Origin of the sequence: Granulicella sp. S190 (genome assembly GCF_009766095.1) — a bacterium.
Lineage (GTDB): Bacteria > Acidobacteriota > Terriglobia > Terriglobales > Acidobacteriaceae > Edaphobacter.
Window position 1 is genome coordinate 350,909 of the sequence record NZ_LMUD01000023.1, and the last position, 52,510, is coordinate 403,418.

Here is a 52,510-nt window from a genome sequence, read left to right on the forward strand (position 1 = left end):
CGAATAGAGGTAGAAGATGGCGTATGGCTGCGGCAGTTGACCAGTATGCGGCGACAACTCGTCGGAGAGTTGTCTCGGATTTCAGGAGTGGGAGTAAGCGAGATACACTTTGAAAAGAAGAGGAATGAGCGATGAACGCACAGGATGGAGTAACCCTGGACGATGTGCGGCGGGTGGCAGAGTTAGCCCATCTTGAGCTAACGGTCGAGGAGGAGCCAAGGATGCAGCATGACCTGAACGCAATCCTCCGCCATATTGATCAACTGAATGAACTGGATACAGATGGAGTCCCTGCGATGGCACAAGTTGGTGGAATCTTGGGTGACGCTACGCTGAGTTGGGGGGAGCAGCTTCGCCTGGATGCAATACGGCCATCGATTGATCGCGCAGAGGTGATGTCTTCAGCCCCTGAGACTGATGGGCGCTTCTTTAAGGTTCCGAAGGTGATCGAAAGGTGAGTGCAAAAGCTGTGGACTTGGAAAATCTGACCATTGAGGGAGCAAGAGAGGCGATAGTTTCGGGTGAGACTACGGCTACCGAGCTTGCGGAACGGCATTATGATCGGATTGCTACGCAAGATGGCAAGATCAATAGCTATCTGGCGCTAAGTCGAGAGCGGGCGATGACACAGGCCCAAAAGATCGATGAAATGGCCGCCAGAGGAGACGCGCTGCCGATGATGGCCGGGGTGCCAGTGGGCATTAAGGACGTTCTGGTGATGCAGGGCGCTCCGGCCACGGCCGGATCACTCATTCTGAAAGGGTATCGGCCTCCCTATGACGCTACGGTAATTACTAAGTTGGAAGCGGCCGGGGCAGTTTTGCTGGGAAAGCTGAACTGCGATGAATTCGCGATGGGTTCGTCGAATGAAAACTCAGCCTATGGGCCGGTGCGAAATCCAAGGGCGCTCGACCGAGTTCCGGGTGGGTCAAGCGGTGGCTCGGCTGCGGCCGTGGCGGCTGATTTCGCCGTTGCGACGCTCGGAACCGATACCGGTGGGTCGATTCGTCAGCCTGCGGCTTTTTGCGGCGTGGTTGGAGTTCTGCCCACGTACGGAAGAGTTAGCCGGTACGGATTGATTGCTTTTGCGTCCTCGCTAGATCGCGTTGGACCATTAACAAAGTCAGTCAAGGACGCTGCGACGGTACTCCAGGTGATTGCAGGGAAAGATGTTATGGACGCGACTTCGTCCTCCCGGCCAACGGAGAACTATGTGGAGGAATTGAGGAGACCTGTTGATGGCTTGCGGGTTGGCGTGCCGGAAGAGTACTTCGGCGAGGGGCTTGACCCTGAAATTCGGGGCGCAATTGATGGTGCAATTGCTGGTCTAAAGATGGTGGGATGTGTGGCGAAGCCGGTTAGTTTGCCGCACACTAACTATGCAATCCCTACCTATTACGTCATTGCGACGGCTGAGGCATCGTCGAACCTATCCCGGTTCGATGGGGTTAGGTTCGGGTTTAGAGCCGAAGAGGCGAATACGCTCTCCGCGATGTTTCGAAAGACCCGGGATGCAGGCTTTGGGGCCGAGGTAAAGCGGCGGATCCTTCTGGGCACCTACGCGCTTAGCGCGGGTTACTATGACGCCTACTACCGCAAAGCACAGCAGGTTCGGACTTTGCTGACTAGGGATTTTCTGACAGCATTTGCCGATGTGGATGTGCTGGTGGCTCCAGTAACTCCTACCCCGGCGTTCAAGCTCGGAGAGAAGACTGACGATCCAGTGAAGATGTATCTCGAGGATATCTACTCTGTCGCAGCCAGCCTTGCGGGCATCTGTGGGGTGTCAGTTCCCTGCGGTCAGACGAAGGATGGATTGCCCATTGGAGTGCAGGTGATGGGTAAGCACTTCGATGAATCAACAATTTTACGGGTAGCTCAGGCTATTGAGACTATGCAGAAGGCGAAAGAAAGTTCTTACCCTTAAGGCTAGTCACTGGGTGCAGGTAAAGGCAGGCATTCCATCTGTGGTTACTCGAATCCTTCACTTGGGGCACCAGTCTTATTAGCGCCTGAGCGCTCATTTTGACGAGTTCTTACTCGTCGCTGATTGTATGATGGAGGTTAAAAGCTAAGGCTAAGAAGGTTGCGAGGATTAGAGCAGATGCAGTTTGGCAGGTCTTCCCGAGTGTGTAGGTTTGGATATTTACTTTTGATCACAGCGTTCGGGACACTTACGTCATCGGCTCAGTTCGACCAATTCGGCCAGGCTCTTAGCGGACAATCTGGACAACAGCAATCCTGCGATCCAAATGATCCAACGTGCCAATCATCACCGGATCAGAGCAATGTGCAAGTTCGCAATCCTTCGAGCAATCAACAACAACAGACTCTAACTCCTCAGATCATCGGGCCCGGGCAACAAGATACTCTCAACAATCAAAGCAACACTCGGAACCAACAGCAAAACCAGAGTCAAGATTCTCGTCTTCCTCTTCCCTTGGACTCGCCGACAGAGTTTCAACTCTTGGTTGCCAATTCGATTGGCAAGATGCTGCCGATTTATGGAACAAATCTCTTCCGCAATCTGCCGTCCACCTTTGCCCCACTGAACTTTGTCCCGGTGACTCCCGATTATGTGGTCGGGCCAGGAGACGAGCTGCTCATCCAGATTTGGGGGCAAGTGACCCTGAACAGTCGCTTTCTTGTAGATCGATCAGGAAGTATCTTCGTCCCGCAGGTGGGTTCAGTCCATGTAGCCGGAGTGAAATTCGATCAGATGCATGACTTTCTAAAGAGTCAGGTCGGGCGGGTCTTCCGGAACTTCGACCTCAACGTTAATCTAGGCCAATTGAGGTCGATTCAGGTTTTTGTCGTCGGGCAGGCGCGTAGACCTGGCAGCTATACGATCAGCTCCCTGAGCACCTTGACCAACGCGCTGTTTGCAACGGGGGGTCCAACTCCGCAGGGGAGCCTTCGGCATATTCAATTGAAGCGTAAAGGACAGGTTGTCGTTGATTTCGATTTGTATGACCTGTTGAAGCAGGGTGACAAATCGAAGGATGAACAGCTATTACCCGGCGATGTTATCTACATTCCTCCCGTAGGTCCGCAGGTGGCTGTGGCTGGCAGCGTCAATTCGCCGGCGATCTATGAGCTCAAGTCTGCTGGTGGTACGACCGTAGGGGACGTTCTGGAACTGGCAGCAGGTGTGACGAACGTTGCTTCCACACGAAGGGTTCGATTAGAGCGGGTTGACGAACGTCGTATGCGGAGCATGACCGAGATAACCCTTGATGCGCAGGGAAGATCGACTGTGATGCAGGATGGCGATCTGCTGGAGTTGAACGCAGTAGTCAGCCAATACAAGGATGCAGTCACGCTTCGTGGGAATGTGGCCAGTTCGGGTCGTTATACCTGGAAGCCGGGGATGCGAGTCCATGATCTGCTGCCGGATAAAGAGGCACTCATTACTCGAGATTACTGGTTGAAGCGAAGCCAGCTTGGCCAGCCCACGTTGACCTACATTCCTACATGTCTCCCTTTGACTCCTTACGGCATCCCGAATCTGCGTTATGGAATTGCTGTGGGAGAAGAGGGGTCCAACCCCAACTGGCGATACTCCTCCACCAGAAATCCGAACTTGATTGGTCTTGCCTTCGGAAGTGAAGAGGGAAGCAGTTATCGAATGCCTGATGGACAGACGGATAGCGACGCAGATACGTCTACAGATGGCGGTCTTGACTGCGTCAAAATCGCTGAATCACAGACTGCGCTGAGTGGAGCGAATGATCGATACACTCCTTCCTCAGCGGCGAACGCAGCCAATGGAACAAATGGTGCTAACTCTGCCAATAATCAAAATCAAAATTCCGGTGGCAACTCCAGTCTGCCTGGGTCATTGCAAAATGGTTCACAGCAGAACCCTCCGCCATCCAATCGCATAAGTGCAGCCAGTGCGAGCTTGGGGTCCACTGTGGCGAACGCGTCGTCAGGCGAGTTCCGACCGAAGAATAACGTCAAATTGGGTGAGCCAGACATCGACTGGAGCTACGCTGTGATCGAGCGTCAGAGTAAAATAAATCTGACGACGTCTCTGCTTCCATTCAATCTTGGAAAGGTCGTGTTGGAGGGAGATACCTCGCAGGATCTCGAACTGCTCCCCGGCGACGTGGTAACGATTTTTTCGAAGGCTGATATTAGCGTACCCCAGGCGCAGCAGACTAGATTCGTCCGGCTCGAGGGCGAATTCGTTTCGTCCGGTATCTACAGCGTGCTTCCAGGCGAGACCTTGAGACAATTAGTGGAACGCGCCGGTGGATTTACCTCAGAATCGTATCTCTATGGCTCAGAGTTTACCCGTGAATCGACACGGCGTGTGCAACAACAGCGCCTTAATCAATATGTCGATGAGATTGCGCTTCAGGTAAGCACCAACGCCACCAACAACGCCGGTCGAGCGATCAGCGCTTCCGATACTGCTGCTGCAACTGCGGCTCAGGCACAGAATCAGGCTATTATCAGCAGCCTGCGACAGGTCAGGGCCACCGGCCGCGTTGTTCTTGATTTGAAGCCCGACAGTCACGATCTTGCACAGATCCCTGATCTCCCACTTGAGGATGGCGATCGCTTTATCGTGCCGCGAGTTCCTTCGACAGTGAGCGTAGATGGTGCGGTCTACAATCAAAACTCTTTCGTCTACGAGCCTTCACGCCGTCTGGGCGGCTACATAAGGCTGGCGGGTGGATCGAACAGGGATGCAGATAAGAGCAGGGCGTATGTGATCCGCGCCAGCGGCTCCGTAATCAGCAAACAGTACAGCTCCTCTCTGCGTGGAAACAGCTTCGATTCGCTCCATTTGTATCCGGGTGACACCGTCTTCGTTCCTCTGAATCTGACAAAGGGAAATACTATACGGATCATCGTTGACATCGCTCAGATCGTCGGTCAGTTCGGACTCGCTATAGCCGCAGCTAGCGTCGTATTCTAGAAAACAAATTATGTCGGCGGTAAATTTTTTCGTTGTTGTTCCTACCCTGAATGCCGCCAACGATTGGCCTCGCCTGACGTCCCTGCTTGTCGGATCGATAGCTGCGGATCGAGTGCTGATTCTCGATTCCTCTTCGACCGACCAAACAGCGAATCTGGCGGCGGCAGCTGGTTTTCGGGTACATGCAATCCCGAGATCTGAGTTCAATCACGGCGGCACGAGGCAACTGGCAGTAGAGTTATTGCCTGACGCAGAGATTCTTGTGTTCCTGACGCAGGATGTTGGACTGGCTCAATCCGACGCTATCAGTCTGCTACTTCAAGCCTTTGTAGATCCTGCCGTCGCGGCTGCCTTTGGTCGTCAGCTTCCGCGTCGTGAGGGAACTCCAAGCGAAGCGCATGCTCGTGTCTTTAACTACCCTGCACAGTCCAGTGTGCGCACGTTAGCTAGCCGGGAGCAGCTTGGTTTCAAAGCTATCTTTATCTCCAACTCATTCGCAGCTTATCGCCGTGACGCTCTTATGGCTGTTGGTGGATTTCCGGGAGAAGTTATCTTTGGCGAAGACACCATCACTGCCGCAAAACTATTGCTGGCAGGGTGGAAGATCGCCTACGTGGCCGAAGCGAAGGTGTATCACTCTCACAGTTACACGTGGATGCAGGAGTTTCGCCGGTACTTCGATATCGGAGTGCTGCACCATCGTGAAAGTTGGATCCTGCATGAGTTCGGAGGGGCCGGAGGCGAAGGGGGACGCTTTGTCCGGTCCGAGTTGCACGCACTCTGGCCCACACATTGGTGGCTTATCCCTTCAACTTTAGTCCATACGGTGGCAAAACTAGTGGGCTATCGACTCGGCAGAATGGAGAGCCGATTGAGCGTCAGATGGAAGCGCAGGCTAAGTATGAATCGTCAGTTCTGGAGGTGATTTATGGCGGCGTCGTGGAAGTCAGCCTTCTCTTCCTTTTAGTCCCATGTATGGATTGTCAATAATCACACGTCCATGATCTCTTAGAGCTCTGAACCGGGCTGGGTGATCCAGCACGTGTAGCGTATACATTTGGTCGATCCACATGGCGTTCTTGAACAGGCGATTTACTCTCAGAAAGTTATAAGGAGCGATCTTTCGAGAGCCATTGGCGGCGTTGAAATCGCCGATCGCTGCTAATTCACCGCACCATGGGTTATGTTCCGCGCGGGCAATATCATCGAAGTACATAGTCACTCGCGGCAAGTATAGTTCCGGAACTGCAACTAATGACTTTAGGGCGTTGACGGTACTCCAATAATAATCGACGTCGACAGATACGAAACCTATAGGTGAATCACCCGATAGAGTCGACAGATAATCGGGAATTGTATCTGTTATGTCGCCTAAGATAAGCCTTGCATTTGCTGGAAGTTTAGCTCGAAGCTGGGCAGGCTCTTCCATAGGGAACCATCCAGGCTGGTACAGTTCTGGATGATCGCGGTAATCTCGTAAGGGTGGCATGCCGTTGACATTGTCAAAACCCACAATGTTGAAGGAGATTCCTGTCAATTTCGAAATCTTCTGCGCTAGAGCGCAAATGTTGAGAAGGCCGACTCCATTCGCTACGCCGAATTCGATCACTGTTACGCTTTTGTATCCTCCGGCCAAGGCATCGTCTGCTGCGGTTAGAAGGCCAAAAGCATGTTGCTGGCGTATACAGAGATCAAAGAGGATTTTAGTTCGAAGCGATCCGAAAACAGCGACGACCAGTGAAAGCAAATTTAGGTGCAGTGGCTCTGAAAACCGTTCAACTAATAGACGTTTCCAAATATGTGTGCGTTTGAGTCTGCGAAGTAATAGTGCCAACGGTCCTCCGACTCAACTCAATATACAGAAGTGGTTGGGTATTTACTACCTCGAACGATCGGGCAATCGTGGAGAATACGTAGTATTGGGCTCTAACGATCAAATTGAGTTAATGGTGTGCATGCGATAGGCTTCAGTGAGCGCCGAGACTCACTGCCATTAGAAGACATGTGACGATATTCACTCTCTGTCTTATCGAGTACGCCGTAGCTTGCAGTACAAACATGTCAGATCAGGAGCAAGTACATGGATCGCGGTCAGTATGCAGCAATCATTGAAGAGAGACTTCGCAGCGAATTTGTACGCCTTCAGGACGAATTCCGGAAGAATACCGTTCAAAGTTGTGCAATAGACAACCTACTGCCAGAAGAAGAAGTACTCCGTATTTACAAAGCTTTTCCTGAGAAGGAAACGATGATGCTCAAGAAAAGCTTGCGCGAAAATAAATATGTTGCTGCGCAGATGAATAAATATTCAGAAGTTCTCGAGGAAATTGTTTTTGCGTTTCAGGATCCGAGAGTTTTGAAGGTTGTGGAAGAGATAACCAACATTCTCGATATGGTTCCAGACGAACATCTTTACGCAGGTGGAATAAGCCTGATGGCAAAAGGTAACTTTCTAAATCCGCATCTGGACAATTCGCACGACAAAAATCGGCAAATGTATCGAGTACTAAATCTTCTTTACTATGTAACTCCGGACTGGCACGACGAATTCGGTGGGAATTTAGAACTTTGGGATAACGGACCTAAAGAACCACAACGTGTTATTACGGCGAAGTTCAACCGTCTTGCACTCATGGCAACTCACGAAAAATCGTGGCACTCTGTTAGTCAAGTTGTCGTCGACCGTTCACGTTGCTGCGTATCTAACTATTATTTTTCTGCGAAGCCGCTTGAGGATCACGAGTACTTTCACGTCACCTCTTTTCGCGGGCGCCCGGAACAGCCAGTTCGCGATCTCGTTCTGCAGGGCGATATCGCTCTGCGCCAAGCGGTTCGAACGGTCTTCAAGAAAGGTATTGTCGAGAACAAGCACGTCTACAAGAAGGACTAGAAGGCCAAAACAGGTCAACAGGCACCCTTTGTTTATCAGACAAGCTATATCCCATACATCGAAGACTTGCGTTTTAGCGACGCGGAATTAACGGTGCAGATGAATCTCTGGTGTCCAAGTAACTTGTAGCCAGCCACTAGTATTGTGCTGCGAGCCGGCCATGTACGAGGGGATCAGGAATCGCTCGTATTGGGTGAAGATTTGCGCTCGCCAGTTGTGGTTGAACGCATACGAACCGTTAACGAAGCCGTCTGTGATGGTACCGCCACCCGGTAAGAATCCTGTTCCACCCTTGTTCTGGCGGTAGCCCGCCTCTACTCTGGTTCGCGCTGAGAACCAATAGCCCGAGCGAGCTTCGATCGCACGGCCATCACGTCCTACAGCATTGCCGAGCAGGAAACCTTTGTTGGTATTCCCGTCCAAGTATTGGTTATTGATGAAGAAGTGAGTACCTCCGAAGTCCTTGAAAAGCCCCTCTGAACTCACTGCTTCCACGCGCAGATCCATGTGGGGAAGGAATGGGAGTCTTGCAAAGTAAATCCCCGGGCTCCATGCTGCGCGGCGTGGAGCGTCGATCGGGCTCGGATCGTCGTCAGAGTATGCATCCGCATAGAGCGTGACGACACGGCTAAGAAACGGAAGCCGATAACTAAAGTCGAAGTTGCTCTTTCGATCGCCGGGATCTTGTCGATCTCCGTAGCCGCCACTTCCGCCATTTCCCGTCGTGATATCGCCAGTTGAGTTGAAGCTGAAGACGTTGGCTTTGAAGCTGTGAAGCGTAATGGGGTGTCCAACACCCCAGAAAATGGACCAGCGGGTGAAGCTGATCTCAAGGTTGTCGCCGAAGTTGAAGTCGAGCTTCTGCCCGTTGAACCAGGGACGAGCCGGGTAGCTATGCCCGGAGAGCTTTCCCAGCACCACGTCAAAGCGGTAGGTGCCGAGAGAAGGTAGCAGTGGGATCGGGTGGGGGCGAGTCGATACAAAGCGCAGGTTGTAGGTAGGCTCTGCATTGCTGGAGAAGGCAAGTGGCCCAATGGTGGTCGGTCCCCAGTACAGTTCCTGCTTGCCGAAAGAGAGCGCATTCCCCTCAAAGGCCACGCCGCCGTACAGTTCGATAGGGCGCTGACGATTATAGGCTGCTCGTTCAGGTGTCGGTAATATCTGCGGATCTGAATCCGGTGAAATCTGGTCCAGCGCGTTGATCAGCTGATTTGTGGCTTGTGATTCTGCCGGATTCCCGGGTCCATGTTGTAGTTCCTGGCGATCGTAGAAGAAGAGTCTTCCGTAGTTGGCCCGTACTGAGTACCCCGTGATCTCGCTGCCGCCTCGGCCAAGTGGACGACCGAAGTCGTTCCACCAGGTCTGGCCAAAGTGGAAGCTGTCCGCCAGCGCGGGGCCGGCAATCGTCCCATATCGTGTGTAAGCGGATTCAAGGCTCAACGATTCATAGTAGTTCGGTCCTGTTTCGAACTCAGCCTGGAGATCGCGCATGAGCCGGCGAGCCTCCGCCAATAGTTTTGGACTGCTCGCGTCCTCCATATCGGCCAGATCTTCTGCCACTTTCAGCTGGCGCAGGCACTCCTGCCTGGTCCATGGGCGGATCGAGACGCTCTGGCCGGGGATGAAGCCCATCGCGGCTAGTCTTTCGAGCGCAGGGTAGACCCAGCTATCCATGGGCACATTCGTTGACCCGATGGAGTCAGGATCGTCATCTTCGCTGAAGAGTCGTGGCGGATGATGCGCGACGAGCGTTGGTTGAGTGGGTCCGTTCGTCTGCTTTACTTTGCGAGGAGCCCCCAAATCTCCCGGCATGGGTTGGGAGTCGAACGGGTTCAGGCTGAAGTTGTGATGAGCACGATAGATGTAGTGTCCGATCAGCCAACCGGTGGCGCTCCCAATCAGTACATCCGAGGGAAAGTGCTGCTCCGCGAGCACACGGCTGACGCTAACCCCGGTGGCCAGGCCATAGACCGCGGTCCGGGTGATCCAACCGGGGTATTCGTCTCCGATTACAGAAGCCATAGCCCAGGCGGCGGTAGCGTGGGTCGAAGGGAATGACGACTCGGTCGGGTTCGAGTCGAAGAAGTCGCCCTTGGAGTTGTCGATGGCTGGACGATCGCGGCGGGTGACGAGCTTGGCTACACCCGTCACGGCCAGGCTGTCGGCCACAGCCTCTCCCGTCAACAGGCTAGTTTCGTGGGCCTGCGGGGCATAGTTGAACAAGCTCCACAGGTACATGCTTGCCGGCAGCGCACCCAGCCCTGCAACTCCCGCGTCCGATAAGGTATTGAATTTGCTCTGGTCATGCGCGTTGATGTGGATCAACGAGGTCATGGTGTGCTCATCGCTACCTATCAGCAAGCCGGTTGTCGCCCCCAGCGGAGCCAGCCAGATCGCATCACTTGGCTGTAGGTACAACGGGCTGGTCCAGATGACCTTCTGGTCGATCAGTAGACGACGCGGAAGCCCTGACAAGGTTATCTCTTCATCGGCGCTCTTCTTCATCTCGGTCTTTGGCAGAGATCCGACGGCAACCTGCGGTTCAGGAGCCTCTGGAAGCGAAGAAGAGGCGTCCGCCGAGGACTGGCCTGCAGTTGTCGGCAAACGGACATTTTGCGCGAAGCAGGATGGCCCGATTGAAAGCAAAAGGAGTGCTGTGAAGCAGAGAAATCGGCTGGATTTTGGGTCAGTCACGGGCATCGGCAATGTTTCAGGGCTGACCTACTCAGTTAAAGCAACCCCTTGCAGGAGGCTACCATAGCTGGACGTGGCCTGATGGACGGTGACAATATCATGACAACTTTCCATAATGGGCAACGGGTGGCTCTTACCGAAAGCACAGAGGTGAAAACCACCGGACCAGCCAAGCCAACCGAGCCCCAGCAACGCACGTTCTACAGATGGAAAAAGTGATCTGCGCCCAGGACAAGCAGCAGCGTGATGGCAGCGATGGCGATCTCGCCGACCGCTCCGACGACGAAAGGCCGCGCGCCTTGTTTGAAGAGATCCTTCAAGTTGGTGCGCAGGCCAACCCCGGCAAAGGTGAGCAGGAAGGCCCAGCGGCTCAGGTTCCCTAGTGCTGTGAGCTGCGGCTTCGAAAACCCCAGCACCGCCACCTGCGGGTTAGCCGACGATCCAAGGGTAGCCAGCAGCGAGATGAAGAGGAAGCCAAGGACGAACTTGGGAAACTTCTTCCAGAGGAACGCAGCTTTGTTCTCCAGTTGCGCTGATGCGGCGCGACTGGCGAGCCCTTTGCGCGCCCACTGGATCGCATAGGCCAGTACGACGAAGCCGATAAGAGCGTTGCGGCAGGTCTTGGCCAGTACAGCGAACTTGCCGGCCGCATCGGAGTAGAGAGCTCCGGCGGCGGTGGCCTCCGCGGTATTGTCGACAGCCAGACCGGCCCAAAGCCCGTAAGCCCGGTCGCTCATGTGTAGAGCGTGACCTATGAGCGGGAAGGTGAACAAAGAGATCGCTCCGAGTGCAAGGATCGCAGCGATGGCGGTAGAGGAGTCTTCTTCGTCGGCGTCGATTGCGCCCTGGGTGGCGATGATGGCGGAGACTCCGCAGACGCTGGAGCCCACGGCCAGCAGGGTGGTGAGTTGCGGACCCAGTTTGAAGATGCGGCCAAGCCATGTCATAAAGGTCAGCGAGAAGGCGAAGGCCACAAAGACCAGGGCGAGCGAGATGCCGCCCAGCTTCAGGATATCTCCGAGAATGAAGCGCGCGCCGAGTAGGATGATCCCGGCCTTAAGCCAGAACTCGTAGGTGGCTACGCCCGCGCGAAAGATGCGGGGTAGCCCAACGGTATTCGCGATGAGTATGCCGAAGACAATAGCCCAGAGGACATATTCGATGTTAGGCAAAACATAGTGGTGAGCCTTGCCGTAGGTGTTGATGAAGTGCTCGACGAACTTGCCTGCGTAGCCAACGATAGCAAGAAGGGCGATGCCCGGCAGTAGTCCCAGAAGGGAGGAGCGCTCCGCTGGGACGCGGCCAGGCGCGTGCGGAGGATATTCGGTGCGAAGATCGGGAAGATCGACTGAGGCTGCCATAGTTCTCCTTTGTGCAGAATCGTGTGGGCGATATCGATCCTTACCAGACGACAGTTTTGAGCAGCCCGAAGCGGACGATAAGGGCGAGAGCAAGAGACAACACGATGGCCGAGGTGTCGGTAGAAAGAGAGAGGCGGGTGCGAGGGGTAGACATGGAGAGATCTCCTTGAAGGAAACGCGAGGCATACTCTGTGGGGAGTAGCTATAACACTGGATTTCAAAAAGAGGCGTTAGGCGCAGGAGGGAACTAGCTACAACAACAACGGCTCGGCATGAGGTGCAGGATCGCGAGTTGGCGGAAGACCGTCATGTTGCCGTTTAGTGTACAGGATCTCTGAATGGCAGGCAAAGTTTGGAATTGTGACCGACGGTGTGTCAATCATCTGCGGACAAAGGGGGCGGAAGGCGCGAGAGTCTGGCCGAGGCAAACAAAGTAAATCCTCCCATAACGAAGACCGAGACGAAGACGCAGGCAAATAGGATGTGAGAGACCATCCAGCGTCTGCCCGAATGATCGGTAACGACCGCGCCTGCCGTAGATGGAATGAGCAGCAGGACATTCCCAGCAGCCGACAGTCCATAAAAACAGATGGGAAGTATCCAGTTGCTGGAGGCGACAGGTACGGGCTTTCGCTCTTTCATATAGAACGCGAAGAGTTGATAGAAGGTGTAGGTCGTCAAGAGCCATCCCAGAAAATTACTGATCGGCACTCCGAAGTAGGCTCCGCCGTCTCTCCACACCCAGGCGTGGTCTATGTTCGCCCACACCGGATCCATCGAGAGATCCCAGGCGACCATTATGCAGCTGGCAATCAGAGGGAGCAGGAGGACTCGCTTGCCACGTATGGTCTCGTTTGGGCGACCGGTAAGCAACAGGGCGATTACCCACGACAGGTAGCACATGCCTACGTAGGCAAGCGCAAGCAGTACTGGAAGCTGAAAGAGCTTCGGACCCATCACGTCGGTGAAGTAGTAGTGCCCAAAAGGAAAACCTGTACGCAGGCTCAAGCTCTCAAAGAACGTACTGGTGCCGAGACAGAGTGCGAAAAATAGGAGCATGCCGCGCGGTTTGTAAAGTAGGCTGCCGTGCAGAAGGGCAAAGATTGCCGGTGGGACCACGTGCAGGACAACAATGATCAGAGTCGGAACCTGACCTGCGTATAGCTGAAGAATCCGTCCCAGTGCGTAAATAAAGAGCAGCCCGGCCAGTAGATGCCTGGTAACTGCGTCTTCCCTTTTGGTTAGCCCCATGGCGAGATTCTAGACGCAGCAACTAAGTTGCTCCACAAGTCTTTAGAGCAACACGGTGGGGCGGAAAAGTTGTGCGCAACCGCCCCTGTGAACCAGGGTTCAGTGAGATGTAGGTAGGAGGTAGTTATGAAGATCACAAACGTAAAGGCGATGGTTGCAAAGGGTGTAACGGTTGGCTTACTGGCGGGTGCGTTTGTGCTGGCTGCACCGGCGAAGGCACAGGCTCAGCAGTTTGCCGTAGGTGTGCGGGTTGGCTATCCGCAGTATGGTTACGGGTACTACGGCCCGGACTACTATGCTCGTTTGCGATTCGAGCAGGAGCGTCGTCACGCAGAGTGGGTGAGAGCGCATGAGTTTCAGCGCTATCACTACGATCACCGCGGACGCTGGTAGTGATAGCATCACGCTCTAGTTCATAGCATGTCTAACGATGTTCGAAGGCCGGTTGCGGAGAGGTTTCCGCGCCGGCCTCGCCGTGAGTGGTAGCTTTCAATTCGCTGAGAGGCCGATAGTACCGAGACTCAGGGAAGGCGCAACCCTGGCATAGAATCTTATCGTCACGAACGTACTCGCGGTCGTAGTTGATGCCTTCGCCACAGGCTCCGCAGGTGATGCGCGATGACTTGTAGCCGGGCATCTCACGTGGGTGGATCGGCACTGCAACCCACTCTTCATGAAAGAGATCTTCATTGAGCAACTCGCGATAGGCGAGCATTTGCTGCTCGTTCTTGTTCTCAATGTGCGGGAAGAGTTCACGAGCACGTTGTTTGGAAGATTCGAGCGCGGCAATCCGCAGAGCTTTGAAAACAGGAGTATCGCCCTGCGGTGCCAGGGGCGAAGTAAGGTCGACGAAGGTCGCTGCCATCTTGCCCCAGTCGCGAAACTTGATGGCGCGTTTTCCCAGGCGGCAGCCGGTCACTACGCCGACCGCGTCGGTGGCGCAACGGTCGATCTCAATGAAGGTGACCAGGCGCTTACGGTCCTCGCCACGTGGGTCGTCAACGCCCAACCGTTCGCAGCCCAGCATAGCCATGCGAACCCCGAGGATCTGCCCGGCACAAAGGTGGCCATGGGCTAACTCAGCTTCGCGAAGAAGAGCGTCGAAAGACTGCATTCCTTCATGATACTGCTGGCCGTGTTGATGCGTTTTTTCCGTATTGCGTGAGGTTGTGCGGCGGGGGTAGTATTCGAGGCCCGAGGTGCTTTATGAGCGATTTTGCGACGACGATCGGTATGGTTCTCAAGCAGAAGTCCGGACCGGTTGCGGCCATCGCCCCTGACGCCTCTGTCTATCAGGCAGTCGAGATGATGGCGGAGCAACAGGTCGGCGCTCTGTTAGTCATGGAGCAGCAATCGCTCCTCGGCATCATCTCCGAACGAGACTATGCTCGTAAGGTCATCTTGCAGGGGCGCTCCTCGAAGGAGACTCAGGTTGCCGAGATCATGAGCAGCCCGGTGATCTCGGTCTCTCCAAAGCACACTGTAGGCGAGTGCATGCGCATCATTACGAAGAATCGCATCCGCCATCTGCCGGTGATGGAGGGTACTGCGGTCGTTGGCGTGGTGTCCATCGGAGACCTGGTGAACTCAGTAATCAGCGAGCAGGAGAGGACGATTCGTCACCTCGAGGCTTACATCTCGGGTGCGGCTACGATGTAGGCGATGCCTTCGTCAGCACGATCGGAGAGGCCGATTCCAGCTTCTCAAAGGCGTCCGTCGCATCATGAAGTCTCCGGAAGATCCAGGAGTCTCCTATCGCCTCCGTCACGTGGTGACGGTCGAAGTCGGACTTTGTGTTCCAGGGAAGCCGCGCAAATCCGAGCTCAACGCCTGCGTCGGCTAGATTCTTTTTCAACTCCTCAACCACTCGAGCCGCGCTGTAGTCCAGGTTAGTAATTGCCTCCGCGTCTACGATGAGCCAGCGCACGGCTGTAGGCGATGGGCCAATCAGACCGAGAATCTCATCGGAGAATCGGCTGGCATTCGCATAGAACAGAGCAGCTCCAAAGCGGTACAGCACCAGCCCCGGCTCTGTGACCGCACCCGGAGTGGGCGGAATCAGCTTCCATATCGTGCTCTCGTCTGGGATCATGACGCCGGTGCGGGGGTGGTAGCTGTGGTGCACGATTCGCAGCAGAGACAAGACCATTGCTAGAACGATACCCTGCTCAACACCTGCGGTAATCACGACGAGGGTTGTCGTAACGGCAAGAGCAAACTCGGCGGGACTCTCGCGAAGAATATCCCTCAGGCTACGGAGCTTGATCAGTCGGATCGCGACCAGGAAGACCAGCGTGCCGAGAACACACTGCGGAAGATACTGCAGGGGCTTGGTCAAAAAGAGCAGCACCAGCGCTACCACCATCGCGGTAGTGACCTGCGCCACCTGGCTGTTGCTTCCCACGCTTTCGACCATTGCCGTCTGCGTAGGGCTGCCATTTACGACGAAGCTTCCGCTGAAAGCTGCCGCCGCATTAGCGGCAGAGAGGCCGATCAGATCCTGATTCTCGTCCAGCCGCTGATGGTGACGAGCAGCATACACGCGGGAGGTTGCCGCACTCTGGGTGAGAATCATCACCGCGCACGATCCCGCGACGGAGAGAAGCGGTGGAATATCACTCCAGCGAACGTCCGGCATCACCAGGTGCGGCAAACCGCCGGCCACAGGGCCAATGATGGCAACTCCGTGCCCCGCAAAGTTCCAAATCGCGCTAGCAGCAGTGGACAGGATGACGGCCAGCATGGGACCGGGCGCCTTCGGTAGAAGGCTACGCAAGGCAAAGACGAACGCAAGCACTGCAGCCGTCACTGCTAACGTCGGCAGATGCACTCTTGCAAGACTGCGGCACACCTCGACTAATTGAAGAATGGCTCTCCGCGAGGTGACCTGAACGCCGAGCATCTGTCCCAGAACCGCGATTCCAACTTGAAATCCAACGCCAGTCAGAAAGCCAACAAGCACTGTCTGAGAGAGAAAGTCTGCGACAAAGCCCAGCTTAAGCAGTCGCCCGACCAGCAGAAAGGCAGCCGTGAGCAGCGCTACCAGGCCAGCCAGAGCCACGTACCGTGTACTCGCCGACGGAGCCATGCCGGAGAGGCCACTGTGAAGAATGGCAGCAGTTGCCGAGTCAGCAGCGACGACCAGAAACCGCGAGGAGCCAAACACTGCGAAGGCAATCAACGGCAGGAGCAGCGAGTAGAGGCCGGTAACGACGGGCATTCCTGCGATGCGGGTGTACCCCAGGGCCTGCGGGATATTCATCGCAGCAAAGGCAACGCCGGCGATTGCGTCTCGTATCGCACCGACTCGCTTCAACGGCCGAATGCCCTGGAATAGAGTCAGCAAATGGAAAACTCCTGTGCGGAGGGCGGCATAGCTCCGCTCCACACTCGATGATCTAAAACTTAGAGATTGATCCTAAACCAATTACAGATCGCAGAACCTATACCTCCTTACAAAGACGGAGGCTGAAGAATTGGCACTAAGTGACGATCAAAGCTGCGTTACCTCTGTAAGAGGTATCGCGAAGGCTAAGACGTGCTGTCTGTCGGCTCAGTAAGGGCGACCATCTGCTTAGTGACCTTCGCAGTGCATCTGCCGCAGGCCGGACAGCTTCGGCCCTTGCGATGCAGCACAGCCGAGACGAGGAAGACCTTACCGCATGAGGTGCATTGGACAGCTGCGTTGTCCCCGTACCAATCTTCAAACTGTCCCAGGGCGGCCTTGTCGAGATAACGCATTGCAGAACTCCTATCCTCCCTAGTATGAGCGCATCGAGCTCTCGTTCCTACTGTTCCTCTGGGTTATCGCCCTCCTCCAGCAGGGAAACACTGCCGACTACGTCGTAGGTGGCGGCTTCACCGCCCGTTGGCTTAAGGGTGACCCGCATGGGCAGCCGCTGCCACTGGGCAGGCTGGCAGACGGGGATGAAGTGGTCGGTCTCCGGCCACTTCCCGATCTGTTTCTGAACCACGGCACGGCGCGCCCCGAGTTGAGCGACTACCGCAAAGAGGCCGCCTTTGGCCGTGGTGGCGATGCCGCAGTACGCTGCATAATCGCGGTACCAAACCACATCCGAGACTGTCGAGTCGAAGTCGGGCAAGTGCAACGCTGTAACGTGCCCCGTGACGCGATCCACCGAAAGCCACGGGCCAGGCTGCCAGATCCAATGCGGCGCAGCATCACTGGGCAGCGCGTCGTTAAGCCGAAGCGCCCGCCGGACAGTAAACGTGCGGTCGGTGACGTCGTGGATCTCGCCGGTCGTCCACTCCTTCTGGCGGTCGTCCACAAAAAGCGGACGCACCTTCAGGCTGCTGGTCTCATCTACTTTGGTCTCGGGAGTGGCGTCAGGCTGCGTATAGGGCACTTTGCGGTAGGGGCCGAGCGTAACCGTATGAACCTTCGGGGCAGCCGCCAGAAGAGCGCGCGTGAGATGAATTGGAGCGAAAGTAAGGAAAAAGACGCTAGGCAGAAGACGAATGAGGGATAGCTTGGGACGGGCCGTACGGGGAGTCAAGCTCAAGGGATAGGGCTCTCCAGAAAGGATTTTCAATTCTAGCCATGCTATCTGACGCACAGCGTTTTCCATGCGATACGGCGCATCAGGCTCATAACACCTCAATGGGTGGAATAAAAGGGAGAAAATCCAGAAGAAACTTCGGAGGATACGGAAAGATTGTAAGAGGTAACGGAAAAGGTACAAATGCTGTGGAATAGATTGTGAATACAGGGCAATCCGTGGGCCTTCGCAGAGTAGTATCGTGGAAAGTATGCGTGCTGCCGTCGTGGTAGCGCGTGCGACAGACCGCGGCGGATCATTTGAAGCAGTACGAAAGGATACAAACGAAAATGTGGAAACCGAATCAGACTGGAAGCAACACTCCCTCGACTCCTGAACCGGTGCGTCCGTCGACTCCAGCGACGAACTTCGAGGCGAGCCCCACCCGGCCCGCGACCGTCGGCGCCGGCAATGCAGCGGCGGCTGTGCCAAGCGGCGAGCAGGCCACCATTGGCAAGTCCCTTATCGTCAAGGGTGAGCTGACAGGATCTGAGTCTCTGTATATTGACGGTAAAGTCGAAGGTGCAATCAATCTTCCCGGCAACCGTGTCACCGTGGGCCGCAACGGTCAGGTCGCAGCGAACATTGTGGCGCGTGAGATCGTCGTGCTGGGTAAGGTTCGCGGCAACTGCCAGGCGAGCGATCGTGTCGATATCCGCAGCGAAGGCTCACTCACCGGCGATGTGATCGCGGCGCGTATCTCGATTGAAGATGGTGCCTTCTTTAAGGGCGGCATCGACATTCGCAAGCCAGGCGGAACCGATCTGAAGGGTGGCACCGCTACCCACGCATCGACCGAGCCGGTTGCTGTCGAAGCATAGCTCCTCTTCAACTCCGTTCCTTCATGAGCAAAACGGTCCCGGCAACTCGCGGGACCGTTCTGTTTTATCGCGACGTAGCGAAGGGAAGATTGCGAAATACAGTAAAGAGAGTGGCTAGAACCAACGCAGAGTAGATCGCTGCGGGCGGCACTCTGGGCCAGCACAATTGGCTGCGCCTCAAAAAGCTTTGATAGACGCATAAACCATAGACCATCGCAATCGGGAACAGGATTGTGAGGAGTGCGTTGTGGTGCATGGCTTCGATTATTTGTCCGTGTAGCAATGCCGCAAGCGCACGTGTGGCGCCACATCCTGGACACAGCAGATGAAGCGAACTATAGATGGGACAGCGCGGATAGAAGGCGCTCTGCTCTGGCGGAAATCGCAGCAGGATGGCGGCGGCGATAGCAAAGTGAGCCAACGGCGCTGCCCCGCGTAAGATACTGGCAACGCCGTTGCGACTCACCCGAATCATCGAGGAATGTTCTGATAGCGCAGAGTTTGTTTCATCTGATTCATCTCGTTGAGCTTGTACTGAAAGTAGATTCCGCCGAAGAAAAACGTCATGACCGGACTCAGTCGAAGTCCCAGGGGTTCCGCGCTGTTGAAGTGCCTTTCAAGCGTGTCGCGCAGCGTAAAGCGGGCGATCAGGCGGACAACCCACGACGCAATTCCAATTAGACTGCTCAGGATGCTCTGGTGATGATGTTGGTGGTGACTCATCGCGAAGATCGCTCCCCATGATCCTCCGAAGTTGAGCACGATCAACACGGTCGCAATGATGTAAAACATCAGTGCCTTGCTGGCTGGCTGCACGCGGTTAGCCCAGGAGGCGATCACCAGGTTCCAGACCATCACAAAAAGCGAACAGGTCAGGAAGCCCAGAAGCAGCTCGAGACCCCACTGCAGATTGGGTGGGTCAGGGTACGCCGTTCCCGAGGTCTGTGGATACGCGAGCGGCGCAGCAGCGTAGACCGGAGTTGCAGCAGCAGGAGTCTCGCCAAGAATCTGGCTGACGGGAAGCCACTCCGACATCTCGTCGCTCTTCGCCATATCGGTTCGCAGAACGTTTCCTGAGGCCACATAGCGTTGAAGATCTTCAAGCGTATACGGTCCATACATCTGCCCGTTACGTAAAACCTGGTAGGTCATGCAAAGCTCCTAAAGGTGAACGAGGGACTGCAGCGAATCTACAGCCTCGATCAAATCACGGACTGGCGGTTCTACACAATCAGATTCGGTGGCGAACTCCCAGCTCTGCCACTTCTGCTCCTAAGTTGGATTCTGTATGAGAGTCTTACAGTGTGCAACGAGCTACTTTGGTCGTCAACTCGTCGGCTGGCAGACGGAGGGATCTGCCGACGATGGTCTGCGCCCTGGTGCAGAGCCTGGAGCAGAGCGGCGTGCAGGCGAGCGCGGTGTTGACGACGGCACCGGGGGAGGCTCAATCGATTGCAGCCCAGGCCGTCGCCGATGGGTCTGACGCGGTCTTTGCCTGCGGGGGAGACGGTACGATACACGAGGTCATGCAAAGCCTCGTCGGCACAGAGACTGCCTTGGGCATCGTGCCGCTCGGTACCGCAAACACCTTGGCGCGCAACCTGAAGCTGTCACTCGACCCAGTCACCGCACTCCAACAGCAACTAAGTTTTCAGCCTCATCCAATCTCTGTTGGAGAGGCACGATATGTGGCCGGTGACCTTGAAGTCACAAAGCGTTTCATCGTCATGGCGGGGGCTGGCCCTGATGGCGCGCTCGTTTATAGGCTGCTAGCGGGTAAAAGTTCGAAGCTCGGTCGAAGCATCTACTATGCGCATTCGCTGAGACTGTTTCTGACCCAGCGCTTTCCAGCCTTCCGCGTGGAGTATCGAAGGAGCGGATCGAGCGAATGGGTGGAGCAACGCACCGTCGGCGTGATGTGCTCGCGTGTCTCAAACCTCGGCGGCGTCTTCAACCGTCTGGTAAGCGGGACACACACAAGCGAGAGCGAACTTCTCCTGGTCTTTGTAAAGCCACCTGCGGCGATCGCTCTACCCGCATGGTTCGCCCTTAGTCGTGCCGCTTTGAACGAACGCAATCCCTGGCTGGAAACGGTGCGGGTCTCCGAGTTTCGCTGTAGTCCCTTGGAGCCGAATCATCGTATCCATGCAGAACTCGATGGCGAGTGGATCGGACGACTCCCCATATCGGTTCGTCTATCGCCACAGGCAGTTTCGCTGCTCATGCCGGCAAGTAAGCTGTAAGGAAAACCTGTCAGTCACGCAACAAAGCCTGCTTTCTCACTCTGCGCGAACACATCACCCGAAGCTACAAACTTCTGTTATCTGCGCTGTCTATCTGTATATCCTTAGCGGCTCGGCTCAGCAGAATACGAAGATCGGTAACCTTATCGAAGTAAAATGCCGGATTTGTAGCGGGAGCTGTAACGGCAATAAAATCTGCACGGCTCACGTTATCCAGAAAAAAGCTGGGGCGCGGATCAGGCTGCATGGGCCTTATCTCGACATGGCTCATCTCCAGATTGCGAAGATGTCGAAGATAAAATCCCTGCGCAGGCATGGGGCCGAACATCCCAGGATCGGGATACTTTTCTACAAACTCTGGCGGCCGTATGACGAGCGCCTCCTGGGAGGCTCCGCCCGTGTGCTCCTGGTAGATGTTCGAGAGCTTGATGTCCTGAATGGCATGATCGGGAACGCCACTGAGAATAGAGCACAGCCTCGAGTTCGCATTCGAGCTGACCACGTTGTTGATCAGGATGCGCTGCATCTTGCCTACCTGAGTGCTCTCTTTAGGGCCGCGAAGCCGGGCACCCAGGCGAAGAAAAAAAGGTGCAGTAAAGATATCCCGCATCGTAATGTTGCTGATCGTGATGTCTTCACACAGCGCACCGTCTTCGCTCTCGAGCGCGAGTCCCTCGCAACCGTCAAACACGCAGTTCGAGATAGTGATGTTCTTGAACCCTCCATTGGACTCCGTTCCGCACTTGATCCGGCCGGTACGCGGAACGCGAGCCTCAGGGGCGAACTTCTTGAACGTGCCGTCAAGCACAGTTCCTAACTCATAGTTGCCCGTGACGTAGCAGTTCGTAATCGTTACATCTTCGGTCGTCCTGCTGTAGCCCAGGGCATAGCTGCTCTTCGGACATATTCCGTCATCCCAGGGCGAATTCACTGTGCAGTTGGAGACACGCGCATTCCTGCAGCAGTCGAGATCCATGCCATCGCGGTCGGTATCAATCTTGAGATTGTCGATCGTCAGGTTATCGACGCCGGTAAGCAACAGTCCGAAGTGCCCTCCTTTGAGAATGGAAAAGTCTCGGAAGATGACATTCCGGCAGTTCTTCAGCGCGATCGCTTTATTACCCACGCCCGGTTGTTCGGCTACGAAAACCGGGTAGTTTCCCCGCGCCTCTCGTCTGCCCCCGAAGCTGAGCCCCTTACCGTTAATAAGTCCTGGTCCGGTAATACTGACATCGTTGAGCGACTCACCCCAGATCAGCGAGTTATGCCAGTGATTGTGGCCGTAATCCTGATACGCATCCCAGGCCGTGTTAGGCTCCGCGGCATCGTAGGTGCCTCCGTTGTATCCGGTCGAAGCGCCGGGAAGGGGAGAGTCTGCCGCGAGGATCGTCGCACCCTGGCCAAGATAAAGCGCCACATGACTCTTCAACCGAATCGAAAAGCAGAGCCAGCTCCCCGCAGGAAAGAGAACAGTGCCACCGCCCGCTGCCGCCGCCGCTTCAATCGCTCTATTGACCGCTGGCGTATCCACGGTCTTGCCGTCTCCAACCGCGCCATAAGTGCGTATATCGAAGATCGCTGGAGTGCCGCCAGGGTTGTGATTTGCAGCGTAAGCGGCAGGATGCGTGGTAACCGCGGTTGCCGCCAATCCCATGCCTCCAAGCCGAAGCAGATCGCGACGAGCAGAGTTAAAAGAGTCCATTGTGGGATGATCGTAGCAGACCGACCCGGGCATGGAAAGCTGGCTTCAACCGGAAGCTATCAACTCTAAAACTCGTCATTGCCTGTCGGACGAAAACGATAGCCTATCCATGGCTCCGTGACGATATAGGCAGGCTCATCCGTCAGTTCGATCTTCTTCCGTAGCTGGCCGATATTGACCCGTAGATACTCTGGCTGATCCGCATTGGTCCCCCATACCGCGTGCAGCAGCGCCCGATGGGTGAGCACCTGTCCAGGATGTTGCGCGAGGCACACAAGAAGGTCAAACTGCTTCGGCGTCAGATGCGTGTCCTGGCCGCGAACCACGACCCGATGCTGTGGGATGTCGATATAGAAATCTCCAGCTGAAAGGATCTGCGGTGCCTCTGCCTCGCTGGCAGAGCTGCGGCGTAGTTGGGCGCGGACGCGAGCCTGCAGCTCCTGGATGCTGAATGGCTTGGTGACGTAGTCATCCGCGCCGGCATCCAACGCCTCAATCTTCATGGCCTCTTGGTTGCGGACCGACAGAACTATGATCGGAACCTCGGATACGGCACGAATCTCGCGGCAAAGCTCAACCCCATTCATCTCTGGCATGGCAACATCCGTAATCACGAGATCCGGCTTCCACTCATGCACCGCTTCCATTCCCTCCACTCCGTTCGCCGCCACGCGCAGGGAGTAGCCTTGCGTAGAAAGAGCCGTGCGAAGGACACGTGTGATCTGGGGTTCGTCATCAACGATGAGAATCTTTACATGCTGTTGATCCTGCAGGTTCTGCTTCATTCGCGCTCCGGGTGTTGCGTAACAATGTGAACGTCTACGTTGGGTGATTCCTTCAAAAAATGTTGAATCGCCCAATAATAAAGATACTTTCGAAAGCCGTGGACCGCCGTGCGTCCAAAGACGATATGCGTAATGCGTTTCTCGCGTACGAAACTGGCCGCTGCATGTGCGACACTCTTGCCCTTGATCGTAAAAACCTGCGCATCAAGATTTTGCGCAAACTGAATGTTGGACGCAAGCGTGCTTTTTTCCTCGTCAGGCAGATCTTCATCAGTGTCAACATGGACAACGAAGAGCTCGCCGCCTACACCCTCCGCCACACGCGCTCCACGGGCGATCAACATCTGAGACGAGCTGTTAGAGCTGATGCAGACAGCCACTCGCTCTCGCACCGCCCAATGAGCCTCAATGCGTTTCGCGTCCATGTAAGCAGTCAATGTGCGATCAACTGCTTTGGTCACGTGCTGCAACGCAAGTTCGCGCAGCGCAATCAGGTTGCCGCGACGGAAAAAATTAGCCAGGGCCTTCTCCGCGCGCGCTATCCCATAGATATCTCCACGCCGCATCCTGGTCTGCAGCGCCTCTGGCGTTAGATCGGCCATCACGATCTCGTCTGCGCGCTGCACCAGCCAGTCGGGTACGGTCTCGCGGATGACCACCCCGGTGACACTCTGCACGGTAGGAGCAACGCTCTCAATATGCTGCACGTTCATCGTGGCGAGCACGTCAATATTGGCAGCCAGCACCTCCAGCACATCCTCATAACGTTTGCGATGTTTGCTGCCTTCGATATTGCTGTGGGCCAGCTCGTCAATCAGAACAATCTGCGGCTTTCTAGTCAGGATGCCATCAAGGTCCATCTCCTCAAAGACGACGCCCTTGTACTCAATCCTTCTACGCGGAACCACCTCAAGTTGTTCAGCCAGCTCAGCCGTGCGCGGCCGGCCATGCGTCTCGACCACCCCAACCACGATGTCCTCGCCACGTTGATGACGACGGATCGCCTCGCTCAGCATGTTGTAGGTTTTGCCTACACCAGGCGCGTAGCCTAAAAAAAGCTTGAAGGTTCCCTGTGTCTTCTCGGGCGCAACCTTCTCCAGCCATTCTTCCGGGCTCTTGAGCGAAGGATTCGAGGTGTCGCGAGTGCCCATAAGGATAAGATAAAGCAGTGCAGCGAAAGCTTACACGCAGTATCGTCCGCTACAGTATCTCCACAGCGAGCGCAGCTGTCATTGTAGCTGCCTACTTTCGCTGGCTACATGTCAACGAGACCACCGTCGCCCTGACGTTCCTTGTCGGCATCCTGCTTGTCGCCGCAAACTGGGGCCTGCGGCACTCCATCTACCTGTCCATTCTGTCAGCAGCTGCTTTCAACTTCTTCTTCCTGCCCCCTGTCCTCACCTTCACCGTCGGCGACGGACGCAACTGGGTAGCTCTTCTTGCCTTTCTGGTCACCGGCATCGTCGCAAGCCAGCTGGCGGAGCGGGCTCGCCGCGAAGCGAAGATCTCTCGCCGTCGTCAGCGCGAGGCGGAACGCCTCTACGAATTTAGCCAGCAGATGCTGGTCACCGGTAACGTAATCGACCTCCTCAACGTTCTGCCGCAGATGATCGCGGCCACCTTCAACCTCGCAGGAGCGGCCGTCTATCTCCGCGAGAAAGATCGCATCTATCGCTCCAGTCCAAACTACATGGACGTAACGGCAGCCGAGCTGCGTGACGCAGCGTTTACCCGAGACCATCGCCATGACGAAGAACGCGGCGTTACCCTGGTCCCCATCCTTCTTGGAACCCGTCCCATCGGAGCCGTCGGCATCACCGGGAACGGAACCTCGCCCGAGGCGCTCGATGCCGTCTGCGGTCTGGCAGCTATCGCTATCGAGCGCGCAGGAGCCGTAGAAAATCTCACCCGTGTACAGGCCTCACGCGAAAGCGAACGTCTCCGCAATGCTCTGCTCGACTCCGTAGCGCATGAACTGCGAACTCCGCTGACCTCGATCACCGCAGCCATCACGACTCTCCGAAGCGATCCATTACTCGACGCAGAGCAGAGCGGAGAGATGATGCAGGTGATCGAAGAGGAGGCCGCGCGACTGGATCGCCTCGTCGGCCAGGCCATGGAGATGGCGGAGCTCGACGCGAACGATATCAAGCTCGATCTGCAGCTGCACGCCATGCGCGAGGCCGTCGATCTCGCTCTCGACGAAGTACAAGGACCGCTCAAAACTCATCCCGTAGAGCTTCGCCTCCCCGACACGCTCCCTCCCGTTCATATGGACCTCGAGCGCATCGCCAAGGTCTTACAGCACCTCTTGGAAAACGCCGCGAAGTACTCCGCGGAGGGAAGTCCAATCTTCATCAGCGCCGAGGTCTCTCGCGGGCAGCTCGTAACCAGCGTCGCCGACCGCGGCGCTGGCGTCGACGACCTGGAAAAGATGATGATCTTCGATAAGTTCTACCGCGGCCAGGGCCAGCGTTACCGCGTGCAGGGAACAGGCATGGGGCTGGCCATCGCAAAAGCAATCGCCGAAGCCCACGGAGGTTCTATCGACGTCACCAGCCAGCCGTCACAGGGTTCTGTCTTTTCGTTTTACCTGCCGCTCAATCTCTCAGGCCGCTAGCCTAAAGTTTGGGCAGGTTGGCAACATTCCATCCGCCGCCAAGCGCCTTGATCAGCAGCACGCTCGCATCCATCTGCCTGCGCATAATATCAATTTCATTTCTCTCGTTGTTCAACTCCGTGGTCTGCGCGGTCACGACTTGAAGATAGGTATCCAGCCCGCCAACGTATCGATTATTAAAAATCTGCTCAGCCGATTGAGCAGCTACAGTTGCCCGGTGCTGATTTCCCGCCTCCTGGTCGAGAACCCGCAGCGCAACCAGATTGTCCTCAACCTGCTGAAATGCAGTCAAGGTAGTCTGCCGGTAGTTCGCAACGGTCTCGTCGTAACTCGCATTGGCTTGTTCGGAAACAGCGGCTCTTCGCCCGGCATCGAATACCGTCTGCGACAGCGTCGGTCCAATCGACCACAGCAAGCTTGCCGGGTTGAACAGATTCGCGAACGAGGTACCTTCAACACCCACATTTCCACTTAGGGAGATCGTCGGGTAAAATGCAGCTCGCGCGATACCGATGCGGTCATTCGCCTCTGCCACGCGCCGTTCTGCCGATGCAATATCCGGTCGTCGCTCCAGAAGCTCCGAAGGCAGACCAGGCGGGATCGCGGGCGGACGCGCATCGAGCGGAGTATTCGGCAGCGAGAAAGAAGCTGGTGGCTTTCCTAAAAGAACCGCGATCGCATGCTCAAACTGAGCCCGTTGTAAGGTGATGTCCCGCGCCAGTACCTTGGCCGCCTCAAGCTGCGTCTGGGCCTGGTCCACGTCCGACTTTCCAGCAACTCCGCCTTCAAATCGATTGTCCGTAATCCGATAGGCTTCTTCGAAATCTTTCACCGTATTGTTCAGCAACTTCTCCTGCGCGTCGGCGCTGCGAGCCTCGAAGTAATCAACCGCCAGCTCTGCCTGCAGACTGAGCAGCACCGTCTGTCGATCCCCTGCACTCGCCTGCGCCTCTTCCCGGGCAGCGCTGACAGTACGTCGAACCCGGCCCCACACATCGATCTCATAGTTCAAATCAACAGGAAGATCGAGCAAGCCGACGCCATTCCCTTGCGCGTTGTTCAGGTTGAAGTACGGCTGATTCGAAGACTCACGCGCTCCCCCGGCGAAGGGCGCGACGCCTATCGTCGGATACAGAGAGGCATGGTTGAAACGAATCAACGCGCGTGCTTCACGAAAGCGAGCATCCGCCGCCTTCAGGTTCTGATTATTCTCCGTTACCTGCGGCTCAAGTGCATTCAGCTCCGAGTCGCCGAAGATCGTCCACCACTCGCCTCGCAGCATCGCGTCTGCAGGTTGAGCGACCTGCCAGTTGGAATTCTCCTTATAGGCGTTCGCGTCTGCTTCTTTATATCCCGGAGCCATCGGGACCGAAGGCTTCACATACTTCGGCCCAACCATGCATCCGCTTAACAGAGCCACAGCCGCACAGGCCACAACTGCGGGTCGTAGCATCACTGTGAGCCATCTTTCTTCTGCATCTGGGTGGCGTCTTCGGTGACACGGCTCTTCACCTGTACCTCCTGGCCGTTGGCCAACGAGTCCGACGGATCCAGAAGCACGGCATCCTTCGTAGTAAGTCCGGAGGCAATTTCGACATTGGCACCCAGGTCTTTGCTGATCGTGACCGGTACCAGTTGCACTTTGCCATCACGCACCACGCCTACCTGCAGGCCTTGCGCCCGGAACAGCAGCGTGTTCGAAGGAATCATCAGGTTTGATGAGTGCTCCGGCACTTTGAAGTGAACAAATACATATGCGCCGGGCAGCAGCTCGCCCTTGGGATTGTCGACGTCGACTTCAACATTCAGCGTCCGCGTTGCAGAGTCGATTGCATTGGAGTTGCGCACAATCGTGCCTTCAAATGATCTGTCGGGGTACTCATCCAACGTCAGACTAGCCTTGCCGCCTTCTTTGATCGAAGTAGAGTAAGCCTCTGGAACAGACACGAACACGCGAATCTTCTGGATCGCTGCAAGATGAAACAGCTCTTTCGGCGTTGTATTCTCGCCCGCTTGAATCAGTCCGCCAATATCGATATTGCGTGCCGTCACAATCCCGTCAAAGGGAGCGTAGATCTTCTCAAACGACTGCAGCTGTTGCAGCCTGCGAACGCTCGCCATCGAAGCATCCACGGCTGCCTTCTTCGCTGCAGCATCGCTCACCGCAACGTCGGTCTCCTGCTTCGAAACCGAGTTCGTCGTCAGAAGATTCTGGTAACGAGCAGAAGTCGTATTCGCAAGGTTGAGATTCGCCTGAGAGCTCTTCAGATCGGCCTGCGCCACCTGGAGCTGCTCATCCAACTCAGGGGTCTCGATCACCGCCATCAGCTGTCCTTTGCGAACATGTGCCCCAATGTCGAAGTACCAGTTTTTCAAATATCCGCTCGTGCGTGCATAGATCGGCGTATCCACGTAAGCCTGCGTGTTGCCCGGCAACGCCAATCCCGAAGATAAGACGGAGCTGGCAGGGTAGATCACATTCACGGAAGGAATTGCCTCAGCCTTGGTGTCCTTCTCGAGCGTGCTCTCCGATTGGTGTCGCGCCGCAATCCCAAAGAGCACCACCAGCGCAACAATCACCGCAATGATCACCACGCCAATCCAGGTTCCCTTAGTGAGTCCCGGCTCCCGGGGCTCCTGCGGAGAGGAGAATTCGCTTGAAGGTGTCGTCATATCTTCATTCATCGTCTCCACCTTGGCCCCGCTCGTCATACGTTCTCCCTCAATGTTCATAGATTCTCTCAAGCTCCAGCCGTCAACCGATGTTCAGGGCTCTCTGTAACGCTCTCGCTCTTCTTGTCCGAGCTGTGAAGCAGCGCGAACACTGCCGGAACAAAGAGAAGCGTGGCAATGGTCGCACAGCAGAGGCCGCCGATCACCGCGCGTCCCAGCGGAGCATTCTGTTCTCCGCCCTCACCGGCTCCCAATGCCATCGGGATCATACCGATGATCATCGCCAGCGCCGTCATCATGACAGGTCTAAACCGCGTTGCCCCTGCTTCGATGGCGGCTTCTATCGCATTCCCATGATGCTCCAACCGATCTTTGGCGAACGAGACCACAAGAATACTGTTCGCCGTGGCAACGCCCATACACATAATCGCACCCATTAAAGCTGGGACGCTCAATGTCGTCCGTGTCGTAAACAGGAACAGCACGATACCCGCAAGCGCTGCCGGTAACGCCGTGATGATGATGAACGGATCGAGCCACGACTGGAAGTTCACCACGATCAACAGGTAAACCAGAACGATGGCAAAGGCCAGTCCGGCAAGCAGTCCGAAGTACGAGCTGTTCATCGTCTCAATCTGCCCACGAACTTTCACGAAACTGCCGCGTACCAGCGACTTTTCATTTCGAGCCACAATCTTGTTGATGTCTTTGCCCACAGAACCTAGATCGCGGCCTTGAACTGCCCCATAGATGTCCAACGTACGCCGAATGTTGTAGTGGGTCACAACCTCCAGTTCGTTGCTGCGTGTAATCTTCGCAACATCCGTCAGAATCTCCGGCTGCTTCGCGGTCGCCGAAGAGATAGGAATATTTTCTAGCGAGTTCAGAGAACTGATCTGGTACTGCGGCGTCTGCTCTACGATGTTGTAGGTCGTGCCGTTCTTCCAGTTCAGATAAAACATCGGGTTCAATTGAGTGCTGCCGCCCAAGATGTTGAGCAGACTGCTGCCCACGTCGCGTTCGGAGTACCCTCCCTGCGCGGCTTTGGTTCGGTCCACCGTAACGTCCAACACGGGATAGTCGTCTGGCTGTTGTATTCGCAGATCCACCAGTCCCGGAACGTGATGCAGTTCGCTCAGAATCTGGTTCGCGACCTTACGGTTCGCCGCAATATCCGAACCTTCAAACTGGATATCGATCGGTGCCGGCAAGCCAAAGTTCAAAATCTGTGTCACGATATCCGAAGGAAGAAAATAGAACATCACCCCAGGAAAAGCGCGCGGCAGATCCCTGCGCAACTTCTCAACGTAATTCGCAGTCGGATGATGGTCTTCCTTCAGGGAGACCAGAATGTCCGCGTCTCCAGCGCCAATAAGACCTGAAGTCGCGTGCTGAGTGTTCAGCGTGCTGTACGGCAGCCCGATATTGTCGAGCACATTGTCCATCTCACCCGCTGGAACCGTCTTGCGAATATCCTGCTCGATCAGATCGCAGAGCCGCGCGGTCTCCTCGATGCGGGTGCCGCTCTTCGCTCGAACATGCAAAAGGAACGAGCCGTTATCTGTGGCGGGAAAGAAGTTTTGTCCGAGGAATGGAAGCAGGGCGAAGGCGCACAGGCAGATCAACAGAAAGATCGGAACGAAGAAGATTCTCAGCATGACCAAACGGCCCAGCAGATCCTGATACGCGCTGCGGACCTTCTCGAAGCCCCGTTCGAATCCACGCTGGAACCGGGCAAGAATATTGTTTGAAACAACCGCATGATGGTCATGCTTCTTGAGCAGGTACATCGCCAGCGTTGGCACAAGAGTACGAGAGAGAACGTACGATGCGAGCATGGCAAAGACGACTGCTTCTGCCAGCGGCACAAACAGATAACGCGAAACTCCGCTCAGAAAGAACATCGGCAGAAACACGATGCAGATACAAAGCGTCGATACCAGCGCAGGCACAGAGATCTGGGCCGCGCCCTCCAGGATGGCGTCATGCAGCTCTCGGCCCTCCTCCAGGTAGCGTTCGATATTTTCGATCGTCACCGTCGCATCATCCACAAGAATACCGACCGCCAGCGCCAGTCCGCCCAGCGTCATGATGTTGATCGTCTCGCCCAGCAGCCCCAGAACAATGATCGATGTAAGGATCGACAGTGGAATCGAGACAGCGATAATAATCGTGCTGCGCCAACTTCCCAGGAAGAGCAAAATCATCAACCCGGTCAGGACCGCTGCGATTACAGCCTCTCGAATTACTCCTTGCACCGATCCGCGAACAAATACAGACTGGTCGCCGATTGGAGTGATCTTCAACTCCGGCGGCACCGTAAGCTTTACCCTTGGCAGCAGGTTTCGTATGCCGCTTACCACGCTCAGTGTCGATGCAGTACCCGACTTCAAGATCACCATCAGCGCTCCGCGATGGCCGTCCTGCCGCACGATGTTTGTCTGCGGAATGCTGCCATCGGATACCGTTGCCACATCGCGCAGGTAAATCGTCGTCCCGTTCACCTGCTTGATCGGCAGGTTGCTGATGCCCTCCAGCGTCACCGGCGAAGAGTTGATGTGGATGTCATACTCAGCCTCGCCGATCTTCGCTGTACCGCCCGGCTGCACCACGTTCTGCTGTGCCACTGCGTTCAACACATCCACGGGCGAGAGTCCCTTCGCCTGCAGCAGCTTCGGATCGATATTCAGCATGATCGACCGCTGCTTGCCTCCGTAGATATTTGGAATCACCGCGCCCGGGACTGACACCAGCTGCGGGCGAACGAAGTTCGCGCCAAGATCGTTGAGCTGCTGCTCGCTCAACCCGTTCCCCGACAAGCCAAGCTGCAGAATCGGTACACTCGAAGCGCTGAAGTTGATGATCTGTGGTGGCAGAATACCTGGAGGAAGGCTGCGCAGTTGAAACTCAGACGCCGCCGAAACCTGCGAGTTCGCCGTATCCAGACTCGCGCCCGGCTGCAGGTAGATCTTCACGATCACCTGTCCCGCAAACGTCGTCGACTCGATATGCTGAACGTTGTCCACCAGCACCGTCAGCGCTTTTTCGTACGGTGTCGTCAGTCTGCCTTCGAGCTCTTCAGGATTCAGCCCCGTATACTGCCACGCCACCGACACCACAGGAATATTAATGTTCGGAAAGATATCCGTCGGCGTGCTCGAGATGACCACAGGTGCGGCAATCAGAATCAGGATCGCCAGCACAATAAAGGTGTACGGTCGGCTCAGAGCTACTTTGACAATCCACATGCGACAAACCCTCTTCCGCTTCGGGCAAATCTCTCTATAGAGTAAGACAGTCTAAGGTATCCGCTGGTTTCACAGTTATTTCCGAAGGCCTTCATCGGAAAAACCGATACCATGTTTTTAGGAGAGATTTATGGAACTTAGACATCTACGCTACCTCCGCGCCGTCGCCGATCACGGAACCTTCAGCGAGGCTGGCCGTCAGCTTCACGTCTCGCAGTCCGCCATCAGCGAGCAGATCGCCGATCTCGAGCGAGAAATCGGCGGCACCCTCCTCAACCGAAGCCAGGGCCGAACCCGTCTTACTCCGCAAGGTGTCATCTTTCTCGCCGAAGCGCGTAAGACTCTCGCAGCCGCTGATCGCGCCGTCGAAATCACGCAACGTTCCCTCATCGGTCAAGTGGGCTCTCTCAGCATCGGCTTCTTCCTCTGGGGCGCAGGCGGCTTCTTCGCTCGCATCATTCGCGAATACCGCAAACTCCATCCTGACATCAAGCTCTCCCTCTACGAGATGCGTACCCCCGAGCAGATGGAAGCCCTCACCAGCGGCAAGATCGACGTCGCCTTCGCCCGTCCGCTCGAACCGCCCTTCGACCAGATCCTCCGCGCCGAGCTTCTCTATCGCGATCCCGTCGTCGTCGTCCTCCCCCGCGATCACCCACTCGCAGGCAAACCAATCTCAATCAAGGCCCTCATCACCGAGCGCTTCGTCCTCTGCGACCGCCAGATGACTCCTGGCCTCTTCGATGGCATCGTCGCTCTCTGCTCCTCCGCCGGCTTCTCTCCCAACATCGTCAACACCTCCGCCACCTGGTCCGGTGTCCTCACCCTCGTCGAGTCCGGGGAAGGTATAGCCTTGGTCCCCTCGGGAGTCCGTTACCTCCGCCCTCCCGGCGTCGTCATCTCTCCGCTGGTGCCGCAAAACCTCCACATGGGGCTGTCGGTCGTCTGGAACCCCCAGAACGAGGATCCCATCCAGCAGGACTTCCTCCGCCTGGTACGGGAGAACAAAGACCGCATCCAGCGCACTCACGGCAATTAACTCCAAGTCGCCTTCCCCCACATCTTTAGTGTCTAATGTTCTCCATGATCCGTCCCTGCTTCCTCGTCATCGACCGTGAGTTTCCCGGCAGCATCTCGACCCGCAAGCTTGTGATTGAAACCGCCAAGTTCAACGTCCTCACCGCATATAGTGGCAAAGAGGCCATCGAGGTCTTCGCCCGTTTTCCTGCCGTCTCCGGCGTCGTGCTCGATGGCGGCCTTGACGATATCACCTGCGACGAAGTCGCTCGCAAGCTGAAAGCCATTCAGCCGAAGATCCCCATCATTGTCATTGTGGCCCCTGGGTTCACCGGATGTCCCGAGTCCGACTATCAACTCGAATCCTTCGATCCGGCAAAGCTCCTCGAGATTCTTCGTGGACTCAAGCCAGAGGCTGCAGCCGAGATCGAAAAGCGTAACGAAGAGCTCAGCCGCGAGAAGCTCTCTTAATCTCCGCCAAACGCAGAAGAGCCCTTCCCCCGCGATCTTCTGCGAAGGGAAGGGCTTCTCTCTTCCTGCTTATTTGCCTGCTTCGGCGTCGATCGTAAACTGAACATCATCACCCAGCATAGGCACGCCAAACTTCGAACCGAAGTTGAAGTCGCTGCGCTTCAGCGTCCCGGTAGCCGACAAACCCGTCACCAGCTTGCCGCCCATGCCCTTCTGCGGAGGCGTCGGCCCATCGACATCCAGAGTCACGCTCTTGGTCACGCCGGCCAGCGTCAGATCGCCCACTACCTGCAGCTTTCCATTTGTGCTCGTCACGCTGGTTGACTTGAATGTCAGCGTCGGAAACTTCTCCACATTGAAGAAGTCAGGCGACTTCAGGTGGCCATCGCGCTTCTCATTGTTGGTCGTAACGGTCTTGGCATCGATTGTCGCTTCCACGCTCGACTTGCTCGGATTCTTGTCGTCCCAGATGATGTTGCCGGTCACGCCGCTGATCGACCCGCGCACCGTGCTGACGCCCAAATGTTTGATCCCGAAGTTTATCTGCGAGTGGTTAGGGTCAATGGTCCAGGTTGAGCTCTGGGCCAGCGCGCTGGCTCCCGTGAGCAGTAGCGCAGAGAGGGCGGCGGTAAAGATGCGACGGTTCATAGGGTCGTTCTCCTTTTGGAAGGGTGAGTCTGCTGTGAGATGTCCTGGTTGTAGTGCTCGACTCAAAAATACGTGCCGGTCACCGTTGCATTTGTGTAAAAACTTGGTCGGGCCTTATGCGACAAGAAGAGAGTTATGCGAGGTCGAACAACAGGATCTCGCTGTTTGCCTGCCCCTGTGCATGCACCTCCAGCGTCTGTTCGTTATCGACCGCGACCGCATCGCCTGTCTCGAGCGCCTTGCCATTCACCGTCACCTCGCCGTGGATCACATGCAGCCACGCATGACGCTTGCTCCCCAGCGGATAGGTAATCTGTTTGCCCGGCGTCAACTCCGCAACCGAGACGCTCGTATCCTGGTTGATCGTCGCCGCACCGGCGGACGGCGTCGGCGAAGCCAGCAGCTTGAAGCGGTCCAGCTTCTCCTCCGCTTCGAACTTCAGCTGCTCATAACTCGGTGTCGTGCCGCGGCTCTTCGGCTCAATCCAGATCTGCAGAAAATGAACCGGCTCCGTCTCCGAGCCGTTGAACTCGCTATGCACCACGCCGCTACCGGCCGACATCTTCTGAATCTCGTTCGGCCCCAGGACCTCCACGTGTCCCATGCTGTCCTTGTGTGCCAGCTTGCCCTTCAGCACATAGCTCAGAATCTCCATATCGCGGTGCGCATGCGCTCCGAATCCGCGCCCCTCGGCTACGCGATCCTCGTTGATCACGCGCAGCGATCGGTATCCCATATGCGATGGGTCATGATAGTTGGCAAACGAAAACGTGTGGTGCGAATCCAGCCATCCATGGTCGGCATGGCCTCTCTCGTTACTCTTGCGAATAGTCAACATGGTGATTCCTCTCCTGCTGCTTCACCGGCTCATTAATTAGGGCCGCATGTCCTGCATCTCACCTGTTCCTTCAGGCGGTCTTACACTTCTGAGTAGGCACCGAGCTCTTCGCCGCGATGCCCATCTTCTTCAAACCCTCGTAAAGCGTCCTGCGCTCCGTATCGGTCAGCCCAACGGCGATCGACTCAAGATCCTTCTCGTGTCGGGCATAGATCTCTTCGATAAATCCTTTGCCCTCGCACGTCAGCTCCACGTATCGAGTACGTCTGTCCGTGGCACAGTTCTTGCGCCGCACCAGGCCCCGCTTCTCCAGCCGGTCAATCGCCGAAGTCATGGAGGCACTCGCCAGCAAAACCTTCTCGCCAATCACTGAGATCGTCAGCGGCCCTTTGTGCAGCAAAACCTCCAGGACCATAAAGTCACTCAAAATCAAACCCTGTGAGGTGATGGCTCCTTCGATAAAAGCCCCGATCGAGTGATAAGCCCGCGCCAACACCAGCCAGAGTCGAGGCGCCGGAACCACTGCATCGTCAATCTTCATCTCGGCCACCTCCTAACTCCTACGACATAAGATATCTCGACATCGAGATAAGATTCAAAACCTTCATCTCCACGCAAACCCTCCTATTATCAATGTCCTTGTGAGGCTCTCTTGGTTCTCAGGTGCGCTTTGCTGTCAGATAAGAGCATCGGTCAACAGCTAAGTGGATATGGAAAGGTTCTTTGGGGTGGCCATTGGAATCCCTTCACTTTCGCCCTAACGTCGCTAATAGATCTCAAAGCAGCGCGTTCAATCTTTGAAGCGCCGCCGGAGGACGAATTGCTTTCACCGACGTCTCTGCCGTTTCTGAAACTCTTTACTTTGCCAGTGCCGATCTTCCTAACGCTGTTGCTACCGCTGCTGTTGGCGGTAGCGTCTTCTCTACCGTGGTCTGTTCTTCTGTTGTCTCTCCGAAGGGCAGCGGAGCAATCCGTTGCCCCGGAACTTCCCCACCCCCACCTTCTACCCTTCTCTCTCCATCAACTTTGCTTAGCGATTGCCATCGTGGTTACCATCCCCCTGCCAACGATTAAAACGCAGCGCAGCGGATTGGGAACGGCTCGTCTCCTAAGCTTTGCTCTACTTCTTTGCGTGGCCGCCCTCCCCGCCTCGAGCGCAGAAGGTCTCTCTCCCTGTATCCGTGGAACGGTGAATGACTCTGACGGCGCAATCATCAAAAATGCTCGGGTTCTGCTAACCGATCAGGCAACAGAGGCAGTCTTCAAAACCCGCACGACCGGCAGCGGCACGTACGAGTTTCGCAAGATTCCCCTTGGCGTCTACTCCCTCAGCGTTCAGGTTCCTGGCTTCCAGACCCTGACAATCTATGGCATTCACCTCGCAGTCGACTCTGACGACAACAGACAGATCGAGATGCTGCGTGGCCGAATGACCCAGGCCATACTTGTCCCGGCCAAGCTCCTGGAAGCCACGCTCTTGGAAGAAGCCGCGCAAACTCTCAGGCCGCCGCACCCCGCGGCTCACCCTCAGACCCTCTTCTTGCCCATCTGCTGCCCAGCCTCTTTCATGCGTCCGGTCGCGTCACCCGCGCTCAAAATCGCCAACGGCGGCAGCGTTATCCCGGCCCCAACTAAAGCGTCCTCCACCACCCTCTGCGCCGCGCTCTTCTGCGGCGTGTCTCCTTCTGCCCCAAACGTCCAGGCACGCTTTCCCTTCATCGTCTCAGGCTTGAGCGTCCCCAGTAAGGCAAGTAATTCGTTCAGCTCCTCCGTCTCAGGCCTCTCATCCTCTAGCCCAACCACCACGGTATCGGCCCAAAGCAGGTCAGCCTCTTTCAGCGTCCCATAGCCTTTGTGCCCCACTTCAACCGAATCCGCCATCGCCAATCGCCGCAACCGGATGCTAGCCTCGGACTCGACGGCCCCCACTCCAACCGCCAGTGCCAACTGCTCGGTGCGCTCGGTGTTCGCTTGAAAAACAACCAGCACTTGACTCATATGTTGCTTTCCTCCGGTTTGCTCATCGCGCTGAGTTCATCCTAGTCCGTGTGTGGCGGCTGAGTTTGATGGTTAAAAAGTTGCGGGTGGTGAAATATGGGTTTTGCTGTGGGTTTTACGAAAGTATGTTGTTTTCCGATGGTGTTTTTGTGGTGAAGGTGTGGTGTTTTGCGTGGTGAACGTGGTGTTTTAGCAGCCACTTTTTCGGCTGCTAAAAACACGCCACGTTTTTCAACTTTATTTTCCGGGCCGTTATGCTTCCGAAATTAGCCTTCAGTGTTAAGGGGTTTTCTGGCGAAATAGTAGAGGGAGAAGGCGAGCAGGGCGAACATGACGACGCTCACCGGATCGTGATGGAGAGGGTTATGTTCGCTGAAGCGGGGAATGGAGCGATCGGTAGCGGCTTCGTAGAGCTTGACGCAGACGCCCAGCAGGCCGACGATGCCACCTGCAGCGATGAGTCCAGAGGCGTAGAGGGATCCGGGGGAGACTTCGGATTCAATGGTGGCATCGCGGGCGGTGATGGTGTTGGGCAGCGGAAGACCGCTGGGGTCGGCGTGCGTGGGGTCGGTGGGGTCGAAGTCAGGATGTTGGGCGAGCCAGGTTTCGCGGTCGGAGTGCCACAGCGCCAGCGAAGCTTCATGTTCAAGCCGAACTTTTTCAGATGCATGGCGCTGCATCGCGCGATCCACCATCCAACGCATCACGCCCCCTACGAAGATGGCGAGAGTTGTGGCGATGCTGAGGTAGGCTCCTACCGCGAAGGTCAGTGACCGAACACCAAGAAGTTCGACAACTACAACGATCGCAACACCGAGCAGAACGAGGGCCCACGGAAGTTTTCTGCTGAGAATTCCATTAATGACTGTGGCCATCAGACGGCCTTGCGGGGCCGCTGCTTTTTCACTTCCGATTCCCTGAATCCATTGCACTTCAATCTCGCCGGTAGCGGTGTTGTAGAGATATTTGCCGTCGTCGAGCGTGGTTGATCCGATGGCATTCAACAGCACGTACTGGCGTGCATTGGAGAGCTCTTCTTTGGCGTGGTCGGGGGTGTGAGAGGTAAGGGTGATCCTGTCGTTGCCAGAGAAGTGGCCGTTATTCTGAACGCCGTCAGGGAGTTTGTCGAGAGAGAAGACGATGGGTTTCGGGAGGCGTTGAAAGGTCTCGAGGCCTTTGTTCATCGCGTTGAGCGTAGCACCGATGGAGAAGATGGAGACGATGACGCCGATCATGATGGCAACCTGCTGCTTCCACGGGGTCGCGCCGATGAGGTAGCCGGTTTTGAGGTCTTGCGAGGTGTCTCCTGCGTTTGAGGCTGCAATGCAAACTACTCCGCCGATGGTGATGGCTAGGGCTCCAAAGGCGGGTGCGGTCCAGCCTTTGACAAGGAAGATAGCGGCAGTCGCCATGAGGGTTGCGATGGTCATGCCCGAGACTGGCGAGGCGGACGAGCCTACGATGCCTACGATGCGTGCGCTAACGGTGACGAAGAGGAAGCCGAAGACGACCACGAGAAGGGCCGCGGCGATGTTGGCGAAGAGACCGACCTGCGCTCCGGGGATGGGTTTGAATTCGAGAAAGAGAACCATCAGGACGATGAGAAGAAGGGAACCGCCGAAGACCACGATTGGAGGAAGATCGTGTTCTGTGCGAGAGGGTTGTGCTGCCGCCGATTTGCCTGAGCCTGTCTTCTTGAAGCCTTGAGTGAGTGCACCAACAATAGTGGGCAAGGTGCGGAGGAGGGTGATAAGGCCAGCGGCCGCGACTCCACCGGCGCCCATCGGACGGACGTAGGTTCGCCAGAGGTCGGAGGGAGACATCTGCGTTATTAGGACGGTGCCGGGATAGAGCGGGGTGGTGAGGTGCGAGCCGAAGAAGTAGATCGCTGGCATGAGAACCAGCCACGAGAAGACACCACCTGCGAGCATGATGGCCGCGACGCGGATGCCAATGATGTAGCCGACGCCGAGATACTCGGGCGTACAGTCGGCGCGGATGGCAGAGCCTTTGAGGAGGTGCTGCGTGCCGAGATCGGGCTGATAGTCGGGCTGGCTGGGCCAGAGGGCGAAGAGGTTGTCGTTCTGGAAGAGGGTATAAAGACCGCCGAGACCGAGACCGAGGAAGACACGCGAGGCAAAGGAGCCGCCGCGTTCCCCTGCGATGAGGACGTCGGCGCAGGCCGTCCCTTCTGGATAGATAAGGTTGTCGTGCTCTTCTACGATGAGCTGGCGGCGAAGCGGAATCATGAAGAGGACGCCAAGCCACCCGCCGAACAGGGCCAGGGCGAAGATGCGGGACGCTTCCAGGTCGAAGCCGAGGAAGATGAGAGCGGGAAGTGTGAAGATGACACCGGACGCGATGGATTGGCCTGCGTTGCCGGTGCTCTGAACGATGTTGTTCTCAAGGATGCTGGCTTTGCCGAACGCACGCAGGATGGAGATGGAGAGAACCGAGATTGGAATGGATGCCGCGACCGTGAGACCAGCCCGTAACCCCACATACACGGTGACGGCCCCAAAGAGCACACCGAAGATGGCGCCGAGAATGAGCGCTCGCGCAGAGAGCTCGGGACGCGTCTCTGTGGTGGAGACGAATGGCTTGAAGGTTGGTTTGGTCGGTGTGGATGTTGCCATGGTGGTGCTTCTCCCGCTTTGATCGAGCTTTGTTTCGGCTTCGATGGAGTGTATCAGCGGGAAAGGGAGTGAGCTTATTCGTCGCTCAATGGGGTAGTGGTTTGCCTTGATTCAGTCAGCTTATGACGCAGCAGAGTGGCGAATGCACAGGCAATAAGAAAGAGCATCGGACCTGTGAACAGAAAGCGGTCGGTGATCCACTTTTGATCGAGAAGCCCTGAGGACTGGCTGTAGAGAGGTCCGAAGAAGCGCTCTATGCGGCCGGATGAGCGCTGCGCGTCGAAGACGCTCGATGCCCTGGACTGCCAGGTGGTGAAGCGGATGAGAAAGGCCAAGGTGACCGGCAGCCAGGCCCAGAGGATGGGTGGGACTGTGCGAGGTTCGGGCGGGAGTTGCGCGAAGGCGGCAGGAGCAAGCGAACGGAAGAGATCTCCGAGCGCTTTGCCGAGCTTGCCGAAGGGAACGAGGCCCAGGAGAAAGCCTGCTGCAGCAAAGATGGGCAGGAAGTAGCTGAGGACGAAGCCGACGCGATTGAGGCTCGTCCAGTGCATTTTGACAGCGAGCTGCCAGATGGGCGTGGTGATAATCCACGAGAAACGGATCGCGGTGACTGCGATCAGGAAGTACAGGAACAGGCATTTGGCACACCATGTGACTACCTTCAGCATGGCCTAGATGTAGCACAGGCGCATCTTTTATGGTGCAGAATTGTTGGCGCTCGCCACGGCTAAGGCGCTATACTGCGTGAAATGGCGCGGTCCGACGGACCTGGAGCGCCGGCGAGTGAGGTGAGTCTTCAGCGATTGCTTGAATGACAATGCGCTCGGGATAGCTGCCGGGGGTCCACCCGGTTCCCCGCCTGGCGGGGTGGTATTTGGGCGCGTGATGTCGCAGTGGTGGCGGGGGCCTGGACGGGTGGTTCGGGCGACGCTGGACGATCTGGTAACGACGTTGTATCCGACTGATTGCAGGGCTTGCGGGGGGCCTCTGCTGAGAGCTGGACTCTCTCCTCTTTGTGACAGGTGTACCGATGGAGTTGAGGCGCAGTCGATGACGCTGTGCGTGCGTTGCGGCGAGGCGCTCGACATGGAAGGCGTGCGGTTCGCGGGGCAGTTTCCGGCGGAGGGGCTGGTGTGTTCGCCGTGCCGGATGGTACCGCCGGAGTTCGAGCGGGCCGTGGCCTATGCGGTGTACGAGGATGAGCTGCGGGAGATGATCCATCTGCTGAAGTATGAGCGGATGCGTTCGGTGGCCAAGCCGCTGGGCGGATTCCTCGCGCGGGCGATCGAGATGCTTGAGGGTGAGACCGGCGGAGAGCTGCTGGTCGTTGCGGTGCCTTTGTATCCGTCGAAGGAGCGAGAGCGCGGCTACAACCAGGCGGTGTTGATGGCAGATGCCGCGCTGGCGGAGTTGAAGAGATCTCGTCCGCAGTGGAAGCTGACCTCGGTGCATGGTGCGATTCGCAGGGTGAAGGATACGCGGAGCCAGTTTGAGCTGACACCGAAGGGGCGGCGGCGGAATCTGCAGGGTGCGTTCAAGGTGGACGATCGCGCGGCACTGGCTGGGCGCGAAGTTTTGTTAGTGGATGACATTTATACGACCGGGGCTACGGCGCGGGCTTGTGCGCAGGTGCTGCGGCGGGTGGGAGTCACGAAGGTTTGGGTTGCGACGGCTTCGCGGGCTCAGCCGGAGATGATTGCCAGTTGGGATGCAGGTTCCGGGACCGCAGCCTGGGACGCTGGTTAGGGAGTTGGGGTCGGTAGAGAAGCTTGGCGCGAAGTGCTAACAGTAGCTGGAACCGGAGGGCTTTGAGATGCAATCGGGGAAGATGCGGAAGCAAGGGCTGAGTGGAAAGCGACACGCGGGGCACGCCGGCGGACACCATGCCGGGCGTGTGACGACGGAGCGCGAGGTTCGGGTTGGCGTGTTTAGGCAGCCGGCGATGCAGACACCGGTACTGGTGCTGAATGCGTCGTATGAGCCGATTAATATCTGCGGGGCAAGACGGGCCCTGGTGCTGGTGTTGAAGGGTGTGGCGAGGACCGAAGAGGAGCAGGGCGCGGTGCTGCATGCGGCGCGGATGCGGGTGGCCATGCCAAGTGTGATCCGGTTGCTGGAGTATCGCAGGATCCCGCACCAGACCCGGGCACTGAGCCGAAAGAACATCCTGTTGCGCGATCGCAATTCGTGCCAGTACTGCAGCGTCATCCTGACTGCGGGGGAGCTGACGCTGGATCATGTCATTCCACGGTCGCGTGGCGGGCTTTCGACCTGGGAGAACCTTGTCGCCTGTTGCCACAACTGCAACCGACGCAAGGGCAACCAGATGCTGCATGAGCTGACAGACATGAAGCTGCAGCGGGAGCCCCGGCCGTTTTCTCTGCATACCTCGCGGCATATTATGCGAATGATCGGAAGCGCGGATGCAGCATGGCGGAAGTATCTCTACTTTGAGGCGGAGCCTGCGGCTTAGCGTCTTTGATCTGTACTTCATGCTGAGTTCTGGGTACTCCCTCCCCCCTGGGGGTATTTTGGGAATAACCAATTTAGAATCAGATATTTGCAGGATGCCTGTGCCTGCAAAATATTGATAATAAATACGTTGCGGCTAAAATACTTTAAATCAGTAATTTATGGCGATTAGGTCGTGAAAGATGAGAGCCCCTTGGGAGGATGTTCTTGGGGTTTTTCTGTTCTCTGGTTCTATTCTAGCGGTTAGCGGGTAACTCATGCGCCATGCGGAAGTAGTTGTTTCGTAACGGCTTAGGTGGCTTTTTGGCTTGACAGCCCTTTTTGTTCTGTGTCCTGCCTGCCGGACAGGCCCACTGCGCGTGGCGCGGTCACTTCGTGACTTGTGATTGCTTCGCGTGTCGCTCCCGTTGGTCGCCGTTGAAACCGGGATGATAGTTTCAGCGGCGGGGACTTCAATGTCTTATATCGAGAGTTATCAATGCGACGTGTGCGGCGATAAAAAGGGTGAGGGCGGGGATTGGTGGCTAGCTGGGTGGACTGCTTTCCCGGATAGAAGCCGGAGGAAGATCAGCCTCTGATTAAACTGACGCGGTGGCAGTATCACCATGCGCACTCGGCCCGGGTGAAGCACCTGTGCGGCGCACGGTGTGCTGGGACGTTGATTGATCGGTGGATGACCCAGCAGCATGGGACCCGGATGCTCACTGCGAGACGAAGTAAAGGTTTTGACCTGATTTGAGGCTGAGTATCCTCACAGGTTGCTGCGGGAGAAAGAGCCCGCGGATTACCATAGTTTCTCTGATTTTTGTTGCGGTACGACAGAAGTTGGCAGAAGATGTCGATGTGGTGTGTGGCAGAGCTTTTGCGACCACCCGAACGGCACAGATGGCGACGGGCAAATCTTCCAGCTGTGGGGCTCGATTCTCTCAAGAGGCAGTTCCATGCAAAAAAGATTTTCTGGGAGGTTCCATTTTAAGAGTGCCTGCTCGATGATGTTGCATCTTGTCAAACCGCGGCAACTGACTTCACAGACGCCATTCTCGATGCACGCGAACTAAGTTCGTTTTTGTATAGGGTGATGAGACTTGGCGTGTCTTCGCTTCGGCTGGCAGTTTGCCCGTTCTATTCAAATCGACATTCGGATGTTTCTTGAGGTTTTGATGCGAAATTCTGCTGTTTCCGGTCTCACAGTTCTTCTGTTTGCTTCAGGGATTGCCTTTAGCCAAGGTACAAAGCTACCTATCCAACAGGCCATCGAAGCGAAGTATGCTGTAACCAAACCGACCGCCGACCATAAAGACATCGTCACTGCGGGCGCGGTCATTGATCTGACGAAGGACAACCTCATCATGTATGGCGTTGACTCGTCGGTTGCCGCGAACTCCACCTATAAAGGCGGCAGATTCCAGTCAAGCGGGATATCGAAGCTGCAGAACTGGAACAACCGCTTCCAGAAGATAGGCGCTAGCAACACCAGTACGAATAGAACGTTCGTTGCCGGTGAGAAGTTTTGGTTGATTGGCGTGGATGTCCGTGACGATGGGGCGGTGCTCGAGTTTCTGTCAGATGCTATCAGCGATGTGCGTTACAAGGCTTTTGTGAAGTATCCGTTCCCGAATGGGACGGTTCCAGCGCCCGATGTCGTGATGCAGGAGATTGGCGAGACCATCAAGGCAGAGCCGGTAGAAGGAGCTGCGAAGGATGACGCGAAGCAGCCGGCTCCTGCCGCCGCCGCTGCAGCCGCGCCAACGCCTGCCATGGCAGATATTCCGCCGCCGCCACCACCGACGGACGCTCCGGCGGCAGCGCCTAAGTCCATCTCGCTTGGTCAGACGAAGGATGAGGTCGCGGCAAACTTTGGACAGCCGACAAAGATCGTCAAGCTTCCTACCAAAGAGATCGATTACTACCCGGATATGAAGGTGACCTTTGTTAAGGGTAAGGTTTCGGACGTCCAGTAAGGGTTTTGCTGCAGTTAGGCTTTTTGCGCTTTGAAGAGCGGTTATCAGTCTTTTGCGCGAGATTGCGGTTTCGAGCGGGCCAGTTCCAGAGTTGTGAATTACCGGTTTTCAGGAGAGGTCTTATGGTTATCGCTCAGTCGCGCAAAGTCGGCAGTCTCTGCATTATGACTCTGCTTTCCCTCTCGTTTTTATTTGTAAACGCATGGGCTCAGACCAAGAAGGCAGCACCAGCTCCAAAAGCTGCACCTGCAAAGGCGGCCGCGCCTGCGGCCCATGGCGCAGCCGGTGGTACGGCCGCGCATGGAGCGACTACGACGACACATAGCACCACCACGACCACCACCAGTCATGGGGCGACCACCACGACCACCAGAGCGACGACGACTTCGGCCCACGGAACGACCACGAGCGCGTCGCGCACGACGACTGTGGCTCACCCGGGCGGTGCAGGACCAGCCGCGCATGGAGGCGTTGCGGGCGTGCATAGCGGCAATCTGTCCCATGCCGGTCCGGCGGGCTCTCACGATCACGTGGCTGCGAATGGAAGCGCCATGCGTACGCGGGCCAATGGCCATCCAATGGACGTCCATGATGCACGTCGCGGGATGGACATTCATCACAACCTGGGTGGCGGCCGCCGAGTCGATATGGAGCGTGCCGACCACTCGCATCTCTACTACGAACGTGGAAGACCTGGCTACATCTCACATCCCTACATGCATGGCGGGCACGAATATTACCGGCGCAGCTACTACTACAACGGCCGGGCGTACGACCGCTACTACAACCACTACGGTTACCGCGGCGCCTATCTGAACGTGTACGCTCCGGGCTACTACTATGGAGCGGGTTTCTACGGGTGGGCGTATAACCCGTGGGTGGCTCCTGTACCTTATGCGTGGGGCTTCGCCGCTGCGCCGTGGTACGGATATTACGGTGCTTACTTCACGCCCTACCCTGTCTACGCGGCGCCCTCGCTGTGGCTGACGGACTACCTGATCTCGCAGTCGCTTGCAACGGCCTATGCGGCTCATATTGCCGCGGAGTCTCAGGCTGAGGCGGTTGCTGCGTCCGCACCGCCCGCGCCGTTGAGTCCGGAGACCAAGCAGATGGTTGCGGACGAGGTAAAGCGGCAGATTGCCCTGGAAAATGCAGAGTCGCAGGCGAACGCCCAGCACCAGGAGATTGATGCGCAATCGAGCAGCATTGCGCGAATCCTGAGCGATGGCAAGGACCATGTTTTCGTTGCCGGCAAGGAGTTCGATCTGACCAACACCGCGAACGGACAGGAGTGCGCGGTTACGGATGGGGATGTTCTTCAGCTTGCGGGTCCGCCTGCGGCTGACGCGACTACGGCAAACCTGATGGTGATGGCGAGCAAAGGTGGAATGGAGTGTCCCAGACAGACGACGGTCGCGGTTTCCTTTGATGATTTGCAAGAGATGCAGAACCACATGCGGGAGACCGTCGATCTGGGGCTGAAGGAGCTGCAGGCCAAGCAGGGGCAGGGTGGGTTGCCTGCAGCGCCGCAGTCGGCCACGGTTCCGCCGGTGACGGCTGAGATCGCACAGAATGCGCCACCACCGGATCCTGCGGGCGCGCAGGAGCTCGCGCAACAGGCGAAGGAGGCTGACAAGTCTGAGCAGGAGGTTGCTGCGGCGACAGCCGGTCCAGGAGCTGCGAGTGCGAGTGGGCCTTCGGATGTAGCCTCCGTGGCTCCTCCTGCCGCGCAGGCTCAGCCAACGTCCATCTCGATCGGACAGACTACGGACGAGGTGAAGTCTTCGATGGGTCAACCGACACGCATCCTCAACCTTGGCCCGAAGACGGTGTATGTCTATAAGGATATGAAGATCACCTTCAAAGCGGGGAAGGTTGCCGACGTCGAGTAGATGCGGGCGGATGGCTGTGGGCGGCTGCGACGGATGGATTGAAAAGTTGTGAGTACGGGTGGGCCGTCGAAGAGGACGTCCCATTTGTCAGTGAGCAGGTTGGTCGGGTGTGTTGTATTCTCGGCGAGAGGGAATCGTCGATGGCTTACAGCGAGAGTTATACGTGTGATGTGTGTGGGGACAGCAAGGGTGAGGGCGGGGACTGGTGGCTCGCCTGGGTTGATTGTTTTCAGGGAAAGAAACCGGAACAGGATCAGCCACTGATCAAATTAACCCGGTGGCAGTCCGACCATGCGCATTCAGCGGGGGTGAAGCACCTTTGCGGTGCGCGGTGTGCGGGTACCCTGATGGACCGTTGGATGTCTGCCCAACACGCCGATCCTGATGCGCACTGTGAGACGGCATAGCCTCTAGTTTGGCGGTTTTACCGGCTGAGGTGGCGCGCTCTTGTCTTCTGGAGCTTTTTTGTCGGTGATGTCTTCGCCGTTGTAGATGATGCGCGCGGTGGCGTGGTACTGCTTGTAGTCGGTGTATTTGACGACGTTGCGCATGTGGACGTCCTGAGAGAGGGCACCCTCCTGGGCTACGAAATGGAGGTTGCCCTCGGCCTTGGTGTAGGTGGGGAACCAGTATTTTCCGTCGACCTGTTCATAGTAGGTGGTGAAGGGCGGGGAGAGGTCTTCGTGGCCTTTGCGCTTGTCCTGGGGAACGGTGATGCCGTTGACGAGGACGATCTGGAGGTCCTGCTGGTCGACCCAGACCTTGCCCTGGAAGTAGCGCTTGCCTTTTTCGAAGGTCTTTGGTGCAGCGGAGAAGACGTAGGTGTCGAGCTCGTCGATGTGCTGACGACCGAGGTAGGTGATGTCGTACTTGGGCAGGTCTTCGGTGGTGAGGATAAAGGGCAGGCGGTGCTCGATCTCGTCGAAGTCGGCGGGGGTCATGAGGACGCGCTCGAGGCTGTTTTGCGGGGCGAAGACGACGTGCTCGGCGCGCTTGCCGTCCTTATCGAAGGTGATGTCGGTGACCTGCTGGTACTCCCCGTCGACGCGGTTGGTGTCCTCGGCGAGAGTGTCGACTTTGACGGTCTGGCGAAAGGTGTAGTTCTGGCGGGCGAGGCTGAAGAGGGTCTCGCGGGCGGCGAACTTTTCGATAATCTGCTGCGAGGTGAGGCCGGTGGGCTGCGCTGGATCGAGTGGGCCGAAGCCGGCGGATTCCTGCGCGGCGGCTCCGTCTGGATTTGCGACAGCGGCGATGGCCCAGGCGGCCGGGGCCGATAGCAGCTGGAGGGAGAGTGCGCTCGCGGAGACGGCGAGGAGAGTCGCTGCGGTGACGAGGCGAGATGAGAGGGGCTTCATGCGGAGAACTCCATGCGGTGCTGGCCTTCGGTTTTAGGCGCTGTCCTTTATGCGGCGGGACATGCCTAGATGAGACACGCTACTAAGCATAGACGCGATACGGGGAGGTTTGGTTGATGTTGGTTGGGGCGAGAGAGATGGGTAGAGTGATTGCGTTGCGGTGGCTGGAGCTATCCGTTGCCAGCGGCGGGGTTTGGGCTCTGTGGTGCCGGATGCAGGCTCGCGCGGCTGAGGGCAGGCGGGAGCGGCGGGAGCAGGAGGAGTTGCGGGCTTATGCGGGTCTGGAGGTGCGGCTTTCGGCTGGAGAGGAGCTGCAGGGACTGGCGATTAGGGTGAGCAGGGTGATGGCTGCGAAGAGCTCGTTTCGCAGGGCGGCGATGCTGATAAGGGATGCGGACGGAGGACTTTCGGTGGCGGCCAGCGCGGGGATGGAGGAGAGTACGGTGGGGTCGCTGAATGGGTGGGCGGCGGAGGTGGTGGAGGAGGAGCATAGGGGTGGGAACGGTGCCAGGAGGGTGGAGGATGGCCTGGGGAGGAGGATCAGCGGGAACGCCTTTGCCGTGGTTTTTGACGGAGGCAGGGCGCGGCTGGGGGCGGAGGCGAGGGGGGCGGTTGTGATTCCGCTGTGGACGACCGGAGGGAGGATGCTGGGAGCGTTGGCGGTGGGCGCCGATGGCCTGCTGAGTGTGCGGCAGAGGGAGCTTGAAGAGGCGTTGTGGCCGCTGGAGGCTTTGGCGGTGAAGGTGGCGCGGACGATGGAGAACGCGGCGCTGGCTGAGAGGCTGATGCGCGCGGAGAGGCTGGCAGGGGCGGGGATGCTGGCTGGAGGGATGGCGCATGCGTTGAGCAATCCGCTGACTGCGGTACTGGGATTCGCGGAGCTGATTGCAGGCTCGACGGGTGAGGCGCGGGTGAAGACCGATGCGGAGATCATTGTGCGGGAGGCGCTGCGGATGCGGCAGACGGTGGAGACGCTGCTGGATTCGTGCAGGCCTGCGGGTCAGGGAGAGGAGCCGGTGGACCTGATGGCGACGGTGCGTGAGTTGGCGGAGGAGTGCGGAAAGAGGCTGGAGAGCCGAGGGGTTCGGCTGGTGGTGCAGGCCGATGGCGGGGTGCATGGAGTGCGGGGGAATCGGCACCGGCTGCGGCAGTTGGTGGAGCATCTGCTGAATAATGCGGCGCAGGCGCTGGCTGGGGTGCGGGCGGCGAGGACGGGCGAGGAGCAGGTGATTCGGATGTCTTTGACTACCTCTGAGGAAGGCGTGGGGCGAGGGGAGGGGTCCAGGGTCCACCTGGTGGTGAGCGATACGGGGCCTGGATTCCGCGAGCCGGGGCGAGTGTTCGATCCGTTCGGCGCGATGCATGAGGGGGGCGATAGCGCGGGGATGGGGTTGAGTCTCTGCTACTCGATTGTGCAGGAGCATCGAGGGGAGATCCATGCGTTCAATCTGCATCCGCATGGCGCGGCGGTGGCGGTGGAGCTGCCGGTGATGGTGATGCGAGAAAAAAATACGGGTGTGGGGGCGGGTGCGGTGATGGCGTAGTTGTTTGGGGATATGCGGTTTTCCTATGCTTTTTTTCATGGTGACGACGTGGTGGGATGGTTAGAAAACGTGGTGTCAGGGGTGGTGGCTGCGTGGCTGATTTCGTGGTCCTGAAAATGCGCCACGGTTGCGGGATTTATTTTTTGCTGGGTGCGAGAGGTAGTGGGGGATTCTTCGGTGATTCCCCTAGAGGTTCAATACGCGGGTTGCAGAGGTAGACTGGCGCGATGAAGAACTGCGCGGTTGGTACGGGTCTGTTGGCGGTGGTGGTGGGTGTTGCCGGTGTCTGGAGCGGGGTGGGGACAAGAATGTGGGCGCAGGGGTTTGGACCTGACTCCGATTCCCTGTCGGGTGGGGCGGCAGGGAAGAGGCCGATGACGTTTGCGGATCTGCAACGCATGAAGCGGGTGAGCGATCCACAAGTTTCGCCGAATGGCAGGTGGGTCATGTTTTCGGCGACCGATGTGGATCTTGAGAAGAACACGAAGGTGAATCATCTTTGGGTGGTGCCGATGGCGGCTGCTCCTGCGGACAGTCAAGGAAAAGCAGATTCCTCCGCTGCGCTGCGGAATGACAACAAAAAAAATGGGAGTGAGCGGCAGCTGACGTTCTGGAAGGAGGGTGAGTCCGGGGGAAGATTTTCGCCGGACGGAAGACAAGTTGCGTTTGTGGCGACCGACAGCACGACAGGGTTGTCGCAGATCTTTCTGGCTGCGTGGGATGACGCCGCAGGCACTCTGGGGACTCCGAAGCGGTTGACGAATGTGAGCACGGAGGCGGATGGGGCGGTGTGGTCGCCGAACTCGAAGCGGATTCTGTTTGCGTCGAGGGTGTATCCGGAGTGCAGTAACGAGGCTTCGTGGATGGATGAAGATCTGTGCAACAAGAAGAAGGAGGCGGACGCGGCGGCGAATCCTGTGAAGGCGCAGGTGTTCGAACATCTGCTGTACCGGCACTGGAATAGCTATGTGGGGCCGAAGCGGAGCCATGTGCTGGTGGTGTCGGCGACGGATGGGAATGCGGTGCGGGATCTGACTCCGCGGCGGGATATCGGAGATGCGGAGGCGCCGACATTTACGCTGGGCAGCCCGATGGGGTATGCGTGGGCCCCGGGCTCGGAGGAGATTGCTTATGTAACTAATGTTGATCTTGTTCCGGCGGCGAGTACGAATAACGATGTGTTTACGCTGCTTCTGGATGATGCGGGGGCGAGGCCGCGCAAGGTTTCGACTTCGATGGGCAGCGACGATGCGCCGTCGTATTCGCCGGATGGAAAGTACCTGGCGTTTCGCTCCCAGGCTCGTGCTGGGTATGAGAGTGATCGGTTTCGACTGATGCTGTTCGACCGCCTGGCGGGAACGACGAAGGAGCTGATGCCGAAGTTTGACCGGTGGGTGGATGAGTTTGTGTGGAACCCGGCGAATCCTGAGATCTGTTTTACGGCAGCGGATCATGGGCAGGAGCGGATCTTCTGCGCGTATCCGAATCTTGGCGAATCGCTTTTTGCGCTGCCGGGGGAGGGAGAGTACGGCGAGCTGCAGTTTGCGGCGCTGAAGGATGTTGGGTACGAGCTGGTGGCGACGAAGATGACGGTCGAGTCACCGTCTGCGGTGGTGGCGCTCTTTCGGGGTGAGGTGACGCAGTCGGGGGACAGGGATATTCCGGATGTGTCGAACCAGATTGCAACGACGGAGGTGCGGCTGACACATTTGAACGATGACCTGGAACGGCAGCTTGACCTGCCGAAGATGCAGAGCTTTGTGTTTGGTGGAGCAGAGGGGATGCCGGTGCAAGGGTTCATGATTCCGCCGCCGGGATTCGATGCTTCGAGGAGGTACCCGCTGAAGTTTTTGATTCATGGGGGGCCGCAGGGGGCGTGGGGTGATGCGTGGAGCTACCGATGGAATGCGGAGCTGATGGCGGCGAGCGGGTACGTGGTGGTGATGGTGAATCCGCGTGGATCGACGGGGTACGGGCAGGTGTTCGTCGATGGGGTGAATGGGGATTGGGGTGGGAAGCCCTATGTCGATTTGATGAAGGGGTTGGATTTTGCGGAGACGAGGTTTCCGTTTATCGATAAGACGCGGGAGTGTGCGCTGGGCGGGAGCTATGGCGGATTTATGGCGAACTGGATTCTGACGCACACGGACCGGTTTGCATGCATCGTAACGCACGATGGGATGTTCAATCCAGAGAGCGCGTATGGAGATACGGAGGAGCTTTGGTTTAACGAGTGGGAGTTTCGGAGGCCGGGTGAGGTAGCGCCGGGGCAGCCGTGGAGGTATGCGGCGGGGCCGGTGGCGAACGATCCTTTCAGGAGATGGTCGCCGATGCTTTCGATACAAAATGCGAAGACGCCGACGCTGGTGGCGCATTCGCAGAAGGACTATCGGCTGGATGTGTCGGAGGGGCTCCAGCTTTTTACGGCGCTGCAGCGGCTGAATGTGCCGAGCAAGATGCTCTATTTCCCGGATGAAGGGCATTGGGTGCTGAAGCCGCAGAACTCGAAGCTCTGGTATGAGACGGTGGGGGATTGGTGCGACCGGTGGACGAAGACGAATCTTTATGGGACGGTGGTGCCTTATCGGACGGCGCCTGCGGGTAAAACGCCTGAGACGCCTCGGGGCGGGGATAAGAAGCATTCGGCTGCGAAGACTACTGTGCCGGTTGTTGCGGCTGCTCCGCCCATTGCTTCTGCTGCTTCGGTGACCGCACCTTCTGCGGTTGCTTCTAATGTTGCGCCTGTGGAGGAGATGCCTGCGGGTGGTGGAGACTACACGATTGCGATCAGTGCGCCGCAGGATGAGGTGCGGCTGGGATCGGATGCGCGGGTGACGATTGCGCTGAGGAATGTGTCGAGTCACCAGATTGCGTTTGCGCATCATCCGGGGGCGAATAATCCGGAGTTCTCGTACAGGATCGAGGTGAAGGATGCGGCGGGGCATGTGTTGGAGGGGACCGCGTATGGGCGGGAGTCGGCGCAGCATCAGCAGGAGGAGAGCCGCACGGTGGAGTTTGTACAGCCGGGGAAGGCGGCGTTGCAGACCGCGCACCTGGCGAAGCTGGTGAGTTTCAGCCGGCCCGGGAGGTATATGGTGCGGGTGTTTCGGAAGGATCCGAAGACGGGGGCTGTGGTGCGGTCGAATGAGTTGACGTTGAATGTTTTGCCTTGATGCGTGGTTGATGCTTAGTTGCTGATCTTTGGTGAAGACTTGTCCTGCCGGACGGGCGCCCTGCGCGGGCGGCGGTCACTTCGTGACTTTTGTATCGGCTTCGCCACTGGCCTTCCGTTGGTCGGCTGGGATTGATTTGGGTGAGAATGGGTTGAGGGATTGTGATGGCGTTTGCACGGCCGAAGAAGCGGGAGCCGGTGGGTGAGGCTGGTTTGTTTGAGTATGCGGTGGGGACGCTGGCGCGAAGGATGCGGACGGTGCGGGATCTGCGGCGGTTGATGAAGACTCGCGCGGAGGAGGGTGAGGCGGGCGAGCAGGCGATGGATGCTGTGATTGCGCGGCTGAAAGAGCTGAACTATTTGAGCGACACGCGGTTTGCGGAAGACTATACGCGGGTGCGGAAGGAGCATGAGAAGTTCGGGAAGAGGCGTGTGCAGCAGGATTTGATGATGAAGGGCGTGGGGAAGGAGCTGGTGGCGGCGACGCTGGAGACGGCGTATGAGGATGTGGATGAGGTGGCGTTGGCTCGGCAGTATATTGCGCGGAAGAGGATGAAGCAGCCGAGTGGGGAGAGTGCACAGAAGGAGACCGTGAGGACGATGAACCGGCTGATGCGGGCGGGGTTTTCTTCGAGTGCGATCTTTAAGGTGCTGAAGGAGTGGGATCTGCCGGAGGGGGCTCTGGCTGGCGTTGAGGAGGGTGGGGTGGATTCGGACTCTTATGCGGAG

The 52,510-nt window shown here is 57.1% G+C and carries 42 protein-coding genes and 1 pseudogene; 20 read left to right on the plus strand and 23 right to left on the minus strand.

Annotated features, from left to right (window positions below; translation table 11 throughout):
- Nucleotides 1-131: 131 nt before the first annotated feature.
- The 4 genes from gatC to GSQ94_RS14925 all read left to right on the plus strand — a co-directional run bounded on the left by gatC (nucleotide 132) and on the right by GSQ94_RS14925 (nucleotide 5,855).
- Nucleotides 132-458, plus strand: coding sequence for an Asp-tRNA(Asn)/Glu-tRNA(Gln) amidotransferase subunit GatC (gene gatC, locus GSQ94_RS14910; protein ID WP_158944643.1), 327 nt, complete (start codon nucleotides 132-134; stop codon nucleotides 456-458).
- Between the two features lie 11 nt (nucleotides 459-469).
- Complete coding sequence (gene gatA, locus GSQ94_RS14915; protein ID WP_158944805.1) at nucleotides 470-1,927, plus strand: Asp-tRNA(Asn)/Glu-tRNA(Gln) amidotransferase subunit GatA; 1,458 nt, start codon at nucleotides 470-472, stop codon at nucleotides 1,925-1,927.
- 564 nt (nucleotides 1,928-2,491) lie between these two features.
- Complete coding sequence (locus tag GSQ94_RS14920) at nucleotides 2,492-4,930, plus strand: SLBB domain-containing protein (protein ID WP_158944644.1); 2,439 nt, start codon at nucleotides 2,492-2,494, stop codon at nucleotides 4,928-4,930.
- Between the two features lie 10 nt (nucleotides 4,931-4,940).
- Nucleotides 4,941-5,855, plus strand: a complete 915-nt coding sequence (locus tag GSQ94_RS14925; protein WP_158944645.1) for a glycosyltransferase family 2 protein — start codon at nucleotides 4,941-4,943, stop codon at nucleotides 5,853-5,855.
- A gap of 21 nt (nucleotides 5,856-5,876) precedes the next feature.
- Here the strand turns inward: GSQ94_RS14925 and GSQ94_RS14930 are convergent, their stop codons facing one another.
- On the minus strand, nucleotides 5,877-6,764 hold the full coding sequence (locus GSQ94_RS14930) for a hypothetical protein (protein ID WP_158944646.1): 888 nt from the start codon (nucleotides 6,762-6,764) through the stop codon (nucleotides 5,877-5,879).
- A 246-nt stretch (nucleotides 6,765-7,010) separates the two neighbouring features.
- On the opposite strand from GSQ94_RS14930, the gene GSQ94_RS14935 reads away from it, so the two are divergent.
- The gene (locus tag GSQ94_RS14935) at nucleotides 7,011-7,820 is read left to right on the plus strand and encodes a 2OG-Fe(II) oxygenase (RefSeq protein ID WP_158944647.1); all 810 of its coding nucleotides are present in this window, start codon (nucleotides 7,011-7,013) and stop codon (nucleotides 7,818-7,820) included.
- A gap of 87 nt (nucleotides 7,821-7,907) precedes the next feature.
- Here GSQ94_RS14935 and GSQ94_RS14940 read toward each other — a convergent pair whose 3' ends face one another.
- From GSQ94_RS14940 to GSQ94_RS14950, 3 genes are all read right to left on the minus strand, one after another.
- On the minus strand, nucleotides 7,908-10,424 hold the full coding sequence (locus GSQ94_RS14940) for a capsule assembly Wzi family protein (RefSeq protein WP_158944648.1): 2,517 nt from the start codon (nucleotides 10,422-10,424) through the stop codon (nucleotides 7,908-7,910).
- Nucleotides 10,425-10,714: 290 nt separating this feature from the next.
- On the minus strand, nucleotides 10,715-11,875 hold the full coding sequence (locus GSQ94_RS14945) for a YeiH family protein (RefSeq protein ID WP_158944649.1): 1,161 nt from the start codon (nucleotides 11,873-11,875) through the stop codon (nucleotides 10,715-10,717).
- Between the two features lie 375 nt (nucleotides 11,876-12,250).
- The gene (locus tag GSQ94_RS14950) at nucleotides 12,251-13,126 is read right to left on the minus strand and encodes a carotenoid biosynthesis protein (RefSeq protein ID WP_158944650.1); all 876 of its coding nucleotides are present in this window, start codon (nucleotides 13,124-13,126) and stop codon (nucleotides 12,251-12,253) included.
- 126 nt (nucleotides 13,127-13,252) lie between these two features.
- On the opposite strand from GSQ94_RS14950, the gene GSQ94_RS14955 reads away from it, so the two are divergent.
- On the plus strand, nucleotides 13,253-13,519 hold the full coding sequence (locus GSQ94_RS14955; RefSeq protein ID WP_158944651.1) for a hypothetical protein: 267 nt from the start codon (nucleotides 13,253-13,255) through the stop codon (nucleotides 13,517-13,519).
- Between the two features lie 31 nt (nucleotides 13,520-13,550).
- On the opposite strand, the gene GSQ94_RS14960 is transcribed toward GSQ94_RS14955, so the two are convergent.
- The gene (locus tag GSQ94_RS14960; RefSeq protein WP_158944652.1) at nucleotides 13,551-14,240 is read right to left on the minus strand and encodes an FmdE family protein; all 690 of its coding nucleotides are present in this window, start codon (nucleotides 14,238-14,240) and stop codon (nucleotides 13,551-13,553) included.
- Between the two features lie 92 nt (nucleotides 14,241-14,332).
- Here GSQ94_RS14960 and GSQ94_RS14965 point away from each other — a divergent pair, with 92 nt between their 5' ends.
- Nucleotides 14,333-14,785 (plus strand): CBS domain-containing protein, encoded by a 453-nt coding sequence (locus tag GSQ94_RS14965; RefSeq protein ID WP_158944653.1) that lies wholly within the window; start codon nucleotides 14,333-14,335, stop codon nucleotides 14,783-14,785.
- On the opposite strand, the gene GSQ94_RS14970 is transcribed toward GSQ94_RS14965, so the two are convergent.
- From GSQ94_RS14970 to GSQ94_RS14980, 3 genes are all read right to left on the minus strand, one after another.
- On the minus strand, nucleotides 14,775-16,472 hold the full coding sequence (locus GSQ94_RS14970) for a SulP family inorganic anion transporter (protein ID WP_158944654.1): 1,698 nt from the start codon (nucleotides 16,470-16,472) through the stop codon (nucleotides 14,775-14,777). The two genes, GSQ94_RS14965 and GSQ94_RS14970, sit on opposite strands and share 11 nt — an antisense overlap.
- A gap of 185 nt (nucleotides 16,473-16,657) precedes the next feature.
- Nucleotides 16,658-16,867, minus strand: a complete 210-nt coding sequence (locus GSQ94_RS14975) for a hypothetical protein (RefSeq protein WP_158944655.1) — start codon at nucleotides 16,865-16,867, stop codon at nucleotides 16,658-16,660.
- A 47-nt stretch (nucleotides 16,868-16,914) separates the two neighbouring features.
- Nucleotides 16,915-17,649 (minus strand): hypothetical protein, encoded by a 735-nt coding sequence (locus GSQ94_RS14980; RefSeq protein ID WP_254063889.1) that lies wholly within the window; start codon nucleotides 17,647-17,649, stop codon nucleotides 16,915-16,917.
- Nucleotides 17,650-17,975: 326 nt separating this feature from the next.
- Here GSQ94_RS14980 and GSQ94_RS14985 point away from each other — a divergent pair, with 326 nt between their 5' ends.
- Nucleotides 17,976-18,506, plus strand: coding sequence for a polymer-forming cytoskeletal protein (locus tag GSQ94_RS14985; protein WP_158944656.1), 531 nt, complete (start codon nucleotides 17,976-17,978; stop codon nucleotides 18,504-18,506).
- Nucleotides 18,507-18,570: 64 nt separating this feature from the next.
- Here the strand turns inward: GSQ94_RS14985 and GSQ94_RS14990 are convergent, their stop codons facing one another.
- Nucleotides 18,571-18,981 (minus strand): DUF2752 domain-containing protein, encoded by a 411-nt coding sequence (locus tag GSQ94_RS14990; protein WP_158944657.1) that lies wholly within the window; start codon nucleotides 18,979-18,981, stop codon nucleotides 18,571-18,573.
- Nucleotides 18,978-19,658: a DUF4339 domain-containing protein gene (locus GSQ94_RS14995; protein ID WP_158944658.1), complete on the minus strand. Its 681-nt coding sequence runs from the start codon at nucleotides 19,656-19,658 to the stop codon at nucleotides 18,978-18,980. The genes GSQ94_RS14990 and GSQ94_RS14995 overlap by 4 nt, the downstream gene beginning before the upstream one ends.
- A gap of 152 nt (nucleotides 19,659-19,810) precedes the next feature.
- Here GSQ94_RS14995 and GSQ94_RS15000 point away from each other — a divergent pair, with 152 nt between their 5' ends.
- Complete coding sequence (locus GSQ94_RS15000) at nucleotides 19,811-20,749, plus strand: diacylglycerol kinase family protein (RefSeq protein WP_158944659.1); 939 nt, start codon at nucleotides 19,811-19,813, stop codon at nucleotides 20,747-20,749.
- Nucleotides 20,750-20,813: 64 nt separating this feature from the next.
- Here the strand turns inward: GSQ94_RS15000 and GSQ94_RS15005 are convergent, their stop codons facing one another.
- The 3 genes from GSQ94_RS15005 to GSQ94_RS15015 form a co-directional block, all read right to left on the minus strand.
- On the minus strand, nucleotides 20,814-22,451 hold the full coding sequence (locus tag GSQ94_RS15005; RefSeq protein ID WP_158944660.1) for a glycoside hydrolase family 28 protein: 1,638 nt from the start codon (nucleotides 22,449-22,451) through the stop codon (nucleotides 20,814-20,816).
- A 65-nt stretch (nucleotides 22,452-22,516) separates the two neighbouring features.
- Nucleotides 22,517-23,236, minus strand: coding sequence for a response regulator transcription factor (locus tag GSQ94_RS15010; protein WP_158944661.1), 720 nt, complete (start codon nucleotides 23,234-23,236; stop codon nucleotides 22,517-22,519).
- A complete protein-coding gene (locus GSQ94_RS15015) occupies nucleotides 23,233-24,387 on the minus strand; it encodes a histidine kinase (RefSeq protein WP_158944662.1) in 1,155 nt (384 codons plus the stop codon). Before GSQ94_RS15015 ends, GSQ94_RS15010 begins: the two co-directional genes overlap by 4 nt.
- 17 nt (nucleotides 24,388-24,404) lie before the next feature.
- Here GSQ94_RS15015 and GSQ94_RS15020 point away from each other — a divergent pair, with 17 nt between their 5' ends.
- On the plus strand, nucleotides 24,405-25,856 hold the full coding sequence (locus GSQ94_RS15020; protein ID WP_158944663.1) for a DUF4118 domain-containing protein: 1,452 nt from the start codon (nucleotides 24,405-24,407) through the stop codon (nucleotides 25,854-25,856).
- Between the two features lies 1 nt (nucleotide 25,857).
- On the opposite strand, the gene GSQ94_RS15025 is transcribed toward GSQ94_RS15020, so the two are convergent.
- From GSQ94_RS15025 to GSQ94_RS15035, 3 genes are read right to left on the minus strand one after another with little or no spacing between them, the layout of a single operon-like run.
- Nucleotides 25,858-27,309 (minus strand): efflux transporter outer membrane subunit, encoded by a 1,452-nt coding sequence (locus GSQ94_RS15025; protein WP_158944807.1) that lies wholly within the window; start codon nucleotides 27,307-27,309, stop codon nucleotides 25,858-25,860.
- Complete coding sequence (locus GSQ94_RS15030; RefSeq protein WP_254063890.1) at nucleotides 27,309-28,589, minus strand: efflux RND transporter periplasmic adaptor subunit; 1,281 nt, start codon at nucleotides 28,587-28,589, stop codon at nucleotides 27,309-27,311. The genes GSQ94_RS15025 and GSQ94_RS15030 overlap by 1 nt, the downstream gene beginning before the upstream one ends.
- Before the next feature lie 8 nt (nucleotides 28,590-28,597).
- The gene (locus GSQ94_RS15035; RefSeq protein WP_158944664.1) at nucleotides 28,598-31,777 is read right to left on the minus strand and encodes an efflux RND transporter permease subunit; all 3,180 of its coding nucleotides are present in this window, start codon (nucleotides 31,775-31,777) and stop codon (nucleotides 28,598-28,600) included.
- 130 nt (nucleotides 31,778-31,907) lie between these two features.
- On the opposite strand from GSQ94_RS15035, the gene GSQ94_RS15040 reads away from it, so the two are divergent.
- Entirely contained in the window at nucleotides 31,908-32,816 is a 909-nt protein-coding gene (locus tag GSQ94_RS15040) for a LysR family transcriptional regulator (RefSeq protein WP_158944665.1), read from the plus strand.
- A gap of 35 nt (nucleotides 32,817-32,851) precedes the next feature.
- Nucleotides 32,852-33,265, plus strand: a complete 414-nt coding sequence (locus GSQ94_RS15045) for a response regulator (protein ID WP_158944666.1) — start codon at nucleotides 32,852-32,854, stop codon at nucleotides 33,263-33,265.
- A 69-nt stretch (nucleotides 33,266-33,334) separates the two neighbouring features.
- On the opposite strand, the gene GSQ94_RS15050 is transcribed toward GSQ94_RS15045, so the two are convergent.
- The 3 genes from GSQ94_RS15050 to GSQ94_RS15060 form a co-directional block, all read right to left on the minus strand.
- Nucleotides 33,335-33,913, minus strand: a complete 579-nt coding sequence (locus tag GSQ94_RS15050; RefSeq protein ID WP_158944667.1) for a YceI family protein — start codon at nucleotides 33,911-33,913, stop codon at nucleotides 33,335-33,337.
- 133 nt (nucleotides 33,914-34,046) lie between these two features.
- A complete protein-coding gene (locus GSQ94_RS15055) occupies nucleotides 34,047-34,751 on the minus strand; it encodes a pirin family protein (protein WP_158944668.1) in 705 nt (234 codons plus the stop codon).
- Between the two features lie 70 nt (nucleotides 34,752-34,821).
- On the minus strand, nucleotides 34,822-35,292 hold the full coding sequence (locus GSQ94_RS15060) for a MarR family winged helix-turn-helix transcriptional regulator (protein WP_158944669.1): 471 nt from the start codon (nucleotides 35,290-35,292) through the stop codon (nucleotides 34,822-34,824).
- A gap of 648 nt (nucleotides 35,293-35,940) precedes the next feature.
- On the opposite strand from GSQ94_RS15060, the pseudogene GSQ94_RS21860 reads away from it, so the two are divergent.
- Nucleotides 35,941-36,108, plus strand: a pseudogene (locus GSQ94_RS21860) (carboxypeptidase-like regulatory domain-containing protein); the annotation flags it as partial.
- Between the two features lie 170 nt (nucleotides 36,109-36,278).
- Here the strand turns inward: GSQ94_RS21860 and GSQ94_RS21475 are convergent.
- From GSQ94_RS21475 to GSQ94_RS15075, 3 genes are all read right to left on the minus strand, one after another.
- Nucleotides 36,279-36,749: a hypothetical protein gene (locus GSQ94_RS21475; RefSeq protein ID WP_254063892.1), complete on the minus strand. Its 471-nt coding sequence runs from the start codon at nucleotides 36,747-36,749 to the stop codon at nucleotides 36,279-36,281.
- Nucleotides 36,750-37,015: 266 nt separating this feature from the next.
- The gene (locus tag GSQ94_RS15070; RefSeq protein WP_158944671.1) at nucleotides 37,016-39,385 is read right to left on the minus strand and encodes an OPT family oligopeptide transporter; all 2,370 of its coding nucleotides are present in this window, start codon (nucleotides 39,383-39,385) and stop codon (nucleotides 37,016-37,018) included.
- Between the two features lie 74 nt (nucleotides 39,386-39,459).
- Nucleotides 39,460-40,053 carry a hypothetical protein gene (locus tag GSQ94_RS15075; RefSeq protein ID WP_158944672.1) on the minus strand — a complete coding sequence of 198 codons (594 nt, stop codon included), beginning with the start codon at nucleotides 40,051-40,053 and terminating at the stop codon, nucleotides 39,460-39,462.
- Nucleotides 40,054-40,192: 139 nt separating this feature from the next.
- On the opposite strand from GSQ94_RS15075, the gene GSQ94_RS15080 reads away from it, so the two are divergent.
- The 4 genes from GSQ94_RS15080 to GSQ94_RS15095 all read left to right on the plus strand — a co-directional run bounded on the left by GSQ94_RS15080 (nucleotide 40,193) and on the right by GSQ94_RS15095 (nucleotide 45,710).
- Nucleotides 40,193-41,131: a ComF family protein gene (locus tag GSQ94_RS15080; protein ID WP_158944673.1), complete on the plus strand. Its 939-nt coding sequence runs from the start codon at nucleotides 40,193-40,195 to the stop codon at nucleotides 41,129-41,131.
- Between the two features lie 67 nt (nucleotides 41,132-41,198).
- Complete coding sequence (locus tag GSQ94_RS15085; RefSeq protein ID WP_158944674.1) at nucleotides 41,199-41,858, plus strand: HNH endonuclease; 660 nt, start codon at nucleotides 41,199-41,201, stop codon at nucleotides 41,856-41,858.
- Between the two features lie 1,159 nt (nucleotides 41,859-43,017).
- Entirely contained in the window at nucleotides 43,018-43,818 is an 801-nt protein-coding gene (locus tag GSQ94_RS21155; RefSeq protein WP_158944675.1) for a hypothetical protein, read from the plus strand.
- Between the two features lie 122 nt (nucleotides 43,819-43,940).
- Nucleotides 43,941-45,710 (plus strand): hypothetical protein, encoded by a 1,770-nt coding sequence (locus GSQ94_RS15095; RefSeq protein WP_158944676.1) that lies wholly within the window; start codon nucleotides 43,941-43,943, stop codon nucleotides 45,708-45,710.
- A gap of 410 nt (nucleotides 45,711-46,120) precedes the next feature.
- Here the strand turns inward: GSQ94_RS15095 and GSQ94_RS15100 are convergent, their stop codons facing one another.
- Nucleotides 46,121-47,065: a hypothetical protein gene (locus GSQ94_RS15100; protein WP_158944677.1), complete on the minus strand. Its 945-nt coding sequence runs from the start codon at nucleotides 47,063-47,065 to the stop codon at nucleotides 46,121-46,123.
- A 137-nt stretch (nucleotides 47,066-47,202) separates the two neighbouring features.
- On the opposite strand from GSQ94_RS15100, the gene GSQ94_RS15105 reads away from it, so the two are divergent.
- From GSQ94_RS15105 to GSQ94_RS15115, 3 genes are all read left to right on the plus strand, one after another.
- Complete coding sequence (locus tag GSQ94_RS15105; RefSeq protein ID WP_158944678.1) at nucleotides 47,203-48,609, plus strand: sensor histidine kinase; 1,407 nt, start codon at nucleotides 47,203-47,205, stop codon at nucleotides 48,607-48,609.
- Nucleotides 48,610-48,836: 227 nt separating this feature from the next.
- Nucleotides 48,837-51,782, plus strand: a complete 2,946-nt coding sequence (locus GSQ94_RS15110) for a S9 family peptidase (RefSeq protein WP_254063893.1) — start codon at nucleotides 48,837-48,839, stop codon at nucleotides 51,780-51,782.
- Between the two features lie 164 nt (nucleotides 51,783-51,946).
- The coding region (locus GSQ94_RS15115; RefSeq protein WP_158944679.1) for a regulatory protein RecX at nucleotides 51,947-52,510 on the plus strand (564 nt) is incomplete at its 3' end.

What these genes read in the sequence shown, in the direction of transcription:
- GSQ94_RS21155 (WP_158944675.1), top strand. Translation starts at nt 43,018, where the DNA reads ATGCGAAATTCTGCTGTTTCCGGTCTCACAGTTCTTCTGTTTGCTTCA.
- GSQ94_RS15030 (WP_254063890.1), bottom strand. Translation starts at nt 28,589, where the DNA reads ATGAACATTGAGGGAGAACGTATGACGAGCGGGGCCAAGGTGGAGACG.
- GSQ94_RS15110 (WP_254063893.1), top strand. Translation starts at nt 48,837, where the DNA reads ATGAAGAACTGCGCGGTTGGTACGGGTCTGTTGGCGGTGGTGGTGGGT.
- GSQ94_RS15060 (WP_158944669.1), bottom strand. Translation starts at nt 35,292, where the DNA reads ATGAAGATTGACGATGCAGTGGTTCCGGCGCCTCGACTCTGGCTGGTG.
- gatC (WP_158944643.1), top strand. Translation starts at nt 132, where the DNA reads ATGAACGCACAGGATGGAGTAACCCTGGACGATGTGCGGCGGGTGGCA.
- GSQ94_RS15025 (WP_158944807.1), bottom strand. Translation starts at nt 27,309, where the DNA reads ATGCTACGACCCGCAGTTGTGGCCTGTGCGGCTGTGGCTCTGTTAAGC.
- GSQ94_RS14975 (WP_158944655.1), bottom strand. Translation starts at nt 16,867, where the DNA reads ATGCGTTATCTCGACAAGGCCGCCCTGGGACAGTTTGAAGATTGGTAC.
- GSQ94_RS15005 (WP_158944660.1), bottom strand. Translation starts at nt 22,451, where the DNA reads ATGGACTCTTTTAACTCTGCTCGTCGCGATCTGCTTCGGCTTGGAGGC.
- GSQ94_RS14990 (WP_158944657.1), bottom strand. Translation starts at nt 18,981, where the DNA reads ATGATTCGGGTGAGTCGCAACGGCGTTGCCAGTATCTTACGCGGGGCA.
- GSQ94_RS15015 (WP_158944662.1), bottom strand. Translation starts at nt 24,387, where the DNA reads ATGGGCACTCGCGACACCTCGAATCCTTCGCTCAAGAGCCCGGAAGAA.
- GSQ94_RS14925 (WP_158944645.1), top strand. Translation starts at nt 4,941, where the DNA reads ATGTCGGCGGTAAATTTTTTCGTTGTTGTTCCTACCCTGAATGCCGCC.
- GSQ94_RS14920 (WP_158944644.1), top strand. Translation starts at nt 2,492, where the DNA reads ATGCTGCCGATTTATGGAACAAATCTCTTCCGCAATCTGCCGTCCACC.
- GSQ94_RS15055 (WP_158944668.1), bottom strand. Translation starts at nt 34,751, where the DNA reads ATGTTGACTATTCGCAAGAGTAACGAGAGAGGCCATGCCGACCATGGA.
- GSQ94_RS14955 (WP_158944651.1), top strand. Translation starts at nt 13,253, where the DNA reads ATGAAGATCACAAACGTAAAGGCGATGGTTGCAAAGGGTGTAACGGTT.
- GSQ94_RS14995 (WP_158944658.1), bottom strand. Translation starts at nt 19,658, where the DNA reads ATGACCTACCAGGTTTTACGTAACGGGCAGATGTATGGACCGTATACG.
- GSQ94_RS15095 (WP_158944676.1), top strand. Translation starts at nt 43,941, where the DNA reads ATGGTTATCGCTCAGTCGCGCAAAGTCGGCAGTCTCTGCATTATGACT.
- GSQ94_RS15050 (WP_158944667.1), bottom strand. Translation starts at nt 33,913, where the DNA reads ATGAACCGTCGCATCTTTACCGCCGCCCTCTCTGCGCTACTGCTCACG.
- GSQ94_RS15010 (WP_158944661.1), bottom strand. Translation starts at nt 23,236, where the DNA reads ATGAAGCAGAACCTGCAGGATCAACAGCATGTAAAGATTCTCATCGTT.
- GSQ94_RS14935 (WP_158944647.1), top strand. Translation starts at nt 7,011, where the DNA reads ATGGATCGCGGTCAGTATGCAGCAATCATTGAAGAGAGACTTCGCAGC.
- GSQ94_RS15045 (WP_158944666.1), top strand. Translation starts at nt 32,852, where the DNA reads ATGTTCTCCATGATCCGTCCCTGCTTCCTCGTCATCGACCGTGAGTTT.
- GSQ94_RS14945 (WP_158944649.1), bottom strand. Translation starts at nt 11,875, where the DNA reads ATGGCAGCCTCAGTCGATCTTCCCGATCTTCGCACCGAATATCCTCCG.
- GSQ94_RS14965 (WP_158944653.1), top strand. Translation starts at nt 14,333, where the DNA reads ATGAGCGATTTTGCGACGACGATCGGTATGGTTCTCAAGCAGAAGTCC.
- GSQ94_RS15075 (WP_158944672.1), bottom strand. Translation starts at nt 40,053, where the DNA reads ATGCTGAAGGTAGTCACATGGTGTGCCAAATGCCTGTTCCTGTACTTC.
- GSQ94_RS21475 (WP_254063892.1), bottom strand. Translation starts at nt 36,749, where the DNA reads ATGAGTCAAGTGCTGGTTGTTTTTCAAGCGAACACCGAGCGCACCGAG.
- GSQ94_RS15035 (WP_158944664.1), bottom strand. Translation starts at nt 31,777, where the DNA reads ATGTGGATTGTCAAAGTAGCTCTGAGCCGACCGTACACCTTTATTGTG.
- GSQ94_RS15070 (WP_158944671.1), bottom strand. Translation starts at nt 39,385, where the DNA reads ATGGCAACATCCACACCGACCAAACCAACCTTCAAGCCATTCGTCTCC.
- GSQ94_RS15100 (WP_158944677.1), bottom strand. Translation starts at nt 47,065, where the DNA reads ATGAAGCCCCTCTCATCTCGCCTCGTCACCGCAGCGACTCTCCTCGCC.
- GSQ94_RS14950 (WP_158944650.1), bottom strand. Translation starts at nt 13,126, where the DNA reads ATGGGGCTAACCAAAAGGGAAGACGCAGTTACCAGGCATCTACTGGCC.
- GSQ94_RS15040 (WP_158944665.1), top strand. Translation starts at nt 31,908, where the DNA reads ATGGAACTTAGACATCTACGCTACCTCCGCGCCGTCGCCGATCACGGA.
- GSQ94_RS15105 (WP_158944678.1), top strand. Translation starts at nt 47,203, where the DNA reads ATGGGTAGAGTGATTGCGTTGCGGTGGCTGGAGCTATCCGTTGCCAGC.
- GSQ94_RS14985 (WP_158944656.1), top strand. Translation starts at nt 17,976, where the DNA reads ATGTGGAAACCGAATCAGACTGGAAGCAACACTCCCTCGACTCCTGAA.
- GSQ94_RS14960 (WP_158944652.1), bottom strand. Translation starts at nt 14,240, where the DNA reads ATGCAGTCTTTCGACGCTCTTCTTCGCGAAGCTGAGTTAGCCCATGGC.
- GSQ94_RS15085 (WP_158944674.1), top strand. Translation starts at nt 41,199, where the DNA reads ATGCAATCGGGGAAGATGCGGAAGCAAGGGCTGAGTGGAAAGCGACAC.